Annotated in this window: 49 protein-coding genes, 2 pseudogenes and 1 riboswitch; of the genes and pseudogenes, 23 read left to right on the top strand and 28 right to left on the bottom strand. The window is 56.3% G+C overall.

What is annotated here, in order from left to right:
• The first annotated feature begins 531 nt into the window (after positions 1–531).
• The 4 genes from ACMHXI_RS08010 to ACMHXI_RS07995 are packed head-to-tail and all read left to right on the top strand — an operon-like array spanning position 532 to position 5,216.
• Positions 532–1,932, top strand: coding sequence for a TolC family protein (locus ACMHXI_RS08010; RefSeq protein WP_144128547.1), 1,401 nt, complete (start codon positions 532–534; stop codon positions 1,930–1,932).
• Positions 1,922–2,896, top strand: coding sequence for an HlyD family secretion protein (locus ACMHXI_RS08005; protein ID WP_028781331.1), 975 nt, complete (start codon positions 1,922–1,924; stop codon positions 2,894–2,896). The genes ACMHXI_RS08010 and ACMHXI_RS08005 overlap by 11 nt, the downstream gene beginning before the upstream one ends.
• 2 nt (positions 2,897–2,898) lie before the next feature.
• Entirely contained in the window at positions 2,899–4,056 is a 1,158-nt protein-coding gene (locus ACMHXI_RS08000) for an ABC transporter permease (RefSeq protein ID WP_101058394.1), read from the top strand.
• Complete coding sequence (locus tag ACMHXI_RS07995) at positions 4,053–5,216, top strand: ABC transporter permease (RefSeq protein WP_413734627.1); 1,164 nt, start codon at positions 4,053–4,055, stop codon at positions 5,214–5,216. Before ACMHXI_RS08000 ends, ACMHXI_RS07995 begins: the two co-directional genes overlap by 4 nt.
• Here the strand turns inward: ACMHXI_RS07995 and hydF are convergent.
• The 9 genes from hydF to yjgA all read right to left on the bottom strand — a co-directional run bounded on the left by hydF (position 5,176) and on the right by yjgA (position 13,394).
• Positions 5,176–6,408 carry a [FeFe] hydrogenase H-cluster maturation GTPase HydF gene (gene hydF / locus ACMHXI_RS07990; protein ID WP_413734625.1) on the bottom strand — a complete coding sequence of 411 codons (1,233 nt, stop codon included), beginning with the start codon at positions 6,406–6,408 and terminating at the stop codon, positions 5,176–5,178. The genes ACMHXI_RS07995 and hydF overlap by 41 nt on opposite strands.
• Positions 6,401–7,414 (bottom strand): [FeFe] hydrogenase H-cluster radical SAM maturase HydE, encoded by a 1,014-nt coding sequence (gene hydE / locus ACMHXI_RS07985; protein ID WP_317058741.1) that lies wholly within the window; start codon positions 7,412–7,414, stop codon positions 6,401–6,403. The genes hydF and hydE overlap by 8 nt, the downstream gene beginning before the upstream one ends.
• Positions 7,411–8,022, bottom strand: coding sequence for a hypothetical protein (locus ACMHXI_RS07980; protein ID WP_071238676.1), 612 nt, complete (start codon positions 8,020–8,022; stop codon positions 7,411–7,413). Before ACMHXI_RS07980 ends, hydE begins: the two co-directional genes overlap by 4 nt.
• Positions 8,019–9,473 carry a [FeFe] hydrogenase H-cluster radical SAM maturase HydG gene (gene hydG, locus ACMHXI_RS07975; protein WP_208156738.1) on the bottom strand — a complete coding sequence of 485 codons (1,455 nt, stop codon included), beginning with the start codon at positions 9,471–9,473 and terminating at the stop codon, positions 8,019–8,021. Before hydG ends, ACMHXI_RS07980 begins: the two co-directional genes overlap by 4 nt.
• Before the next feature lie 68 nt (positions 9,474–9,541).
• A complete protein-coding gene (locus ACMHXI_RS07970) occupies positions 9,542–10,207 on the bottom strand; it encodes a cytochrome b/b6 domain-containing protein (protein WP_413734622.1) in 666 nt (221 codons plus the stop codon).
• Between the two features lie 10 nt (positions 10,208–10,217).
• Entirely contained in the window at positions 10,218–10,535 is a 318-nt protein-coding gene (locus ACMHXI_RS07965) for an iron hydrogenase small subunit (RefSeq protein ID WP_025010221.1), read from the bottom strand.
• Between the two features lie 10 nt (positions 10,536–10,545).
• Entirely contained in the window at positions 10,546–11,778 is a 1,233-nt protein-coding gene (locus tag ACMHXI_RS07960) for a [FeFe] hydrogenase, group A (protein ID WP_025888294.1), read from the bottom strand.
• Positions 11,779–12,323: 545 nt separating this feature from the next.
• A complete protein-coding gene (locus tag ACMHXI_RS07955) occupies positions 12,324–12,728 on the bottom strand; it encodes a hypothetical protein (RefSeq protein WP_025010220.1) in 405 nt (134 codons plus the stop codon).
• Between the two features lie 132 nt (positions 12,729–12,860).
• Positions 12,861–13,394 (bottom strand): ribosome biogenesis factor YjgA, encoded by a 534-nt coding sequence (gene yjgA / locus ACMHXI_RS07950; protein WP_413734619.1) that lies wholly within the window; start codon positions 13,392–13,394, stop codon positions 12,861–12,863.
• A gap of 148 nt (positions 13,395–13,542) precedes the next feature.
• Here yjgA and pmbA point away from each other — a divergent pair, with 148 nt between their 5' ends.
• Entirely contained in the window at positions 13,543–14,886 is a 1,344-nt protein-coding gene (gene pmbA, locus ACMHXI_RS07945; RefSeq protein ID WP_413734617.1) for a metalloprotease PmbA, read from the top strand.
• A gap of 71 nt (positions 14,887–14,957) precedes the next feature.
• On the opposite strand, the gene ACMHXI_RS07940 is transcribed toward pmbA, so the two are convergent.
• The 3 genes from ACMHXI_RS07940 to ACMHXI_RS07930 form a co-directional block, all read right to left on the bottom strand.
• A complete protein-coding gene (locus ACMHXI_RS07940; protein ID WP_025010218.1) occupies positions 14,958–15,578 on the bottom strand; it encodes a hypothetical protein in 621 nt (206 codons plus the stop codon).
• Positions 15,578–15,925: a hypothetical protein gene (locus ACMHXI_RS07935; protein ID WP_025010217.1), complete on the bottom strand. Its 348-nt coding sequence runs from the start codon at positions 15,923–15,925 to the stop codon at positions 15,578–15,580. Before ACMHXI_RS07935 ends, ACMHXI_RS07940 begins: the two co-directional genes overlap by 1 nt.
• A 119-nt stretch (positions 15,926–16,044) precedes the next feature.
• Positions 16,045–16,893, bottom strand: coding sequence for a substrate-binding periplasmic protein (locus tag ACMHXI_RS07930; protein ID WP_025010216.1), 849 nt, complete (start codon positions 16,891–16,893; stop codon positions 16,045–16,047).
• Positions 16,894–17,089: 196 nt separating this feature from the next.
• On the opposite strand from ACMHXI_RS07930, the gene ACMHXI_RS07925 reads away from it, so the two are divergent.
• Entirely contained in the window at positions 17,090–17,314 is a 225-nt protein-coding gene (locus tag ACMHXI_RS07925; RefSeq protein WP_096141104.1) for a ribosome alternative rescue factor ArfA, read from the top strand.
• A 26-nt stretch (positions 17,315–17,340) separates the two neighbouring features.
• On the opposite strand, the gene rimO is transcribed toward ACMHXI_RS07925, so the two are convergent.
• Positions 17,341–18,765 carry a 30S ribosomal protein S12 methylthiotransferase RimO gene (rimO, locus tag ACMHXI_RS07920; RefSeq protein WP_039033558.1) on the bottom strand — a complete coding sequence of 475 codons (1,425 nt, stop codon included), beginning with the start codon at positions 18,763–18,765 and terminating at the stop codon, positions 17,341–17,343.
• A gap of 38 nt (positions 18,766–18,803) precedes the next feature.
• On the opposite strand from rimO, the gene ACMHXI_RS07915 reads away from it, so the two are divergent.
• The 3 genes from ACMHXI_RS07915 (at position 18,804) to ACMHXI_RS07905 (ending at position 20,365) form a co-directional block, all read left to right on the top strand.
• Positions 18,804–19,004 carry a hypothetical protein gene (locus tag ACMHXI_RS07915; protein ID WP_144226236.1) on the top strand — a complete coding sequence of 67 codons (201 nt, stop codon included), beginning with the start codon at positions 18,804–18,806 and terminating at the stop codon, positions 19,002–19,004.
• Complete coding sequence (locus ACMHXI_RS07910; RefSeq protein WP_025889598.1) at positions 19,001–19,708, top strand: oxidative stress defense protein; 708 nt, start codon at positions 19,001–19,003, stop codon at positions 19,706–19,708. The genes ACMHXI_RS07915 and ACMHXI_RS07910 overlap by 4 nt, the downstream gene beginning before the upstream one ends.
• Positions 19,709–19,921: 213 nt before the next feature.
• Positions 19,922–20,365 carry a hypothetical protein gene (locus ACMHXI_RS07905; protein WP_025889600.1) on the top strand — a complete coding sequence of 148 codons (444 nt, stop codon included), beginning with the start codon at positions 19,922–19,924 and terminating at the stop codon, positions 20,363–20,365.
• A 72-nt stretch (positions 20,366–20,437) separates the two neighbouring features.
• On the opposite strand, the gene ACMHXI_RS07900 is transcribed toward ACMHXI_RS07905, so the two are convergent.
• On the bottom strand, positions 20,438–21,265 hold the full coding sequence (locus ACMHXI_RS07900; protein WP_144134080.1) for a 5'-methylthioadenosine/S-adenosylhomocysteine nucleosidase: 828 nt from the start codon (positions 21,263–21,265) through the stop codon (positions 20,438–20,440).
• A 212-nt stretch (positions 21,266–21,477) separates the two neighbouring features.
• Positions 21,478–21,649, top strand: a riboswitch (Lysine riboswitch).
• Positions 21,650–21,731: 82 nt separating this feature from the next.
• Here ACMHXI_RS07900 and ACMHXI_RS07895 point away from each other — a divergent pair.
• Complete coding sequence (locus ACMHXI_RS07895; protein ID WP_025010211.1) at positions 21,732–23,312, top strand: Na+/H+ antiporter NhaC family protein; 1,581 nt, start codon at positions 21,732–21,734, stop codon at positions 23,310–23,312.
• 84 nt (positions 23,313–23,396) lie between these two features.
• Here ACMHXI_RS07895 and ACMHXI_RS07890 read toward each other — a convergent pair whose 3' ends face one another.
• From ACMHXI_RS07890 to ACMHXI_RS07880, 3 genes and pseudogenes are all read right to left on the bottom strand, one after another.
• Positions 23,397–24,527 carry an HlyD family secretion protein gene (locus ACMHXI_RS07890; RefSeq protein ID WP_044735277.1) on the bottom strand — a complete coding sequence of 377 codons (1,131 nt, stop codon included), beginning with the start codon at positions 24,525–24,527 and terminating at the stop codon, positions 23,397–23,399.
• 311 nt (positions 24,528–24,838) lie between these two features.
• A pseudogene (locus ACMHXI_RS07885) lies at positions 24,839–25,073 on the bottom strand (DUF3302 domain-containing protein); the annotation flags it as partial.
• Positions 25,074–25,463: 390 nt separating this feature from the next.
• A complete protein-coding gene (locus ACMHXI_RS07880) occupies positions 25,464–25,985 on the bottom strand; it encodes an N-acetyltransferase family protein (RefSeq protein WP_411393785.1) in 522 nt (173 codons plus the stop codon).
• 208 nt (positions 25,986–26,193) lie between these two features.
• Here ACMHXI_RS07880 and ACMHXI_RS07875 point away from each other — a divergent pair, with 208 nt between their 5' ends.
• Positions 26,194–26,577, top strand: coding sequence for a hypothetical protein (locus ACMHXI_RS07875; protein WP_025010208.1), 384 nt, complete (start codon positions 26,194–26,196; stop codon positions 26,575–26,577).
• Between the two features lie 7 nt (positions 26,578–26,584).
• Here ACMHXI_RS07875 and ACMHXI_RS07870 read toward each other — a convergent pair whose 3' ends face one another.
• A complete protein-coding gene (locus ACMHXI_RS07870) occupies positions 26,585–28,477 on the bottom strand; it encodes an alkaline phosphatase D family protein (protein WP_208143169.1) in 1,893 nt (630 codons plus the stop codon).
• Positions 28,478–28,701: 224 nt separating this feature from the next.
• Between ACMHXI_RS07870 and ACMHXI_RS07865 the strand changes: the two genes are divergently transcribed.
• Both ACMHXI_RS07865 and ACMHXI_RS07860 read left to right on the top strand, forming a co-directional pair.
• Positions 28,702–29,994 carry an ATP-binding protein gene (locus ACMHXI_RS07865; protein WP_413734611.1) on the top strand — a complete coding sequence of 431 codons (1,293 nt, stop codon included), beginning with the start codon at positions 28,702–28,704 and terminating at the stop codon, positions 29,992–29,994.
• Positions 29,991–30,521: a response regulator transcription factor gene (locus ACMHXI_RS07860; RefSeq protein WP_025010206.1), complete on the top strand. Its 531-nt coding sequence runs from the start codon at positions 29,991–29,993 to the stop codon at positions 30,519–30,521. Before ACMHXI_RS07865 ends, ACMHXI_RS07860 begins: the two co-directional genes overlap by 4 nt.
• A 118-nt stretch (positions 30,522–30,639) precedes the next feature.
• Here ACMHXI_RS07860 and ACMHXI_RS07855 read toward each other — a convergent pair whose 3' ends face one another.
• Positions 30,640–32,685, bottom strand: coding sequence for a TonB-dependent receptor (locus tag ACMHXI_RS07855; protein WP_101058406.1), 2,046 nt, complete (start codon positions 32,683–32,685; stop codon positions 30,640–30,642).
• A gap of 106 nt (positions 32,686–32,791) precedes the next feature.
• On the bottom strand, positions 32,792–33,409 hold the full coding sequence (locus tag ACMHXI_RS07850) for a response regulator transcription factor (protein ID WP_256873022.1): 618 nt from the start codon (positions 33,407–33,409) through the stop codon (positions 32,792–32,794).
• Positions 33,410–33,645: 236 nt separating this feature from the next.
• On the opposite strand from ACMHXI_RS07850, the gene ACMHXI_RS07845 reads away from it, so the two are divergent.
• A complete protein-coding gene (locus ACMHXI_RS07845; RefSeq protein WP_413734652.1) occupies positions 33,646–35,412 on the top strand; it encodes a PhnD/SsuA/transferrin family substrate-binding protein in 1,767 nt (588 codons plus the stop codon).
• 83 nt (positions 35,413–35,495) lie between these two features.
• On the opposite strand, the gene ACMHXI_RS07840 is transcribed toward ACMHXI_RS07845, so the two are convergent.
• The gene (locus ACMHXI_RS07840) at positions 35,496–36,407 is read right to left on the bottom strand and encodes a LysR family transcriptional regulator (RefSeq protein WP_025010203.1); all 912 of its coding nucleotides are present in this window, start codon (positions 36,405–36,407) and stop codon (positions 35,496–35,498) included.
• Positions 36,408–36,526: 119 nt separating this feature from the next.
• On the opposite strand from ACMHXI_RS07840, the pseudogene ACMHXI_RS07835 reads away from it, so the two are divergent.
• From ACMHXI_RS07835 to ACMHXI_RS07825, 3 genes and pseudogenes are all read left to right on the top strand, one after another.
• A pseudogene (locus ACMHXI_RS07835) lies at positions 36,527–37,633 on the top strand (alkene reductase).
• The gene (locus ACMHXI_RS07830; RefSeq protein WP_162887853.1) at positions 37,630–38,211 is read left to right on the top strand and encodes an ester cyclase; all 582 of its coding nucleotides are present in this window, start codon (positions 37,630–37,632) and stop codon (positions 38,209–38,211) included. The pseudogene ACMHXI_RS07835 and the gene ACMHXI_RS07830 overlap by 4 nt, the downstream one beginning before the upstream one ends.
• Positions 38,212–38,223: 12 nt before the next feature.
• The gene (locus ACMHXI_RS07825) at positions 38,224–39,234 is read left to right on the top strand and encodes a polysaccharide deacetylase family protein (RefSeq protein ID WP_413734607.1); all 1,011 of its coding nucleotides are present in this window, start codon (positions 38,224–38,226) and stop codon (positions 39,232–39,234) included.
• An 88-nt stretch (positions 39,235–39,322) separates the two neighbouring features.
• Here the strand turns inward: ACMHXI_RS07825 and ACMHXI_RS07820 are convergent, their stop codons facing one another.
• The 4 genes from ACMHXI_RS07820 to ACMHXI_RS07805 form a co-directional block, all read right to left on the bottom strand.
• Positions 39,323–40,465, bottom strand: coding sequence for a putative sulfate/molybdate transporter (locus ACMHXI_RS07820; protein ID WP_025010200.1), 1,143 nt, complete (start codon positions 40,463–40,465; stop codon positions 39,323–39,325).
• A gap of 276 nt (positions 40,466–40,741) precedes the next feature.
• A complete protein-coding gene (locus ACMHXI_RS07815; RefSeq protein ID WP_144221245.1) occupies positions 40,742–42,142 on the bottom strand; it encodes a tetrathionate reductase family octaheme c-type cytochrome in 1,401 nt (466 codons plus the stop codon).
• Between the two features lie 12 nt (positions 42,143–42,154).
• Positions 42,155–43,882 (bottom strand): DUF3373 domain-containing protein, encoded by a 1,728-nt coding sequence (locus ACMHXI_RS07810; protein WP_025889623.1) that lies wholly within the window; start codon positions 43,880–43,882, stop codon positions 42,155–42,157.
• A gap of 120 nt (positions 43,883–44,002) precedes the next feature.
• Positions 44,003–44,329, bottom strand: a complete 327-nt coding sequence (locus tag ACMHXI_RS07805; protein ID WP_025010197.1) for a c-type cytochrome — start codon at positions 44,327–44,329, stop codon at positions 44,003–44,005.
• 568 nt (positions 44,330–44,897) lie between these two features.
• Between ACMHXI_RS07805 and phsA the strand changes: the two genes are divergently transcribed.
• The 4 genes from phsA (at position 44,898) to traF (ending at position 50,048) form a co-directional block, all read left to right on the top strand.
• The gene (phsA, locus tag ACMHXI_RS07800) at positions 44,898–47,177 is read left to right on the top strand and encodes a thiosulfate reductase PhsA (RefSeq protein WP_208156954.1); all 2,280 of its coding nucleotides are present in this window, start codon (positions 44,898–44,900) and stop codon (positions 47,175–47,177) included.
• 12 nt (positions 47,178–47,189) lie between these two features.
• Positions 47,190–47,762, top strand: coding sequence for a 4Fe-4S dicluster domain-containing protein (locus ACMHXI_RS07795; protein ID WP_025010195.1), 573 nt, complete (start codon positions 47,190–47,192; stop codon positions 47,760–47,762).
• Positions 47,759–48,703, top strand: a complete 945-nt coding sequence (gene nrfD / locus ACMHXI_RS07790) for an NrfD/PsrC family molybdoenzyme membrane anchor subunit (RefSeq protein WP_208162688.1) — start codon at positions 47,759–47,761, stop codon at positions 48,701–48,703. Before ACMHXI_RS07795 ends, nrfD begins: the two co-directional genes overlap by 4 nt.
• A 151-nt stretch (positions 48,704–48,854) precedes the next feature.
• On the top strand, positions 48,855–50,048 hold the full coding sequence (gene traF / locus ACMHXI_RS07785; protein ID WP_413734603.1) for a conjugal transfer protein TraF: 1,194 nt from the start codon (positions 48,855–48,857) through the stop codon (positions 50,046–50,048).
• 2 nt (positions 50,049–50,050) lie between these two features.
• On the opposite strand, the gene ACMHXI_RS07780 is transcribed toward traF, so the two are convergent.
• Together ACMHXI_RS07780 and metJ are read right to left on the bottom strand one after the other, a co-directional pair.
• Positions 50,051–50,794 (bottom strand): sulfite exporter TauE/SafE family protein, encoded by a 744-nt coding sequence (locus tag ACMHXI_RS07780; RefSeq protein ID WP_025010192.1) that lies wholly within the window; start codon positions 50,792–50,794, stop codon positions 50,051–50,053.
• 76 nt (positions 50,795–50,870) lie between these two features.
• Complete coding sequence (gene metJ, locus ACMHXI_RS07775) at positions 50,871–51,185, bottom strand: met regulon transcriptional regulator MetJ (RefSeq protein WP_025889629.1); 315 nt, start codon at positions 51,183–51,185, stop codon at positions 50,871–50,873.
• A 215-nt stretch (positions 51,186–51,400) separates the two neighbouring features.
• On the opposite strand from metJ, the gene metB reads away from it, so the two are divergent.
• Together metB and ACMHXI_RS07765 are read left to right on the top strand one after the other, a co-directional pair.
• Positions 51,401–52,561 (top strand): cystathionine gamma-synthase, encoded by a 1,161-nt coding sequence (gene metB / locus ACMHXI_RS07770; protein ID WP_413734601.1) that lies wholly within the window; start codon positions 51,401–51,403, stop codon positions 52,559–52,561.
• A gap of 16 nt (positions 52,562–52,577) precedes the next feature.
• Complete coding sequence (locus ACMHXI_RS07765) at positions 52,578–54,977, top strand: bifunctional aspartate kinase/homoserine dehydrogenase II (protein ID WP_413734599.1); 2,400 nt, start codon at positions 52,578–52,580, stop codon at positions 54,975–54,977.
• 697 nt (positions 54,978–55,674) lie between these two features.
• Here the strand turns inward: ACMHXI_RS07765 and ACMHXI_RS07760 are convergent.
• On the bottom strand, positions 55,675–56,691 hold the full coding sequence (locus tag ACMHXI_RS07760; protein WP_039034405.1) for an IS110 family transposase: 1,017 nt from the start codon (positions 56,689–56,691) through the stop codon (positions 55,675–55,677).
• Positions 56,692–56,727: the final 36 nt, after the last annotated feature.

Here is a 56,727-nt window from a genome sequence, read left to right as displayed (position 1 = left end):
TGACCAGCTTTCCGGTTTTGTTTGGCCAGCATTCTGTTTAAAACTAAGCAGTTTCTCAATGTACTTGAATAATCTCTCGGGCCAATGTGTCTGGTCAATGTCTCAGGCTAACTTGTTGATGGGCTGTGAGGTAACAATTCATGGTGTTGATAAGCCAGTTGAGTCACATTTTGGAGTCTGGAGGGACTCGTGCAGACATACGCCCATTTCCTCGGTGCAGGTTCGCCGATACGACTGCTCGGCATAAAGTCTGGAAACTGCTGCTATACGCAGCAGATTAGCTAAAGATCTTGGTGGGTATAACCCATTTCTCATACTTGGCGAGATAATCGTCGGCAAGCTTCACTCTTAGTGTTAGTTTCAATACAGCTTAAAAAAGACTAGGATCCAGTGGCTTGTCTGTTTTTTTACCCAGGTTTCGACAGGCCTTGGAGGCCTCGCGCCGCCGCGCAGCAAGGTTAACTGGTGGCCGACAAGCGAGGATGATATCCTTTTTGCTCAGGAATTAGAGTTTTTACTCTAGGGGTGTAGATGAAATTGACCAAATTTGCCTGGTTGCTGTTGTGGCCGCTGGCGGCTCAGCCTGCGCTTGCCGCAGACTATAGTTTTGCCTCGGCCTGGCAACAGTTGCTGGAGGTGAGCGATAAGCTGGCCGCCGAAGGCCAGGAAGTCAGCCGCGCCGAGGCGCAGCAAGAGGCCGGGCGCGACCTTAACCTGCCATCGCTCAACATCAACGGCAGCTATACCAGGCTGGAAAAACCGATAGAGCTGGATCTGCGCGATCTCAATCCTCTCGCCTCTATGGATCCCGCCACTCTGCCGCCAGCCATAGGTGGCATTATTGGTTCTTTGCCTGGCTCGCTGTTTGTGACTCCTTTCACCGAGCAGGATGTGTTCCGAGCCAGCTTACAGGCGATGTGGCCGATTTATACCGGTGGCCAGATCTCTGCCGCTCAAGGCATTCAGGCGGCTCAGGTGGCTGAGAAGAAGCAGCAACTGGAGTTGGCGCGGCGTGAGCTATTTACCACTCTGGTAGACAGATACTATGCCGTCACTGTGACCCAGGCTTTGGTGCAGACCCAGGCTCAGCTGGTGGCATCGCTGGAAAAGCATTACAGCCACGCTGAAAAACTGGAACAACAGGGGCAGATCGCCAGAGTCGAGCGCCTCAATGCCCAGGTGGCACTGGATCAGGCCAAGGTCGACCTCGGCAGTGCCAAACGCCGCCATGAGATGGCGCTGATAGCCCTGTCACGCCTGCTGCACCAGACTGATATCGCCACCAAGTCGCCGCTGTTTATGGCGCCAAGCTCCCCTTCATTGCCGCAATTGACCGAGCTGACGCTGAAGCAGCATCCAGCCTTGCGCTTGTTGGAGGCGAAAGAGACTCAGGCTCAGGGTCTGGTCGATATGGAAAAGGGAAAATACTTCCCCACGGTTTTCCTCTACGGTAACTACACCCTCTATGAAGACGACAGCCTGTTTTCCAAGGTCGAACCCGACTGGATGGTAGGCGTCGGGGTCAAGGTGCCGCTGCTGTCCCGTGATGGTCGCAGTGGCAAGGTGCAGGCGGCCAAGAGTGCCTTGCTGCAGGCCAGATACACCAAGGCACAAACCCGTCAGGATCTCAGCCTGTTGGTGGATCAGAGCTATCGCCAACTGCTGCAGGCCGAAGAGGAGGTTAATGCCTTGAACAGCTCTCTGGCGCTGGCAGAGGAAAACCTCAAGCTGCGGGAACTGGCTTTCAATCAAGGGCTGTCTACCTCCATCGACAGGGTGGATGCCGAGCTCAAACTCAGTGCGGTACGCACCAAGCAGTTGGCGGCTCAATATCGTTATGTTCAGGCCTATGCCCGCTTGATGGCGGTCAGTGGCCAGTTGGATGAATTTATCGGACGCAGTGACAAGCAGGAGATACAGGATGCGGGTTAATCCTTTGGTGGCCATAGTGGCCCTGGTAACCATAGTGGCGGCGCTGGTATATGGGCTGATCCTGGCTTACTCCCCCAAGCCACAGCTGTTGCAGGGGCAGATAGAGGCCAGGGAATACAATGTGTCTTCCAAGGTGCCGGGCCGGGTAGAGCAGGTGTTGGTGCGCCGCGGAGACAGTGTCAGTGAAGGGGATCTGCTGTTTGCCATCGACAGCCCCGAGCTCAATGCCAAGCTGATGCAAGCCGAGGGTGGCCGCGATGCCGCCAAGGCGATGCAGCAGGAAGCCGACAGCGGTGCCCGTAAGCAGCAGGTTGCCGCCTCCCGCGAGCAGTGGCTCAAGGCCAAGGCCGCCAGTGAGCTGGCCAAGACTACCTTCGACCGGGTAGAAAACCTGTTCCGCGATGGCGTACTTGCCCGGCAAAAGCGTGATGAAGCCTTTACCCAATATCAGGCCGCCAAGTATACCGAGCAGGCCGCCTATGCCATGTATCAAATGACCGAAGAGGGCGCCCGGGAAGAAACCAAGGCCGCCGCGGCCGGTAATGCCCGGATGGCCGAAGGCGCAGTGAAAGAGGTCAGTGCGATACTCGCCGACAGCCAGATGCGCGCGCCCAAGGGCGGTGAAATCACCGAGGTGCTGTTGCAGGTGGGCGAGCTGGCACCCAGTGGTTTTCCTGTGGTCAGTTTGGTGGATATGACAGATGCCTGGGCCGTGTTTCAGGTGCGAGAGGATCAGCTCAAGCAGTTCAAGAAGGGCGAGCGTATGACCCTGACACTGCCGGCGCTGCAACGTAGTGTCGAGTTTGAGGTCAGCCACATCAGTGTGCTGGGCGACTTCGCCACCTGGCGGGCGACCGAGAGTGGCCACGACTTTGATATGCGTACCTTTGAAGTGGAGCTCAGGCCGCTGGAGCCGGTAGCCGATCTGCGGGTGGGCATGTCAGTATTACTTGAAAAGTCTTGATTATGAAGAAGTTGCTTCGGCGAGAGTGGCAGGCTGTCTGGCGCGATCCCTGGCAGCTGGCACTGATAAGCTATCTGCCGCTTATCGGTGTGCTCTGTCTTTGGTGGTTGTTTTCCGCCGGGTTGCCCAGGCAGTTGCCGGTGGCGCTGGTGGATCAGGACAACTCCAGCCTCAGTCGTGAGCTTGGGCGTCATCTTGAGGCTAATCCTGTCACCGCCCCCAGGCGCTATCTGGCGCTGGACGAGGCGGTCGAGGCGATGCGCCGCGGCGAGGTCTATGCCTTGGTCATCTTGCCCTATGGTTTGAAGCAGGAACTGCTGACCGGGCACACTCCCACCATAGACCTGCGCTACAACGGCCAGTTTTTGCTGGTGGGCAAACTGCTGGCCAGTCAGTTGCAACTGACCCTGGCCGATGGTTTGCAGCAGGTGGCCAGGCTCAAGCAACTGGCGGCAGGCGTCAACCCGTCCCAGGTTGAGGTGCACCTCAGCCCTGTAAGCACCCAAACCACGGCGCTGTTCAACCGCAATAACAACTATGTCGGCTTCCTGGTGCCGCCTGTTCTGATAGCTCTGTGGCAACTGCTGGCCATGTTGGCTTTTGCCGGCAGTCTCAACCGTGAGCTGCGCCAGGATACCTTGGGCGAATGCTTCCGCCTGGGTATGCCCTCAGTGCTTTTGAGTAAGTTTATGGTCAACGGCGCCTTTATGCTGTTGCACGGCGGCTTTATTTTGGTGCTGTTGTATCAACTGCTGGGGCTGCCGATAGCCGGGCAACTCCTGTGGCTGCTGCCTATGCAGATCTTAATGTTGATGGCGGTCTGGCTCTGGGTGCAGGGGATTTTCTTTATGCTGGCCGACAGCGCCAGGGTGATCAGCTTTTGCACTGCGCTGTTTGCACCCGCCTTTGCCTTTATGGGCATTACCTTCCCGACCGGAGAAATGCCGCTGCTGGCGCAGTGGTGGCGTCTGTTGATGCCATCAAGCCACTATATAGAGTCTCATGTTGCGTTGGTGAGCTATGGCGCCGGTCCGGCCAGCTTGCTGCCTCAGGCGCTGGGTTATCTCGGCTTTCTGCTGCTGTTGATCCCCAGTTGGTTCTTTGCCCGTCGTTATGCCAGGGTGCTGCAGTCGCAGTTGCCGCTTGAGGAGACGTTATGACAGCCAAGTCCCTCTCGTTATGGCAGTTGATCTGGCTGGATTTACGCGCCTTGGTGCGTGACAAGGCGATCTCTTTGACCCTGTTTGGCGGCGTGCTCTTCTATGCCGTGCTCTATCCCTTGCCTTATCTGCATCAGGTGCCCACAGAGCAGCAGTTGGTGGTGGTGGATCACGATAACTCCTCGCTGTCACGGCGGCTTATCCGTCACGCCGATGCCAGTGCCCGTATCCAGGTCGTCGGTCGGGTCGGCTCCATCGACGAAGCCAAGGCCTGGGTCACCGATGGCCGCGCCCATGGTTTATTGGTGATCCCGTTTGATTTTCGCCGCGATCTGTTGCTGGGACGGGGCGCGACTTTGAGCTTCGGCGGTGATGCCAGTTACTTCCTGATCTATTCCGCTGTGGTAGAAGGTTTGGTGAGTGCCGGTATGGATGCCGGCAAGCAGATCCAGCTCAAGGGACTATTGGCCTCGGGCCAGAGCCCTGAGGCCGCGGCCCAGAGTCTGGCGCCGATTAAACTCAATGCCGTACCCGCATTCAATAAAGGTTTGGGTTATACCCCCTATGTGGTGCCAGGATTGTTTCTGCTGATTTTGCACCAGACCTTGCTAATAGGCACAGGCATACTCGGCGCCGGTCAGTGGCGCCAGCCGGGCTATTGGAACCGGGTCAGCCCCTTGATGCTGGTCAGTGCTCGGGTGTTGGCCTTCGGCTTGCTCTATTGCCTGTTCAGTGCGCTCTATATTGGCTGGTGTTATTACTTCTATCAGGTGAGTTTGCAGGTGAGTCTTGGTCAGGTATTGTTGCTGATGTTGCCTTTCCTGCTGACCACGGCCAGCGCCGGGGTAGCGCTCAGCTGCCTGTTTGTCAGGCGCGAGTTGCCGACCCAGATCCTGCTGCTGGTATCCATGCCCATCCTGTTTGTCAGTGGCTTTGTCTGGCCTTTGGCACTGATCCCTGAGCCCTTGGTATGGCTGTCGCAGGTGATCCCGGCTGTGCCGGCGATTATGGGAATGTTGCAGCTGAACCAGATGGGAGCCGATTGGGCGGTTATTGCCCCCAAATGGTTACAGCTCTGGGGGCTATTGTTGCTGTTCTTCCCTCTGGCGGTTTGGGGCGTTAGTTGGCGTCGGCGTCAACTGGCAGCAGCGGCGAACTGACTCTTTCCAGCACGCCACTGGCCTTGGCCAACACCAGCCCATAGTTGGTGATGGCGACGCCGCGGCGGCGACATTCGAGAATGCGCCGCTGCATCTCCACCCGCCCCAACATACAGGCGCCGCAGTGCACTACCAGTTTGTAGCGTTCCAAATCGGCCGGAAAGTCATGGCCGGCACAGACGCTGAACTGCAACTGTTTGCCGGTCAATTTGCCGATGGCCGCCGGGATCTTCACTCTGCCTATATCTTCATCCTGCACCTCATGGCTACAGGCCTCGGCGATCAGTACCCGATCGCCATCCTCGAGCCTTTCGAGCATCTCGGCGCCTTGCAGCTGGGCCGGTAGATCGCCCTTGGCCCGGGCAAACAGGGTGGAGAAGGTGGTCAGAGGAATGCTGTCGGGTACCTGAGCGGCCACTTGTCTCACCGCCTGGGCATCGGTCACAACCAACGCCGGTGGCGTGGGCATGGCGGCCAAGGCCGTGGCCAGCTCAGACTCACGGCAGATGCTGGCAATGGCACCGTTATCCAGCGCTTCTCTGAGAACCTGCACCTGGGGCAAAATCAATCTGCCCTTGGGGGCCGCCGAATCTATCGGGGCGACCAGCAGCAGTTGCTCTCCTATGCGGTAACAGTCGGCGGCCAGCACGGGGTCGCAACGAAAATCTGCCGGTACCAGTTGAACCAGTTGCTCGACCAAGTCTTCCCGGTGTTTTGCCTCTTGGGTCGACAGGCATAAGAACTTGATGCCCTGGTCGTTGAGCCAGTGCTGATGCTCTGCGGGCAACGGGGCCAGATCTTGCTTGTTCGCTACCACCAGGATTGGCAGCTGCCAGCTTTGCAGCAGTAACAGCCAGTCGCGGTCAAACTCATCCAACCCCTGTTCATCCAGCACATAGACGGCGATATCGGCCTGTTGCAACGCCCGGCGACTGGCGGCTATTCGCTGAAGCCCCAGGGCGCCGGTATCGTCCAGTCCGGCGGTATCTATCAGGGTAGCCGGGCCGACCGGATGCAGTTCAAAGGGCTTGCGCACCGCATCTGTGGTGGTGCCCTTGGTCTCAGAGACTATGGCACTCTGTTGGTTGGATAAGTAATTGAGCAGGGAGGATTTCCCGGCGTTGCGACGACCACACAATACTATGTGCAGTCTGACCCCGCGGGGGGCTGCATTGGGGGCCGAATTACACATTAATTTGTCTCCTGGCGTTGCCTCTGTCCGCAGAGCAATACAAGCCGCGGGCTTTAAGGCTGAGTCTGATATCGGCGAGACGCTGCTCCAGCGGGCAGCCGGAGGCATTCTTGCCGGGGTAAATAAGGTATTTGCTGCTGTCTTTCTGTGGCGTGAACGAGGGCATAAGCACGTTGCAGCCGCGGCTCAGGGATTCGAGCCTGGCGCCTTTTTGCAAGGCGTCCAGGGCGCTGGTGGCAGGAATGTTGGCACCGGGATTGAGTAGCCTGAGTATGGCGCAGGCTCGCTGGCACTCAAGCACCTTGCCGTTGGCTGTGTTTGCCAGCGGGGTTTGTGGATGACTGACGAAGGGACCGACCGCCAACATCTCCAGTTCCATGGCTGAGAGCGCCAACAGGGTGTCAGCCAGGTCATCGTTCTTGCTGCCCGGCAGGCCACAGATAATGCCACTGCCGGTCTCATATCCCAGGCTCTTGAGGGTTTCCAGTAGCCTTAGGCGGTTATCCAGCACTCTTCCCGGACGCAGACGGCTATAGAGCTCGGCATCCAGGGTTTCCAGTTTCAACAGATAGCGGTCGGCGCCGGCTTCGCGCCAGAGCGCCAGCTCACTGTGGCTGCGTTCACCCAAAGATAGCGTGATGGCCAACTGGGTTTGCTGTTTGATGGTACTGAGGATGCGGCTTATGCCATCCTGGCGAAAGCGGCTGTCTTCACCGGATTGCAGCACCAGGGTGCCGATGCCGGCTTTATCTACTTTGAGGGCCGAGTCGATGATTTCTTGGTGGCTGAGCCGGTAACGCTCAATGTCGCGATTGGCGGCTCTCAGGCCACAGTAGTGACAGTCGCAGCGGCAATAACTGGAAAACTCCACTATGCCTCTGAGCCAGATCTCTTGACCGAAGTATTGACGCTTGACCTCATCGGCACGGGCAAACAGCCAGTCATCGGCTTCGCCGCAGAGCAAGGCTCTGATTTCTGCTGAACCCAGATTTTCGGCCGGTTTCATGCTTGGGATCCCGCTTGTTTCAGCACCTGCGCCAACTCATCGGCGTAGCGATACAGCGCCTGTTGCCAGGGCGTGGCAGCGACCTTGGTGCGGCCTTGCATTCTTTGCCATAGGCCTGCCGGTGGCAGCCCCAGCTCGCGGCTGTCCAACTTGAGCCACAATCCCAAAGGCGCCAGATGTGGGCTATGGGCATAATGGCCGACAAACAGTTGATCATCGAGCAGTAGCAAAGGCGCGCTGGCGGCCAGTTTACTGCTGACCGCCGTCACCTGCTCGGGCCAGGAGGCGGCGAGTTGATTGCTCCAATGTTGAGACACCCGGTATTCCTTGAGGATTTCCGCCTCGGTGGATTCCGGGCGCAACATTTTGCCGAACGCCAGCCCGGCTTCGCTTTGTAACTCTTGTGTCACTATCAACAGCTGCGACAGCTGGCTGCTTTGCAGTCTTTGCCGCAGCAACTGATCTATCGCCCCTTCGCTGAAATTGGCATAGTGGCCGGCATGCAGGGCTACTCGCCGGGCACGGCTCAATGCCGATTTCAGCTGTTGTTTTGGCAGCCCGGCATAGAGACGGCATCCGGGTGCCAGTACCAGAGTTTTGCCTTTCACAGATAGATGTCCCTCTCGCCCGCATCTGTGCGCGTGAGGCAGGCCTCGATATTACGTCTTCTGGCGGGGCTGAGTTTATCCAGCTCGGCGGCTATCAGTGCCTCACCGGCTTTGCGGGTCTGCTCGCTGGCGTAGTCGTTGAGGTATTCCTTGAAGGTGATCAGGGCGTTGGGTTGGCAGAACTTGCCGATAAACTGCTGCTTGGCCAGGCCGATAAAGTGATCGCCGGTGCGGCCCTTGCGGTAACAACCGGTGCAGAATGAGGGGATGGAATGGCTATGCTTGACCAGATCCAATACCACTTCCTCCATGCTGCGGTGATCGCCCAGGCTGAATTGAGCCGCATCGTCTTCCTGGTTGTAGCCACCAGGGGTGGTACGTGAGCCGGCGCTGATCTGTGATACCCCCAGGCTCAGGAGTTCACGTCTGAGTTCGGCACTTTCACGGGTGCTCATAATCAGTCCTGTGTAGGGCACTGCCAGGCGGGTAATGGCCACCAGGCGCTTGAAGGTGGCGTCATCGACGACATAGGGTGGCCGCTCCGACAAACTGGAGCCATCGGCGGGCTCAATCCGCGGAAAGGAGATGGTATGTGGACCTATGCCGCAATCCTGTTCCAGTTGCTGTACATGGGCGAGCATGGCCAGCAGTTCGAACCTGTGGTCATAGAGACCGAACAGCACGCCAATGCCCACATCGTCGATACCGGCTTCCATGGCTCTGTGCATGGCGTAGAGACGATAGAGGAAGTCCTTCTTGCGGCCTTTGAGGTGCACCTGTTCGTAGGTCGTTCTGTGGTAGCTTTCCTGAAAACACTGATAAGTGCCTATGGCGGCCGTCTTCAGCAGCTTGAAGTCTTCTGCGTCCATGGGAGCGCAGTTGACATTGATGCGGCGGATCTCACCGCCTTTGCCTTTGCGCACGCTGTACATGGTCTTGATGGAGTCGACTATGGCGCGGGCGTTATTGCGCGGGTGTTCACCGTAGACCGCCAGGATCCTTTTGTGGCCCATATCTTCCAGGGTTTCCACCTCGGCGATCAGCTCCTGCTCGCTCAGGGTCTTGCGTGGCAGGTCATGGTTGTCGGCGCTGAAGCCGCAATAGCTGCAGGCGTTGGCGCAGTAGTTGGAAACATACAGGGGGGCGAACAGTACTATGCGATTGCCATAGATGGCGTCCTTGATGCCACGGGCAACGGCAAATAGCTCTTCGTCCAGGGAGGCATCCTGGTTTTGCAGTAAAACCGCCACTTCCTCCAGCGTCAGCCCCTGCAAGCGGCGGGCTTTTTCCAGCACCTGGCGCACGGTATCCGGGCTGGGTTGCCGGTTGTTATTGAGCAAGCCCCAGATGGCGTCATCATCGATAAAATTTACGGCGGGGTTATAGTCTTTGACTTGAATCGTTTCTGTATGGCCCGATACAAGCGGGTCTGATATCAAAGGGCCTGACATCTGTAGTGGCTCTCCTGTAGATAAGGAGCGCAGTCAAACTGCGCTCCTGGAAAATGGAACTTATGGCGTTACTCGGCGCGTTTGGCGGCAACCGGAACGACTTCCTCCTGCACCCAGAGAGGGGTGTACTCGGCTGCGTCATGGTAGGGCACCTTGCCGTGCAGCATCATCGCCTTGAAATCGTCGAAGCGATAAACCGCCAGGAACAGATGCACGGGCAAAAACGCCGTCAGCAGCAGGCCACAACCCAGGTGGATCATCCCCAGCAACCAGGTGGTATCGCGTGGGATTGCATAGGGAACCAGCCACAGCGCCAAGCCCGTGATGATCAGTGCAGTACCACCGAGCAGGACACAAACCCCGAACAGCTTCTGTCCAGAGTTGTACTTGCGCATAGGAGGCACGGCGACCTTCTTGCCCAACAGAAACTTCTGTGGATAGCCGCCAAGTACCTTGAACCAACCCACATCGTTGCCACCGAAGGTGAATACTCTGTTGGTGAACAGCACAACACGGTCGAATGCCATCAGGGTGAAGGCCACCGCATCCAGCGCCATGATGACACCGGCAACAATATGAATGTCATAGGTCAGCCCCATGGCACTGTCGCTCAAGGGTTTGAAGAACAACAACAGCCCGGTTGCCGCCAGTGGCAGGAAGCTCAGCAGCAAGATGTAGTGGAACACCCGAACATTCAGCGGGTGCTTGAGAATGGGACGATTGTCCTGATGCATAGCCGACTCCTTAGGATTTCAGTTGAGTGCGATCGACAAAATGGGTGTGCAGCAACTCGTGCGACAGATGCCCCAGCGGCTCACCGCCAAATTCGCTGTAATAGCGGGCAATGGCCGGGTTGGCATGGCTGACACGGTACTTGGCAATGGCATCATCCATATAGAGGGCATCGGCCCTGGCCTTGATGTATTCGTTGCGCTTGGCGATACGGTTGCCGAGCCAGCCCACAGGCAGGGCCAGTAGCGCCAGAATCGCAGCGCCCACGGCCATGAAACGGCGCCGTGACAACAGAAAACCATCTTCGGTAAATTGATACTTGTCTGTCATGAGCAATTCCTTACAGTTGGGCAACCCAGGATGTGCCTGAGCCGTTGATAGGTTGACCGCCACCGTTGACGCAACCACCGGCGCAGTTCATCACTTCGATAAAGTGGTAGGGGGACGTGCCGGCCATCACCTGCTCCAGCAAGGGGCGGATATTGCGGCCCATGTCGTGCACCACGGCGACTTTCAGCTGCACATCTTGTTTGAGCTGTTGGTCATGAATGGTGAGTTCGGCTTCCTTGACGCCTTCCAGACCGCGCACAGGTGCCAGTTCCAGCTTGGCCAGCTCTTCACCTGTAAGCACCTTGTGTGCGGTACGCACCGCGGCTTCCATCACGCCACCAGTGTTACCGAAAATGGTGCCGGCCCCTGTATATTGGGCAAACAGGCTGTCACCCTTATATTCGGCCACATCCGGCAGATGAATATCGAGGCGCTTGAGCAGCTCAGCCATCTCGCGGGTGGTCAGCACTGCATCCACATCGGCGTAAGGGGCGGCATCACTGCCGTGTTGCTGATGGAAGCGCCAGGCAGAGTTGAATTCAGGGCGTGAGGCCTCGAGTTTTTTCGAGGTGCAGGGCATAACTGCCACTGTGAAGATCTTTTCCGGAGCCATCTCATACACCTTGGCGCCATAGGTTTTGGCCACAGTCCCGGCCATCTGCTGCGGCGACTTGGCGGTGGAAAGATGTGGCAGCAGGCTGGGGTATTCGTTTTCCAGGAAGCGAACCCAGCCCGGGCAGCAGGAGGTGAATTGCGGCAGCTTGCCGGCGCCTGGCTCCTGGCGCACATTGGCATGCAGCCTGTGAATGAACTCAGAGCCTTCTTCCATAATGGTCAGGTCGGCGGCGAAGTTACAGTCGAAGATCCTGAATCCGGCCTGGTGCATGGCGCCGTAGAGTTTGTTGGTCAGCAGTTGTCCCTTGGGCAGGTTGAAAGCTTCACCTATGGCAACCCGTACCGCCGGAGCCAGAATACCGACCACCTGAGTATCGGGATCCTTGAGCTTGGTCAGCACAGTATCCAAGGCACTCTGGGTTTCATGAATGGCGCCGAACGGGCAGTTGATCAGACACTGGCCGCAGCTCAGGCAACGCTCTTCATCAATCTTATGGGGGGCACCGGATGCGCCCTCAATAGCATGGGTGGGACAGAACTGTTTGCAGGCGTCACACCCTTTGCATTTGAGCGCATCTATCTGGATCAGTCCGCGGATCTCTCCCGGCTGATAGCTGGTTGCTGTCATGGCAATGCGTTCCTTTTTACGTGATAATATTCTTATTTTCTAATTGCTTATGTAAAAGCTATACCCCTTGGGAAAGGGCGGAGGGATTATAGGGAATGGCTTGTCGCTATCTGTGATCCAAAGCAGATCAGCCTTGAGATTTCACAAGTTTTTACATGAAATATGATGAAATTAGCCGGTGAAACAGGGGCATGGGACTTTTTGACTTAGGGAAGGTGCAAATAAGTCCTCGTGGCACTCTGGCTTGCACAGCAATTGGCGTTCAAGGCATCTGACTGAAGGCATGCCGAGGCCTGTCGAAGTCGGATAACGCAGAGAGCCGGTTGCTGTGAAAGCCCCGAAGGGCGTGGCTTACAGGCCTGCCTGCTGTGTTGTGCTTCTTGCAAAGGACTAGGGCCATTTGCTGCGAACCACGCCTTGCATCCAGGCCTGTAAGCCGACGCAGAGCACACATGGGACTTGTTCGCACCTTCCTTAGGCACAGCTTCAGCCAATTTCACAGATGTGGTGCGGGATAACACGGACACATCTAGCTGGGTTGAGCGTTAGAAATAGAGGTTTTCGACGGCTTTACCGTCAACCAGGATTTCGCACTTGTCGCCGTTGCTGGATTTTGAGGATTGCACCGCGCTGGCAATAATGCCAAAGGCGCCGCCCTGACTACCGAGCACGGAGCCGAAGTAGCACTTGCCGTCGATCTCCATCTCTTTATAGCGACCACCCAGGTTTTGGGTTGGAGTATATGGGGGGAAGGTGCCGCGCATTATGGGGTCACCGTTGACTGTCAGTTCCAGTTTCTTTTTATCGGAAAAATAGCGTCCACCGAGCTTCAGCGTTTGGCCTTTCACTTCGACGGTTTTTTCCTGGGCTATGATGGGTTGTGGGGTTGAGCTACAGCCTGCCAGCAGTGCGCCGGTACAAGCCAGTGAGGCAAGAGTCAATTTACGCATTAATCCGTCCTTTATTGGATGCGATATCTGTGGGGTATTACTTTTCCGTGTTATCCGCGCCGGATTATAACGTCTTGGCAACAAAAAACGCCAGCATCAAGGCCGGCGTTTTTTATGGTATGGTAGACTGAATCAGTCTTCCAATTCGCTGCGCAAATACTTGAACAGCTCGGCAGAGGACTTGGACTGAGGCCCCTTGGCCAGCTCTTTGTTGGCCTGACGCACCAGTTGCCTGAGTTTTTGTCTGTCCAGTTGCGGGTGCTCCTCCAGCAAGGACTGCACTTTGGCATCGCCACCACTGAGCAAACGGTCACGCAACTTCTCAAATACCTGAGCCTTGGCGGCCGCTTCGTTGTTCTTGTTCAGTACCCGCTCAAGCGAGGTCTGAATCGCCTCGAGATCTTCGTTGCGCATCAGCTTGCCGATAAACTGCAACTGACGACGGAAGGCCTCGGTATTGGGCTTGATGTTCTTGGTTTGCATGATGGCATCAAACAGGGACTCACCTAGCTCAATTTTGGCCAACTGACTCTTGCTCAGCGCTGCCAGCTGCTTGCCCAGATCCTGAGCCTCTTCACTGTCGCGTTTGAGCGAGGTCTTGCTGATATAGTCCTCGTCCTCATCATAAGGCTGTTTAAAATGCTCTGAATCGCCAACTATTTTCATAAAGTCTTTCCTCTGATACTGGCGCTGATTGTAGCATCCCCCTTGGCGCCTCGTCTTCTACGGCAGCAAAATTGATCTGTCGTGGTTATGTGAATAAAGCCGGCTTTTGTTATGCTAGGGGCAGTTTAGCCAATTCAAGAGTAAACCTGTGTCTGCAAATTTTATTGATAGTGAACTGAGTGCGTTGAAAGACGCGGTGGCAATGGCGCTGGAGTATGCCAATAGCCTGGGCACCAGTGCTGCCGAGGTGGCCATCAGCAAGCAACAGGGTCTGAGTGTTTCCACACGCCTCAAGGAGGTGGAAACGGTCGAATTCAACAAGGATGGCGCGCTGGGAATCACCCTGTATCGCGATGGACACAAGGGCAGCTCTTCCACTTCGGATCTGTCGCCGGAGGCGATTCGCCAGGCGGTTAAGGCCGCCGATGGTATCGCCCGCTATACCAGTGAAGACCCTGCCAGCGGTTTGGCCGACTCTGAGTTGATGGCGAAAGATTTTCCCGATCTGGCTCTCTATCATCCCCGTCACACCAGCCCGGAAGAGTTGGCCGAGTTGGCCATTCGCGCCGAAGCTGCAGCGCTGGACAGAGACCCGAGGATCAAGAATTCGGATGGTGCCAGTGCCAACGCCCACAACAGCGTCAAGGTCTATGGCAACAGCCATGGTTTCCTGCAGGGCTACTGCAGCTCGCGCTACAGCCTCAGCTGTGTGGTGATTGGCGCCGAAGAAAACGGCGATATGCAGCGTGACTATGACTATGGTATCAACCGCCGCTTCGACGCCTTGTTGAGCCCGGAGCAGGTGGGGATTAAGGCCGCCGATAAGACGGTTGCCCGTCTCGGTGCCCGCAAACTGGCAACCGGCAAAATGCCCGTGCTGTTTGCGCCCGAAGTGGCCACAGGTCTGGTGGGGCATCTGGTCAGCGCCATCAGTGGCTCAAGCCTGTATCGCAAGTCCAGCTTCCTGCAGGATGCTATCCACACCCGGATTTTCCCTGAATGGTTCAGCATTGCCGAGCAGCCGCATCTCAAGGGTGCCCTGGCCAGTGCCAACTATGACAGCGAAGGGGTCGCGACCCGTGAGCGGGACATAGTCCGTGACGGCATACTGGAGAGTTATCTGCTGACCAGTTACTCGGCGCGCAAGCTGGGACTGGTCAATACCGGCCATGCCGGCGGCATCTATAACTGGACGCTGGCCGATACCGGCCACAGTTTTGATGAGTTGGTGCGTTCCATGAGCCGCGGGATCATAGTCACTGAGGTGATGGGCCAAGGCGTGAATATGGTCACCGGCGACTATTCCCGTGGCGCCGCCGGTTTCTATGTCGAGAATGGCGAAATCCAGTTCCCGGTCGAGGAGATCACCATAGCCGGTAACCTGAAGCAGATGTACCGCTCCATGCAGGCGGTTTCCAGCGACAGGGATCTGCGCTCCAGCATCCGTACCGGGGCAATATTGCTCGATGAGATGAAGATAGCCGGTAACTGAGCCTGCCAAAGACTGAAAGCTCGCAGTTAAAGCGGGCTTTTTTATCAACTTGGATTACTGTTTTTGAGGGATTACTGCGCCATGCTTGGCTGTTTTGCGGACGGCTTATTTGCGGACGACTTGGGAAGCAGTTCACTGGTGTAACGTTCAATGACCAGGCTAAAGGGCTTGTCATCGGCTCGCAAAAGCAGCGCCTTGTGTTGCAATACAAATGGCGGCAGCACCTTGCTCCCTTGCCACAGCTTCAGGCTCTGGAGGTTTTCTCTCCTGAAGTCCAGCGCCTTGACGGCGGTGCCGAACGGGGTTTTTGTATGCTGTAACTGTTGATTCATCTCCTGGGTAAGGAGCTCGGGCACATACCAGTTGTCAGCGACAGATAACACTCTATCGCCACAGATAAGACGCACCTTGCGATGGCCTAGTCGGCTTCCCGGCGCCACTTTAAGCTGACGGTAGACCTCCTTGGGAGCATCATGAATAAAATGCTTTTCTCCTTCGGCGCGAATGCTGGCGTCTGTGGCCAGTTGATATTCATCACACCAGTCGCTCAAGGTTTTGGTTGCGCTACGGCTGGCGAGCAGCCGCTGATCCAGTTGTAACAACAACTCGGATGTGCTCTGGTCGGGAGTGACTTGGGGCGGTTTGCTCTGGGCCTTGGAAGCGGGAAGTAGCGCCAAGCCACAAAGCAGCATTAAACCGGCCGATATTGTTCTTCGCAGTGGGCATTGTCCTGAATGGCGGGCTGTAGGCATTGGCTGAGTTCTCTTAGGTTATTGCAGATGCTGTTGGCTCTTTGCTCGTCTCCCTGATGCAGCATGGTGAACAGATGTTGCAGTGCCATGGCATTGAGATAGTCCTGATGAACCGGCGGGAAGATATCGGCATCGATTTTGGCCCGTTGCAGGCGCTTTGTTATCGCTTGCTGACTGCTGTGCAGTACCAGCTCTAGGGCGTTATGCAGGCGCTGCTCCTCCTCGGCCATCAAGGTCATGGCCAAGTCCAGCTGTGCCTGTGGCGTCAACGGCTTGCGGGAAAACATATTACAACTCTTTGCGACCCAAAAGCAGCAGTGTACCCATTAGATGCTGGACTCAGGCTGAATTGATCCAAAATGTATCAATGGAATAGGAGGCAATACTCCTTGTATGAACAGGAGGATTAGGGCACAGCCGCCGCTTGTGATACCTGCTGCATATAGTATTGATAACGCCGCTCGGTTTCACCGCTTTCGGCCATGTCTTGCAAGGCCTGCTGCAGTGCGTAGGCCAGGCTGTCCGGCTGCAACTCCCAAGGGCTGTTGTCAATGGATATCGGCCTGTCGGCAATATAATTTGGATTGGTTCCGGCACTGAAATAACGGCTCTTGCGTGAGAAGCCCAGGTGTCCTTGTCGCCTGTGATCGCAGCAGTAGGGATGCAGTTTAAGCCCGTGCTGAGGATGGGTTTTCAGCCAATATCTCAGGGTTGATTCATCGTAGACATAGAAATCACCCTGATGCTGTTTGAGAAAGGCTATCGCCGAGTCTGTGCTCATGTCCGGTGGCTTGCGCACTATCAATTTGTCCGGTAAACCACCCAGCTGATAGCTGCCGGGGGAGATAAGCAGCACCAGCTGCTTATCCACCAATTGCTGCAACGAGGTGATGTCACTCAAGTCGGCGCGGCTGACGCCGATATAGCGTTCAGACAGGCCGTTGGCGATGAAATGCGCGTAGTCGTGGCGCTCTTTGGAGAAGGCCAGCCCGGGATAGAAGTCGATATTGCCCTTGGCAATTTCCCAGAGAATACGTTTTTTCGGCGCTCGCACTACCTTGAGACTACAACCTATTCTTGCCGCCGCGTCTTGATACAGGCTGAGATAGAGGCCACTGTTATCCGGTGCTTCAGCAATATAGGGGGCCCTGGCATTGGTGCGATACCCCATGGTCAGCTCACAGGTTTCTGCGGCAAGCAGCTGTGGTGAACAAGCGAGTGCCAGCAGCGCCAGACAACAGAACCTGAATATCACAGAACAAACCCTCCCGGATTGACTGAAACAGACTGAATAGTGATTGTTTTTAATAACATGAATAAGGTGAAACGCGACATTGTACTTTGGGCCAAGATTAAGATATTTGGTTATTGGTACAAAAGGGAGTAGTATTTGCGCGATTTTTGTCCGGTATGGCCGGGCAAGTCTCATTCCACTGAAATAAGGAGCCGATATGGCCAAACATATTAAGCAGACCGCACTGCTGGAACATGAATCCGGTCGTGGACAGATCAAAGATAACGCCCTCAAGGCGGTGGTGACCAGTTCACTGTTTCGCTGTCGCAGCGAGAAGCCGAAGAAGGGCAAAGGATCGTACAGTCGTAAAGGACGCAATGGAAAGGGGCAACAGGGTGTTGCCCCTTTTGATTTTATGACTCTAATCTTTTCACCCTGCTGACACCTCAACCAAGGTGTTGGGAGAGTTTATTCCGGCATCTGCACCAGTTCGGCCCACAGATCGTGCTCATCAGAATGAGTGATCAGTGCACGTACCATGTCCCCTGGGCTCAGTTCCACTTCCCCGTTGAGGAATACCATGCCGTCGATTTCAGGCGCATCGGCATAGCAGCGGCCAATGGCGCCTTCCTCGTCCACATCATCGATAAGGACATCCAGCTCACGGCCTACCAGGCGTGCCAGCCGCTCGGCACTGATCTCGGCCTGCACCTGCATGAAACGCTCATAGCGGTCCTGCTTGACCTCTTCACTGATAAGCTCTGCCAAGGTATTGGCCACGGCGCCATCGACTTCCGAGTACTTGAAGCAGCCCACTCGGTCCAGCCGAGCTTCACGCAGGAAGTCCAGCAGGATTTCGAAGTCCTCTTCGGTTTCACCGGGGAAGCCAACGATAAAGGTTGAGCGGATCACCAGATCCGGGCAGATTTCTCGCCATTTCTTGATGGCGTCCAACTGGCGGTCGACCCGGCCGGGGCGCTTCATCATCTTGAGCACACGAGGGCTGGCGTGCTGCAGTGGCAGATCCAGATAGGGCAGGATCAGTCCTTCGGCCATCAGCGGGATCAGCTCATCGACCCAAGGGTAAGGGTAGACATAGTGCAGGCGTACCCACACACCCATCTTGCCCAGATGGCGGGCCAGGGTAGTGATATCCTGCTTCACCGGCATGCCGTTCCAGAAGTCGGTGCGACCGCCCTTGTCTTTGCCGTAGGCCGAGGTGTCCTGGCTGACGACCAGAATCTCCTGAACGCCGCTTTCCACCAGGCGTTTGGCTTCATCCAGCACGCTGCCGACACTGCGGCTGTCCAGATCGCCCCTCAGCGCCGGAATGATGCAGAAGGTACAGCGGTTGTCGCAGCCTTCGGAAATCTTCAGGTAGGCATAATGCTTGGGGGTCAGCTTAACGCCGGCTTGCGGGATCAGCGAGGTAAAGGGGTTGTGCTCTGGCTTGGGCACATATTTGTGCACATGGTTCAGTACGGCTTCATAGCTGTGGGGGCCGGTGATCTCCAGTACATCCGGATGCACTTCGCGGATCTGGTTTTCCTTGGCGCCCAGGCAGCCGGTGACTATCACCTTGCCGTTTTCTTCCAGCGCTTCACGCACGGCATCCAGCGACTCTTCCACCGCGGCATCAATAAAGCCACAGGTGTTGACTATTACCAGGTCGGCATTGTCATAGCTGTTGGTAACCTCATAGCCGTCGATGCGCAGTTGGGTGAGGATCCGCTCGGAATCCACCAGGTTCTTGGGGCAGCCCAGGCTGACAAAGCCGATGCGATTGCCGCTGGTTTGGGCCTCGGCAGGGCTGTTTTCCTGTGCCAGAGTCTTGGCCGGAGTGTCCAGAGTCGTGGTCTGCTTGGGATCAAAAATGTCGACTGATTTCTTCAAGAGCTGTTTTCCGCAATGCTAAAGCTGATGGAGCACGCTTGGGTGCCGGTAAAATTGGCGGCGATTATACCTCAGCCATAGAAAAGGTACAGTTGGGCTGGTTAATTTATGTTCTATGTAGCCATCTCGGTTGCCGCTTCAAAACGTCGTTGAAAAATTTTTTGATTTTTTTAACCCTTTTGTCAGCTGGCTGCGTTTCTATGGTCAACGAAAGCGAACTTTTTGGAGAACCAAGATGAAAAAATCTCTGCTGAATCTGGCGCTGATAGGCGCACTGTTACCCGCTACTCTGATGAGCCACTCGGTACTGGCTCAGGATAGACCTCTGCTGGAAACTACAGGCGTCAGCCAGATACAGGTTGAGCCCGATATGGCCGAAATCAATGTTGAAGTGTCATTAAGCGAATCTGATGCCAAGGCGGCCAAGGCCGCATCCGACAAGGCGGTGGCCGCTTTTATCGAGCGCCTGCTCAAGGCCGGGGTTGCCAAGGAGTCGATTGCAGCCGCCAATCTGAATCTGCAACCTGAGTATGTTTACCTCAAGGACAAGGCGCCCGAGCTCAAGGGGTATCGCGCCAGTCGCAGTGTGACCGTGTTGGTGAAACAGTTGGATCAGCTCAACCCCATACTGGACTCGGCGCTAATAGGCGGGATCAACAAGGTGAACCAGATCAACCTCAAGTCCAGTAAAGAAGCCGAGATGCGCAAGCAGGCGCGGCAGGCGGCCATTGAAGATGCCAAGCAAAAGGCCAGTGAGTTGGCGGCCGGATTCGGCGAGAAACTCGATGGCGTCTGGTCGATTCGTTATTTCGACCAAGGCCCGGTGCGTCCTGTGATGTACAAGGCCGCCATGATGGCTGAAGGCGCTATCAACCAGAGCTATGAGTATGGCCAGGTAACTTTCTCCGACAGGGTCGAGGTCAGCTACAAGCTGCGTGACTGAACCCAAGTTATCCTGTCTGACAGTTATTATGCGGGCCCCCTGGTGGTGCCCGCATTGTTTGTTTTATCTGCCAATATCGCTTGTTTGATGTTGGTGAGTTGTAGGTGATTTTGAAACAGCAGATACAATTTGTTGCTCCTTTGAGGCAGTCTCTGGACGCTTTTTATGCTTGAATGAGCCAGAGCCAATCAATCTTGCATAAGGAGTGTGCCGATGAAATTGACCCGTCTGACACTACTGGGAATAGGTTTATTCAGCCTGGTCGCCAGCCCATCAACCGTATTCGCCAATGTTACAGCGCAAGTCGGAAAGACCCACAAACAACGACTCTGCCTGGTGAATGAGACGGAATACACTGTGCCCGGCAGCGAGATCCAATCCCAAATTAATGACAAGGATTTCGATACGGGTTTGCAGGTGTTTATTCGGTATCGCGGCCAGAGCTGTGCCGAGAGCAAGCAGACTTTTGCCAGCCTGTCATTGCCGGAGCCAGAGTCACCAACGATGGATGACTACCGCTTGGTTATCCAGCGAAAACAAGCACCCGAGTCGGAAACCAAGGTTTGGGAATACCGTTACCAGCAAGGCTATTCGAAACTGGGCTGGCAGACACTGGCCAAAGAGGTGGAGGCCATTTTCTTATCGCCGGCGAGCTAGCTTAAGATGAGGGCCTGAAAAACAAAAGCCGGTGGACAATATCACCGGCTTTTACTTTGAAGTCCTCGAAACTTATTTACCTTCCAAACCTGCGATCAACTTCTTGGTGTACTCAATGACAAACTGCTGACAGTGGATAGCGGTTTGTGGCTCAAACTCTTCGCCGTGCAGGTCGGTATTGGAGAGTACCCGAATCCCGATAAAAGGGATCTCATATGCCTTGGCAACCAGGGCGGCCGCAGCGGTTTCCATCTCTTCGGCCGAGGTTTGATAAGTTTGGTGCAGCCACTCGATGCGGTCGACTTCGCGGTTCCACTCATCGGCACTGCCGATCACGCCGGTCACTACCTTGCCATGGCGATAAGCTGACGCCAGTTGTTGTCCCAGAGCCAGCAGCTTGGGATCGGCATCAAAGCGCTTGTGTTCCACCAGCTTGCCATCCTGACGCAAACGCATGGTGACATCGAAGTTATGCCAGCGTTTGGGATCTATGCCTTGGCCTTTGGGGTGTAGATCGCTGCGATAGGAACCCATATTGAAGCTGTATTTCCCCAGCACTATGTCGCCGCGGTGCAGCGCCGGGTCGTGGCCGCCGGAAGTGCCCTGGTTGATGATAAAACCAGGTTGAAATTTTTCTATCGCCAGCGTGGTGGAGGCGGCGGCATTGGCCATACCTATTTCGGTGCGGGACACTATGACAGGATAGCCATCCACAGTGCCTTGCCAGAAAGTCCAGGAACCAAGAGTTGTCTGTTTGGGGTCTTTCAGGGCCTGAACCAGGGTGTCGACTTCGACATCCATGGCGCCTTGCAGCAGTATAGGTGCCCGGGTGGGCGTTGCCATGGAATGGCTGGAGAACAAGGCACAGAGTGCCACACAAAAACGTTGTAACAGAGTCATTTGCACACCTTTAATTGTTATTTCAGTGTCGCGGTAGGGGAGGGCGATCCTAGGTGCAGCTGTGGTTGCCGTCAACAGCCGGAGCTGGCATTTGCGAGCCCAGACATGAGTCACTTGCCAAAGGCTTAATGCCAACCGGGCGGGATATTTACCGCCAGAGGCACAATCTGGCTTGCTATTGGGGCCGTGATAGTTAGAATGCCAGTCGAATACCTTTGAGTAGAGGCGCGCTGCCTAAGAGTAACCGGGAAGAGGGTGATGCCTTTGAGGCCCGGGGAAAGGAGTCGGCGCCGAAGTAGCCAGGTCATCAAACCTAGCTGCTGGTTCTGTATCTAACAGGTGCAGGACTGCCATAGTCATCCACTATGGAGCGCTACCTGAAGGAGCTGAGAAGTTTCTGCCCTCCTTGGTCTGAGTTTCTTCGATCCTATCGGTAGATCTCCACCTTCTTTGGTGTAAAGAGATCATGAATATCATGCATTTTGCGGACTCTCCCTGGTCCATAGTTCCTCCTCTGCTGGCGGTTGCGCTGGCGATCATCACCCGTAGAGTACTGCTCTCCCTCGGGGTTGGCATAGTCGCCGGCAGCCTGATGTTACAGCAGTTTTCACCGCTGCAATCGCTGCGCTACCTGTTTGACAGTGTGCTGAAAATCTTCTGGGTCGATGGTGCTCCCAACAGCGATAACCTGAATATGCTGCTGTTTATGCTGCTGCTGGGTGGGCTTATCAGCTTGATGACCGCCTCGGGGGCGACCCGGGCCTTCGCCGAATGGGCCGCCAGGCGCTGCCAGAGCCGCAAGAGCGCCAAGTCGCTCACCGGCTTGATGGTGTTTGCCTTCTTTATTGACGACTTCTTCCACAGTCTGTCGGTGGGGCCCATTTGCCGCCCTGTGACCGACAGATTCCAGATCTCCCGCGCCAAGTTGGCCTATCTGCTGGACTCAACCGCGGCACCCGTGTGCGTATTGATGCCCATCTCCTCTTGGGGGGCCTATATCATCGCCCTGGTGGGCGGCATACTCGTGGCCCATGGGGTGACAGAGCAGAGCCCGATCGCCGCCTTTGTGCAGATGATCCCCATGAATCTCTATGCGGTATTTACCCTGATCATGGTGGTGGTAGTCATCGCCTTCCAACTGGATATTGGGCCGATGCGACAGCATGAGCAGCGGGCGCTCGAAGGCAAGCTCTGGGATGAATCCAAGGGCCGGCCAATAGGGCTGGATATGGAAGCCCCGGCCGACAGCCGCGGCGGCATGCTGGATATGGTGTTGCCGATAGTGACACTGACGGCGGCGAGTATCTATTTCATGCTGGACTCCGGGGCCCAGGTATTGGCCGCCAATGGTCAGGCCTTCAGCGTGCTGGGCGCCTTTGAACATACCAATGTGGGTTCGTCTTTGGTTTACGGCGCCCTTTGCAGCCTGGCGGTGTCTGGCCTGTTGGCTCTGCGCCTCGGCCTTGGGATATCCACTTGGCTGCGTGCTGCCCCCAGAGGGGTCATGGCCATGTTGCCGGCGATCAACATACTGCTGTTTGCCTGGACCATAGGCGCCGTGGTGCGTGACATGGAAACCGGCAAATATCTCGCCAGCCTGGCCAACGGCAACCTGCCCACAGGGCTGCTGCCTGTGGTGGTGTTTGTGCTCTCCTGCGCCATGGCCTTTGCCACAGGCACCAGCTGGGGCACTTTCGGTATCATGTTGCCACTCGCCGGTGATATGGCCGCCGCCAGCGATATCCAACTTCTGCTGCCCATGCTGTCGGCTGTGTTGGCCGGCGCTGTGTTTGGCGACCACAGTTCGCCCATATCCAGCACCAGTATTCTGTCGGCCACCGGCGCCGGCTGTCACCATATAGATCATGTGCTGACCCAGTTGCCTTATGCCCTGACCGTCGCCTTCGGGGCGGCGCTGGGGTATCTGGCCATGGGGCTGCTGCATTCCACCCTGGCCGGTTTCCTGGTGAGTGCCGCTTGGTTTGCACTCTTCTGCCTCTATCACGCCAGGCGCTTCCAGGCGGCTCCCGAGGCCGCTATCGGCTGAGGCTGAGATAGGATACAAAAAAGCCCCGGGAGTGTTCCTGGGGCATTTTACTCTTGCCAAAGGCTTGCGTGTCGATAAGGAATATCAGTGATCCAGATAGAGATAGTTCTGCCAGCTTTTCATCCTTATCAATACCTTACGCATGATTGACACATGCTCAAAGCTGTCGGAGTAGATGGCGATCTCCACATTGGTACCCAGAGGTAAATGATACTGACTCAGATCATCCAGCGGCTTGAGTTTCACCAGTGGTCGGCCGTTGAGGCGAATTTGTGACGAGCCATAGAGCTGCCCCTGCGCCTGCACCTGAGATTCACCTATGGCCGGCAGCACTTCGATCACTTCGGCTTGAAACACCTTGCCCGGCAGGGCGCGGAAGATCAGCTCGGCCTTGAAACCGGGTTTCAGCCGCAGCAGCGAGTTTTGCCTAAAGGCGCCGACAAAAAAGCGCTCCTCTTGATGGACAAAGGTCATCACAGGCCTGAGGGGCATGGGCACCACCATCATTCCCGGTCTCAGGGTCAACTGGGTCACATAACCGTCTGAGGGGGCGCGCATGCTGGTTTCCTCCAGATTGAATCTGGCTTTTTCCAACATGGCGGCAATTTCGGCCACCTGGGTGTTTTGCCCCTGATACTCGGCTTCCAGTGCCAGCTTGGCGCGCCGGGCTTCGGCCTCGGCCGCCTCTACTGAGGCCTGGGCGCCGAGATAGTACTGACGACGGTTGTCGACATCGGCGCGGGTAAAGGCGCCTTTTTCAAAACCGCTGCGGTAGCGCTCATATTCCAGTTGGGTTCTGTCCCGTTCGGCCTCGGCCTTGATGCGACTGGCCTCGGCGGCCTTATAGGCGGCGTCCAGACCCAATACCGCCTGTTTGGCCTGCTCCAGGCTGGCCTCCAGCCGGGTGACTTCTGTCTGATAAGGAGTCGGATCGACCCGGAACAGCAGCTCGCCCTCCTTCAGCAGTTTGTTGGGGATGACGGGCACTTCTATGACCTTGCCGCGCACCGAGGGGATCAGCGGGGTGGTGACATACATCTGGCTGCCCATGGCGGTATGGGGATGGTTGTAGTTCATCAACAAAATCAAGGTGCCTATCAGTACTACTCCGCCGAGCACGGCGGTAGGCACACTCCACTTGTTGAGCGGGATGCGGAAAATCTTGAAGATGGCGACGCAGATGGCGGTATAAGTGAGGATAAGCAAGAGATCCATTTATCTGTTCTCCCCATTTTTGTTATTGCTCTGGCTCTGATTATCTGTAGCTGGAATGTCGGCCGAGTCTGTTGCCGTATCCAAGTCCACGCCGCTGGTGGGCTTGGGGTTGACTACGGGCTCTTCTGAAGATGTTTGGACTTGGGTTGGGGCTTGGCTTTGGACTTGGACTTGGGCACTCGACGCTGCAAGGGCCTCTGTGGCGGCGTGCTTTTGGGCTTCCAGGGCGGCGACTTTTTCACTCAATAGTTCCAACTGCTGCGCCAAGAGTACGGTTTCATGGTGCAGTGATTGCTGCTCCTGTTGGATTTTGTCAAAGCCCCAACCCCTGTCCTCGCGCCAGAGTGTGGCCCAGATCCACAGAAACGGCCACAGCACATGCAGGGTAAACAGGCTCACCCAGCCGGCATAGTGAATAGCGTCCTGATGGGGGTGGTTGCGTTTCTTGGCCAGCTCGTAGGGGATGTCGTGGATCACTATCACCCCGTAGAAGATCACCAGGGCGACAAAGATCAGCAGCCCCAGTGCGATATAATCCAGTGTCATCTAATCGGGTTCCCTTATTCGCAAATACGCTTGAATAAGTGTAGATGGCCGCTGGCGGATTGCCCGGGAATGATGATTTTTTTCAGGGGCATAAGACGAAAATTGACTCGTGCCCGAAAGGGGGAGGGAAGGTGCGAACAAGTCCTCGTGGCACTCTGGCTTACACAGCAATTGGCGTTCAAGGCATCTGACTGAAGGCATGCCGGGGCCTGTCGAAGTCGGATAACGCAGAGAGCCGGTTGCTGAGCAAGCCCCGAAGGGCGTGGCTTACAAGCCTGCCTGCTGTGTTGTGCTTCTTGCAAAGGACTAGGGCCATTTGTTGCGAACCACGCCTTGCATCCAGGCCTGTAAGCCGACGCAGAGCACACATGGGACTTATTCGCACCTTCCTTAGTTCTCTTTGGGCTCGCCAGGTCCCGGCAGCATAAGCTGATAAAACGCCAAATCCAGCCAGCGGCCGAACTTATAACCCACCTGGGGCAGGGTGCCTGAGTGCTTGAACCCCAACTTCAGGTGCAGGGCAATACTGGCCTGGTTTCCGGCATCTATGGCGCCCACCATGGTGCGCATGCCGCGCTCCTGGGCCTGGGTTATCAAATGCTGCATCAGAAAGCGCGCCACCCCTTTGCCTCTATGCTCCGGGTGCACATACACAGAGTGTTCCACCGAGTAGAGGTTGGCCGGATAGCCGCGAAACGGGCCTAAGCTGGCAAATCCCAACAGTTGCCCCTGCTCATCCTCGGCGCCCAGAATTGGCCAACTGCCTTGCTGTTTGGCGCCGAACCAATCGCGGATCTGCTGTTCGCTCCTTGGCTGGTATTCATAAAGGGCTGTGGTATGGGCAATGGCATGGTTGAAGATGGCGCGTATCGCTTCGCCATGTTGCTCAAGTTGGCAGTGACACAGATGCATCTTAGGCTCCCAAGGTGGTTTCGCCTGAGTATGCCACAAGCCGGGCAACGCGCCATTACTTCAATGGGAACATATGAATTGGAGCAGGTAGCCATTCAGTGTGTTGTATTGCAGTCGAGAGGTGGGTGCTGTACTTGCTAGAGATGGTTAACATTAGCCAAAGTAACAGTTATTTTGATTGTATTAGGTCAATAAAAGGATGTGACAAATGAAAGTGGAGCAAAGGAGTCGTAAAGCCAGAGAAGTACATGCGGAAACCTTAATTAAAATAAGTACTAATCTGTTGACTGCTTTTGGTGTAACCATATTGATCTTGCCCTTGTCCGGTTTGGCCGGTATCGCGATCAAGAGCGGTGATACCGCTGAGCTTTGGGATCTGTTCCTTAAGTTGTTTGGCTCTTGGTATGGTGTTGTGGTGATTGCACTGGAGTTGCTGATAGGTTACATCGTGCTTTCTTTCCGTGATAGGGCGCTGGATGTCTATGATGAGCTTTATCCAGACGCCTGTGCCTCGGAAGTTGTCAAGGAGACGATAACCACTCCTGATATCAATCCGCCGAAAACGACTCCAAAGGCAGGTGAGCAAGCTTGAGCCTTTGTCAGTCGCGGCTCTCTTTGGGCGCTTGAAACTCGGTCAGGCTCATATCGGCATGCAGTACGGCTATCCGCTGGGGGGCGCCGTTTTCTGCCAGTTCCAGGAGGCCGATACCGCTTTGGTTGACCAGGCGTTTGCTGCGTTCCCCATTGGGGCGGCGGCCGCGGATCGACATACGTTTGCGTTTGGTCAGCAGATTGAGCGGCGAGAAATGACCATAGAGCCAGCCGTTGAGCTTATCAAACACAGGCAGCAGCTTTTCCGGGAACTGATTTTTGATGCCGCTGGCGGTGATCTGGTAGATGTTGGGACTGGCACGGCGAAAGCGGATCCCTATGTCATAAGCAAAGGAGTAATGCACATCGCCGGAGAGGATCACAAACTCCTGCGGGGTACGTCTGTGCATGAAGATCGACAGCAGCGCGTTGGCGGCGCCAGGGTGCGCCATCCAGTTTTCGGCGTCCACCAGCAGCGAAGCTCCTATCAGGGTGGCCGTGCGCTGCACCGCCTCAATCAGTTTGACCCCGAAAATCGGTGCCGCCGACACTATGATGACCTTATCCTGCCCCAGCAGTGCCTGCTGAAGATCCATCAGCGCCTCCCAATCCATCAACCCGGAAGGCTTGGCCAGGTTGGATTCGCTGCGCCAGCGGCGGGTACGGGTATCCAGTACCACCATTCTGGGTTGAGTATCCAGGGTGTAGTGCCAGTTCTCACACTTGAGCAGCTTGTCTATCAGGGCATCCTGGCGCTCACTGTCGGCCAGATAGAGGCCGCTCAGATCTTCGAAAAAGTCGGTAAACCTCTTGGGTTGATTGCCGAGAGCCTGAAACAGGGTGTAACCCAGCAAGGCATTGCCTATGATGCGCTTGGAGAAGGCGTGGCCATAGGCGGCCTCTTCCCAGCGGGCCGTCAGGTTCCAGTCGTCGGTAATGTCATGATCGTCGAAAATCATATAGGTAGGCAGATGCGCCAAAAGGCGCCTAACCTTGCCAAGGCCAGCCTTGAACTCCAACAGATGTTGCCACTGGGCCTGCCACTCCTGTGCCCGTTTACCGCTCAGCCCGGGCAACTGTTGCGGCAGTTCCAGTTGCTGCCACAGTTCCGGCGACCAGATTAAAAGATACAGGGCAGTAACTTCGGCGAAGCTCAGCAGATGGTTTTCTGCCATCGAGGAGGTGAATATGGGGTGGTTGATATACCAGCGCCAGAGTGCTGTCTTGGCCGGATACTGGGTTCGGGGCAAGAGCTGCTTTGGCCGCAGGTAGAGGGAGTCTGGGCCATAATCTATCTGCGCCGAGTCTTTGAGCGGGGCGTCACTAAAGTTCTCCTGTTTCAGTCCCAGCAGCGCTATTACCTGGGCAATAGCCACCAGGGTGGGGCCAGCCACATCATCGACATAGAGCTGATCGCCGCTCAACATCAGCAGCGCCGGTCGCTCGGCAGGGGCATTGTTCTGCTCCAGCAGAGTATCGGCCGCCACCAGTGCGTCGCCGCTGTGATGATGCGGGTTGCGACAGGAGCCGTGCAGCAAACGATCCAGCCTGGGCTGCAGCACCAGTTCGGGGGTGGATTTATCCGGATAACACAGGCCTTCGATATCGGCGAACAGCGACTGACCATCGGCATCTTCCAAGCTGTAACCCACGGCTTGCCCTTGGGGCAGCAATCCGGGAACCTCCAGGTGCAGCAGATACTGCCAGGCATGTTCACCCAGTTGTACTCTGTGCACTTGTTCTTCATTCAACGGCAAGGGCGCCGACTTGTGACTCAACTTAAGCGTCAATTGCGGGCTCAACGGCTTGCTGCTGACCCACCAGAGGGTGAAATGGTCCCGGTCGCAGTGGCGCAATATCGGGCCGGCCAGGATCAGCGGCAAGGAAGAGGAAGTGGTCATCGGCGGGTTCTGCAGCCTCTCAGGAATGAAAAAGGTGAATCCACAGGGTAAACAAGTGCTTTGGCTTTGAAAAGTCCCTAAAATGTGAAGCCTTGTTAATGATGTAAAGCAGCTGTGCCAAGGCGATAGCGGCAAGCATTGATATCCCTGAGTCTTGTGACACCACAGCCAACTTGGCATATCTGCCGCCTCAATGCCTTTGCAGGTTTTCGGATAATAGACGAATGAAAAGCACCCGGATGGGAATGGATGGCATATTTGGTCGAACCGGTGGCCTGGCGGCGGCCGATCAACTGGCGTTGCTGCGGGTTTTGGGGTTGCTGCTGCAACTGGGGCTGACCCTGCTCGGCAGCGATGCCTTTGGCCTGACGCTGCAGCCTGAACCCTTGTGGTGGGTGTTTGGGCTGGAAAGCGCCTATCTGGCCTTGACCCTGTGGCTGCGTCATCCCCTCTATCGCCAGAGTGCCGGTATCTTTATCGCCCTGTTGCTGGATACCCTGTTTTGGATCTCCTGGCTGTGGCTTTCCGGTGGGGCCACAAATGCCTTTATTTCGCTGCTGCTGGTGCCGATTGCGCTGGCGGCGGTCACCTTGCCCGCCTGGGGCAGTTGGAGCCTGGCGGCGCTGTCGACCCTGGCCTACAGCCTGATGATCTTGAGCTTGCCGGAAGGGCATATGCGCCATCACGGCATGGATATGAGCTCTCACTTCCTGGGGATGTGGCTTAACTTCGTGGTGTCGGCACTGGTGTTGACCACCAGTGTCGCTCTGATAAGCCGTCGTCTGCGGCGCCAGGATACCGAGCTTGGTTGGCTGAGGGAAAATCAGCTGCGGCAGGAACAACTGCTGGCGTTGGGCACAGCTTCGGCGCAGATGGCACACCAGTTGGCAACGCCGCTGGCGAGCCTGAGATTACTGCTGGATGAAGCCATGGAAGAGGGCCTGGATGCCGAGGCGCAGGCGCAAATGGGCCAAGCGCTGTCCCGCTGTGAAGTCACTCTCAATGAACTGCGCCGCGCCACCGAATCGATTCGTGAACGTCGCCGCCAGGCCGTGACATTGGCGGCACTGGGGCAAAATATGCGCCAGCAACTCATGCTGTTGATGCCCGAGGTGGATTTCAGCCTCACCCTGCCTGCTGGCCTGACTGAACGTGAAATTATCACAGATGCCAGTCTATTGCCGGCGCTGCTGGCGCTGGTGGATAACGCCGCCAAGGCCAGCCTCAACAATACAGGCGAGCCCAAGGTTGAAATTGGCTTCGACTCCCTCGGTGACACTCGGCTTGAAATTAACATCAAGGATTATGGCCGCGGCATAGAGGCGCATCTCTTGGGCGAGCTTGGGCTGATGCCGGTGGCGAGCCACACAGGTATGGGGGTTGCCGTGCTCTTGAGTCACGCCAGCCTGGAGAAGCTGGGGGGCGAGCTGGTGTTGCACAACGGCCCACAGGGCTGTGAGGCGCGTATCAGTCTGCCCTTATTGCCGGTTTCTGCCGGTAAAGGAGATGCGGCATGAAGCGGTTATTGATAGTTGAAGATGACCTGGCGCTGGCAGCCATTCTGAAGCGGCGTATGCAGCGGCATGATTTCGAGTGCTGCCATGCCGAAGATGCCAGCCAAGCACTGCTCAGCGCCCGTAGCTGGCAACCGAGCCATGTGCTGCTGGATATGAAATTGGCGCAAAGCAACGGCCTCAACCTGATAGTGCCGCTGCGAGCCAGCTTGCCCAAGGCCTGTATTGTGCTGCTAACAGGCTTTGCCAGCATAGCCACTGCGGTGGAGGCGGTGAAACTGGGGGCAGACAACTATCTGGCCAAGCCGGCCGACACCCGGACACTGCTGGCGGCACTCAAAGTCGAGCCTAAATCCCACACGGCTTCATCCTTGCCTGATGAAACCCCGCTGCACCCCAAGCGCTTGGAGTGGGAACATATTCAGCAGGTACTCAATGCCAATAAGGGTAATGTCTCGGCCACCGCCCGCCAGTTGGGAATGCATCGCCGCACCCTGCAACGCAAGCTGGCCAAGAAGCCAGTTGCTTAAAAAAATCCCGGCCTTTCGAGACGAGAAAAGGCCGGGGCAGGTTCAATTGCAGTGGAAATCTCAACGGCCTGCGGGAGCACGGTGAGGATGAACCCTTAAGCGGGCAACCGGGGCGCCCTTAAAAACGGTACTCGCCCATGACCCAGGCGTTGAGACCGGGTTGTGGCAAGCGCTCGCCAACGGCGATATCACCGCCCATTACCCGGTTATAACCGGCGAGATGATCGACATATTCTCTGTCCAGCAGATTATCGACCCCGGCCTTGAGCATAAAGCTGTCACCGCGGTAACCGGCCGCCAGATTCACCAAGCCATAGCCTGCAGTTTCCTGCTCCAGCTGAGTGGCCGAGACCTTATCCTGGGCGGCAACCGCTACTGTCTCCAGGCGGGCAAACCAGCTGCCCTGATCCCAGTTGAGTCCCAGAGTCAGGTTGGGTGGGGCGATACGGTAAAGCTTGTCTTCCACGTCGCGGCGCTCACCATAGGTATAGGCCGCCTGCAGATCCAGGCTCCACTGTTCATGCAACTGCCAGTGGGCGTTGACATCCATGCCGTAGAGCAGGGCATCGGTGTTACTGAATACCAAGGTGTTGGCATCGCCGGCGGCGATAACGGCAGGATCATCCGTGGGCAGGCCCTGAATATAGTTGTCTATCCTTTGGACAAATACCCTAGGGGTCAGGTTGAAATCCTGACGGTGTAAATCCAGCCCCAGCTCCAGTTGCCAGGCGGTTTCCAGATCCAAGTCCATCTGGCCCACATAGGTGCGGCCATCGGCCAGGCCACCGGTGGACTGCATCGGTACCCAGAGATAGCGCTGTTGATAGCTGGCACTGGCCTGTTTACGCGCCAGGCCGATTATGGCATCCAGCTCACTGTCGATTTCAAAGCGGCCGTTGATCACCAAGTCCAGCCCGGTATCGTTTTGGCTGCGATCGGCCTGATTGAATCTGTCCATTAGGGTCTTGATTGCCGGTTTCATGGCCGCCATAGAGTGACTCACGGCATCGGCATCAAACCTGTAGTGTTTCACCCGGCTACCCAGTTGCCAGCTCCAACGACCAAAATCCTGCTGCCATTGGGCGTAGAGGCTGTAAACACTGTCGTTGACACCGTTGAAGTTATCCACCCGGAACTTGCTGTTGCTGGGGTCTGTCACCACAGTGTCGTGCTCGGCATGGCGCCAATCCAAGCCAAATTCCCAGCTGTCTTTCGCCATTTGCCAATGACCGTCGAAACTCTTGGAGTCGGCTATGGTGTAGCGCGGTGCCATGGTAGGCATTTTCATTCGCAGACTGAAGTTGTCCATGCCGTGACGGGCATCGCTGTAGCCCAGATGCCAGCGCGTTTGCCAATCGGCCAGCAGGTGCTCACCACTGAGCTTGAACCTGTCGGTGCGGATATAGTCGATATCCATCGGCAGCGCCGGGGTGGCGGCATCTGTGGTTTCCAGATGCTGGAACGAGAAGGCTATCGACTCATCATCGGCGTTGCTGTCGGCCAGGTTGAACCTGTATTCACCGCCGAACACTTGCTTGTCGTAGACCCCTGGCAGCAGTGGGTGGTTATCGCCGCTTTCGGGCACATCATTGCCCTTGAACAAGTCGCCATACAGCATGAGTGCCTGCCGCTCGCCGCCGAAGTTGCTCTTGACGCCGATGCGGCTCTGCTCGCCATTGTGCTGGTATTGGCCGCTGACCAGGCCGCTGACTTCATCGAAACGTGCCTGGGACTCCACTACCCGGATGCTGCCACCCAAGGTATCGACGCCGCTGGCGACCGGGGCTATGCCGCGATCCAGCTCTAATTGCTCTGTGATCACAGGTACGGCATAACTCAAGGGGGTATCCATGGCGTTGGGACCGGCACCGGCCATGCTCATGCCGCCGACCTGGGTTTCGACTCTATCGCCAAAGAGGCCACGATACTGGGCTATGCCGGTAAGCGGGCCGTTACTGTTGACGTTGGCGCCGGGCAGTGACTTGAGCAGACCACTGATATCGGCCTTGGGCGCGGTGGCTTCAGGCGAGGTCTGCAGCACGCTGCTCTGTACGCTGCCGCGTACCACCAGCACTTCCATGGGAGAATCACTGGCCTTGGCGGCTGAGCCCAGACCGATTATTGGCAGTAAAGCCAGAGCGAGAGGAGAAGGTGAAAAGCGCATATCTTATTGATTTTGGTTGTTTTGAATGACCCATTTTGGGTCTTGTGCGCGGATGGGGCAAAGCTAAACAGCCAAAGTGCGACAAGCTGTCGCACCCGGAAGAGGGTCAAACCAAGGGGGTGAACTTAATCAGTTCGGCAATACTGTGAACACCAAGCTTTTTCATGATCTTGGCGCGATGCACTTCTATGGTTCGCAGCGACAGATAGAGAGCTTCGGACATCTGTTTATTGGTCATTCCCTGCACCAGCAGCTGCAGTACCTGCTGCTCACGCTCGGTCAGGGTGGCGTATTTCTGCTGTAGTTGCTGCTGTTCATGGGTCTTGAGGCTGTAGTCGAAGGCTTTTTCGATGGCGGCGGCCAGCGCCTTGCCGGCAACCGGTTTCTGGAAAAAGTCGCAGGCTCCCTGACGAAAGGCGTCAACGGCCATCGGCAGATCGCCATGGCCGGTGAGAAAGATGATCCCCAAGGGGCTGTTGGCCTCCAATAATCTCTGCTGTACCTGCTGGCCGGTGAGTTCCGGCATGCGGCTGTCGAGGATTACGCAGCCAGGCGCCTCCAATTCGGCGGCCTGGAGAAATGCCTGGCCGCTGTCAAAGGCTTGCAGCCGGTAACCGAATTGGCTCAGCATAAAGCCAAGTGAATCCCGGACGGCGGCATCGTCGTCCACCAAATAAAGCGCTGTGTCAGTCACATACTTGCCTCTCTCGGGTGAATAAGCCAATCCTAATCTTTGTCGCGACTGGGCTCAAACCCGGTTGTTGGCTTTTAGAGCCAGATCACTGAGGTGTTGGCCGACATTTGCCCTCCATCAAGTTATTTTTTCGCCGTCTGTATTAGCTTATCTTCATGGATGAAAGGGGAGTTGGAATGGCCAGAATATTAATCTTGATACTGTTGTTGGGGGCCGGGTGTGCTTCGGCTTCGGCGCAACTGTATGAACCGGCGACCGATGCCGAAATGGGTGACGAGCCCATAGAGGCTGTGTTTCGGGTCGGGGTACTGGCCAATCACGGGGTTGCCCAGGCAAAAGAGAGATGGCGCCCCATGATGCGTTATCTCAGCCAACAGCTGCCCGGCAATCGTTTCGAGGTGGAGCCGCTGACCTTTGATCAAATGAGCCAGCAACTGCTGGAGCACAGGATCCACTTTATTGTGACCAACCCGGGGCAGTATCTTAGTCTCAGCAGCAAGCTGCCCCTGTCCTGGCTTGCCACCATGCGCAGTCGCAAGCATCAGGGAACCACCTTTGCCATCAGCTCGGCGATCATAGTGCGGGCCGACAGCCCGGTGCGTAATATTGAAGAGCTGCGTGGTGCCACTGTGGTGGCCAGCGATCCTCAGGCGCTGGGGGGATATCAGGCGACAGTAGGCTTGCTGAATAAGCGTGGCTTTGCCGCCAAGCGTTTTTTCGGCGAGGTGCGTTTTCTGGGGTTTCCGCTGGAGCCTCTGGTTTACCAGGTGCGTGACCGCACAGTGGATGCCGCCATCACCCCCTTCTGTACCCTGGAAGAGATGGTGGAAACCGGCTTGGTGCAGCGCCTGGACTATCGGGTGATCAACGGCGTCAAGCCCGAGGGCTATGACTGTGAAACCAGCAGTGCCCTCTATCCCAACTGGTCATTTGCCGCCTCGGACCTGGTGCCCAGCCATATCACCCAGGCGGTGACCCGGGCGCTGTTCGACTTGCCTTCCGACTCTGAAGCGGCGATCAAGGCCGACACCATGGGCTGGACAGCTCCTATCAGTCAGCTCAAGGTGATCAAGCTGTATGAGGAGCTTGATCTCCACGGCGGCCCACCCCCTTTGTATGAAGCCGCCATCGACTGGGTACGCAAGAACAAGGAGTGGGGCGGAGCGCTGCTGTTACTGTTCCTGATCTCCACTCTCTACCACCTGTGGCTGGAGTACAAGTTCCGCCAGAAGAGCGAATTCTTGCTGGCAACAGAGCGACAGCTGCGGGATAAAGAGTTGCAACTGGAACGAATGCAGAGTGCCGCTATTCTGGGCGAAATTGGCGCCGGGCTGGCGCATGAGCTCAACCAGCCGATTGCCGCCATTACCCAATACAGCGAAGGCGCCATGATGGTGCTGGAGCAGCGCGCCGCCGAGGGCTGTGGTGAGCGCGCCGATGCCATGCGTGAGGTGCTGACCAAGATCAATAATCAGTCTATCCGCGCAGGAGCCGTGGTGCATCGTATTCGCGGTTTGCTGCGTCGGCGCCGGGCCGAATCTGAGCCTGTGGTGATAGAGTCGCTGCTCAGGGATGCACTGGCGTTGTTTCAGAGGCCGATGGAGCAGCAGGGCGTCGAGCTCAAAATAAGTCGCCGCGGGCCGGAGCGGCCATTGCTGGGGGATGCAGTGGGGCTGAGTCAGATGCTGGTTAACTTGCTGAAAAATGCCATGGATGCCCTGGATGCGGTATCGGGTAAAAGGGAGATCCAACTCAAACTCGACTATCAGGCCGCGCCCCCAGCCGTCGGGACCAAGGGAGAGTGGTTGCTGTTGGAACTCTTGGATACAGGCACGGGGTTGAGTGCCTCGGCGGCGGAATTAATGCTGTCTTTCGCCACCACCAAGGAGGATGGTTTGGGGCTGGGATTGGCTATCTGCCGCGACGTGGTGACCCAGCATAATGGTCATCTGGAGCTGGAAAACCGCCGCGAGTACCGCGGCTGCCGAGTGCGAGTGTGGCTGCCTCTGGGGGCAACAGCCCTGAGCGAATAGAAAGCCCTGAGCGAGAAAAAAGCCCTGAGCGAATAGAAAGCCCGGCGCTAATCCCGGCAACGTTGCGCAAGAATGGGCTCGGTTCAAATCAACGGAAAGCGCCGCTCAAATGTTTGAAACCTGTCGGCCAGAAAATCTATCACCCGCCGCACCTTGAAGCTGGGGTAGTCGGTGTGCAGGTACAGGATTTGCAGCGGCACAGTCTCGCATTGCTGGGGCGAAAAAAGGTTAATCAGTCGCCCGGCATGCACATCTTCGGCGACATCCAACCAGCTCTTGAAGGCGATGCCCTGGCCCTCCAGGGCCCAGTCGCGAATGACGGCGCCATCATTGGCTATTCGCCTGCCTTTCACCTCGACGGCCAATGGGTTACCGGCTTCCGTGAAGCCCCAGCGTTGCCAAGGCTCGCCGCCACGATTGAGGATCAGCACCTTATGTTGGCTCAGTTCATGGGGCGTCTTGGGCCGACCATATTGGGCCAGATACTCAGGCGAGGCCACCGCCACCCTGTGCACATACAAGAGATGCCGCCGCATCAGGCTGGAGTCGCTCAAATGGCCGTACCTCAGTGCCAGGTGAACATTCTGGCCGATGAGATCTGTCAGCTGATCGCCGAAGAAATACTGCAGTGACAACTCGGGCGCCCCGGCCATCAGTTGGTCCAGCCAGGGACGTATCAGGCTGCGGCCCAAGTCCGAAGGCAGTGCCAACCTGACTTCTCCTTTGAGCTCGCCGCGGCTTTCCGCCAACGCCATGGCGGCGTTGTCCAAAAGCCCCATCGCCTGACGGGCGGCATCGACAAACACTTGTCCCTCTTCGGTGAGCTGCAGTCGCCGGGTGGAGCGGGCAAACAACTGGCTGCCCAGCTTCTTTTCCAGCCGCTGCAGTGCGGCACTGGCGGCGGCCGGGGTCATGCCCAGCTCGCGTCCGGCGGCAGACAGGCTCTGAAGTTCGGCCACCCGTAAGGCCAGTTGCAGATCATTGAGATGATACATTCAAAAATTATTTGAAAATAAGTTAAGTAATAGCCCAATTATCAATCAAGTTCGAAAGATAGACAATGAGCCTGTGAAGTGTTCCGGCGAGCTCGCCATTCAGTCATCAGGAGTTTCATATGTCACTGTTCGTTCCATATTCCCTCAAGGGATTGTATCTGTCCAATCGGGTGGTCATGGCCCCCATGACGCGTTCGCGTACCAGTCAACCGGGCAATATTCCCAATGCCATGATGGCGGAATACTACCGTCAGCGCGCCTCGGCAGGGCTTATCATCACAGAAGCCACCCAGATTTCCGACGACAGCCAGGGCTATTCCTTTACACCTGGGATCTACACCCAAGAGCAGCTGCAGGGATGGCGTTTGGTTACCCGCGCCGTGCATGACGCCGGTGGACGAATCTTCAATCAGCTTTGGCATGTTGGCAGGGGGTCTCACCCCGTGTTCCAGAAGGGAGATGCGCCGATAGCCCCTTCGGCCATAGCACCGACGGCGACTCAGGTGTGGGTTTCAAACGGCAGTGATGGTGGCCAGATGGTGGATTGTCCGGAACCCAGAGCCATGACCCAGGCTGATATCGACCGGGTTGTGAATGATTTTGCCAATGCCGCAGTCAATGCCGTTGAAGCGGGTTTTGATGGCATTGAGGTACATGGTGGCAACGGTTATCTGATCGATCAGTTTCTGCGGACCAACTCCAATAAGCGTAACGATGCTTACGGCGGCACTAAGGCCAACAGAGTGCGTTTCCTGCTGCAGGTGGTAGATGCCATCGCCGAACGCATAGGCCCGGAGCGGGTGGGGATTCGCCTGGCGCCCTATGTCACCTTTAAGGATATGGCTTGCCCGGAAATCGTCGACACCATACTCCTGGCGGCGGCCGAGCTTAACAAGCGAGGAGTCGCTTATCTGCACTTGTCTGAAGCCGATTGGGACGATGCGCCTGAGATTCCCGAAAGCTTTCGTCGCAGCCTGCGTCATGCCTTTCCAGGCTGCATCATAGTGGCCGGTCGCTACGATCTTGAGCGCGCCTAGACAGTATTGGAGCAAGGCTATGCCGATCTGGTGGCCTTTGGTCGCCCCTTTATCTCCAACCCGGATCTGCCCAAACGTTTACAGCTCGGTAAGCCGCTGGCGCCGCTCGGCACTGGCCCACTGTTTGGAGGCGGCGCCGAGGGATACACAGATTATCCGGCGTTGCAGACTCTTGAGGTGGGTCAATGAAGCGGGAAAGCCTGGCGCTCAATGCGTCTCGGGCCGTGAGCCGCGCCGCCATTTGGCCGGCCTTGCTCTGTAGCGCTCTGGCCTTAAGTGCTGCATCAGTAGTGGCCAGACCGGCTGCTTTGGCAACAAACCTGCCAGTGCCCAAGGTTCTGGTGACAGATGGCAGTCAGGCTGAGGCCGAGATTGTTCAGGCGGCCCGTCTTTACGCCGCATTTTGGAACAGTGGCGATCCGGCCTTTGCCCGTGAAGCCCTGAGTGAGCACTTTGTCGATCGTACGCTGCCAAGCGGGCGGCCCCAGGGACTTGGCGGGGTATTACAGGCATCAGAGGGCTTCAGACAGGCGGTGCCGGATCTCAGTGCTGAGATTGAGCATCTCCTGGTGGCCGATGACTATGTCACTGTGCGTCTGAGGTTTCGTGGTCATTTCAGTGGCCAATTTGGCGAACAGCAGGGTCAGGGGCAGGCGATAAATTTTCAGGCGGTGGATCTCTACCGGGTTAAGCAAGGCCGTATTACAGACAACTGGCATCTGGAAGACTATCAGAGTCTTTTCTCCCAGATGAATCTCAAGCCTTAAGGAGCAAAGAGTATGCATTCACGCAGACAATTTTTAATGGCCGGCGGCGCTCTGGCTGCCGGTTTGGGTCTAAGTCAAACCGCCGTGGCCGCTGGTGGTATGAGCACGCCCATGTTGCTTCCAGGGGCAGCGGCCGCTGATGGCAAAAATAACCCAGCAGGCAAGCGCCATTTCTGGCCCAATGGTGAGCGCCTGGTTATCTCCATCTCAATGCAGTTTGAAGCGGGAGCCCAAGGGGCAAATGCCGAAGGGCCGTTTCCCCCCATGGAGCCGGGTTATGTTGATACCATCACGCCGACTTGGTACGCCTACGGCATGAATGAGGGGATCCCTCGGCTTTTGCGGCTGTGGGACAAACACTGTATCAAGGTGACGTCGCACATGGTGGGGCGGGCTGCCGAACTGGCTCCTGAGCTTGCCAGAGCCGTGGCCGAGCATGGTCATGAGATCTCCGGCCATGGTCAGAGTTGGACGCCGCAGTACAGCATGAGTGAAGCCGAAGAGCGCGCCTCCTATGAGCAGAGTATTGCCACTCTTGAGCGGATCACCGGCCAGCGGCCGTTGGGGTTCAACGCCTTTTGGATGCGGCATACCCCCAAGACGCTGGAGATACTGCAGCAGCTCGGTTTTATCTACCACATAGATGATCTGGGGCGCGACGAGCCGTCGCTGATCCCTGTCAAAGGAAAGCCGTTTGCCGTGGTGCCCTATAGCCTGCGCAACAACGATATAGGTCGCTTCGGCGGCAATACAGCCATGACAGCCGCGGCCTTCCTGCAGGAACTCAAGGATGAATTTGACTGCCTTTATCTCGAAGGGGCAGACCGCAGACGCATGATGTCCATCAGTGTTCACGACAGGATAGGCGGTGCCCCCGGAATCGTCAGCGCACTCAATTCCTTCCTCGAGTATGCCAAGTCTCATGCAGATGTCGGTTTTATGCGTAAGGATGAGATTGCCAGGTGGGCCTTGAGCCAAAACGATGTACCGCTTAATCCGCCGCGACGCTTTCCGGCAGGCTAAGTGGCCCGGCAGATAACGCCTTCCATCGACTCTAAAGCCACCATCCCGGGCTCAGTTTGAACCGGGATGGTGGCTTTGTGGATTGAGATCAGCGCAGTGCGCTCAGGGTTTGCCACTGACGGCGGCCGAATTCCAGCACCACACCTACAGCCAGACCGGCGGCGGCATTGACGGCCAGGCTCACCACAGCGGTCGCCAGGATAACAAAGATACAGAAAGGCTTACCGTCCAAGAGGCGTTTGGACCAGGCCAACTGCAAGCCGGCGGTGGACAGCAGACTACCGAGAATAGCCAGCGGAATAAGGCTCAGCAGCCAGGCCACGTTTTCCCCCCAGGAGAGGGCTATTAGCAGGCAACTGCCGCCGAAGATCAGCGGCGCCCACAGGCGGCGGGCACCGAAATGGTATTGCACCGCCAACCCACCGGCACCGTGGCACATGGCCGAAGCACCGAAGGGGCTCAGCAGCAGATTGGCCAGGCCAGAGCTGGTGGCAAAGGCCTTGGGGCTGAAACGCTTGCTGTCTTCGGGGAACTTCTCTTTGGCCATCACTGAGGTGGCGATAACGGCATTGGTCAAAGTCAACGCCAGTTGCGGCAGCACCAACAGGGTCGCCGCGGCGCCCCAGTCATTTAACTCGGGCCAGCTCAAGTGCCAAGGCGTGTTGTTGAACACAAAGCTGCTGTCGCTGCCGCCTTGCTGGTATTGCCACAGCATGCCGAGGGCGATCACCAAGGGCATGGCCAGATAGCGCAGCGGGATAAAGCGGGCAAAGAAAATCAGTGCGAAGGCGCCGAATCCCAGCACAGGCTCGTCGGCCATCATCTTGAAACCCATCCACAACAGCTGCAGCCCTATGGCCAGTTGGATACCGACACTGACAGCCTGGGATATTTGCCGCGACAGCCAACTGATGGCGCCGGAGGCCGCCAGTACCAGCAGTATTACTCCCATCAGCATGGCGCTGGCTTGCATCATGCCGGGTGTCAGCCCCTGGGCAATGACCAGGGCGGCAATCACCTTCATGGGTTGCACGGGAATGGGGCGGCGATAAAACAGGGCGGTGGCCAGGGCAAAGAGACCGAAACCGAGAAAAATGCCTTGGGGAGAAAACTGATTCAGGGCGATCAGCCCAAGCACCAGAGGGAGAAAGGTTCCCAGATCGGCAAAGGCGCCGCTGAGCTCACCCAGGGAGCGGTTTAATGAGGAAAAAGTCTTGCCGTTTGTTGTCATTGCACTTGCCACAGAAAAGGATGCCCAGACAACGCAAGAAAAATGCCATTTTTTGTAGGGAGTTGCATCACCAATGACCCGAATTTACCGTCATAGTCTAATTCAGTGTAGTGCCGCTTGGACACTTTGGCCCGATTCTGGGTCTAAATGTCTTTTTTGGGGATAAGTGGCATCTCGTTTGGAGAGTACCAGATGAGAGAGTGGCAGATGAGAGTGACCGGCTCCCGGGAGGCAGGGAGATGCGGGAGCCGGTCTTCAGGGCTTGCCTGAATCGGATCAGCGGGCGTGGCGGACGCCGCCTTTGTGCTTCATGGGGTCGCCCTCATAGCCCAGCGCCTGCCAGTCGAGGCGGTCACCGCCATTGTGGCAGTCGACGCACTTGAGCGCTTCACTCTTGGGCGAGACCATGTGGTTGATACGCCACCACATTTCGGTTTGAGCAAAGCCGTACTGACCGCTATAGCTGATGCCCTTGGCCTGCATGGGCTCGCTGGCGGCCATCCCTAAGCGAATCGCCTTATCCCAGTCAAACTCAGACCAGAAACCGCCCTTGCCATAGGTCTTGGGATTGAGCAGCACCTTGTTGACCTTGTCGTACACCTGCTTGCCTGTGTGCACCTTGAAGGGGTAGATCTTCGCCTTGGGATCCTGAATGTCACCCAGGGGGAAGGTCAGACGGGTGACCTGCTCGGGATCCATCTTGTCACCGGCCATATAGGCATCGGCACGGCCGTTGTACCAGGCGTAGCTGGGCTTGACCATCTTGCCCCAAACGAAGCTGCCCTTTTTCTTGGCGTAGCTGTGACGACCATATTGATCCAGGCTCTCTTCCCTGTCTTCACCGGCAGTTGACCAGTCCCAGTGCAGCTTGGTGGGTTCATGGCGGGCAAAGAAGGGAATGTGGCAGGTCTGACAGGCCACAGTGGCTGCGTGCTTGTTCAGCTGTTTGTTGCCGTGTGGTGCACTGTCGTGGCAATTGTCACAGCCGATATGATCTTCACCGCCGGGGGACACACCCATGGCGTTACCGCTGATCATATGCTTCTGGGTGGTGTGGCATTCCTGACACTGGAAGTCATTGCCATCGCTGTCCATATGCACATCCGTGGCCTTATCCGGGTAGGCCATGGAAGAGTCGAGATCGCCATGCTTGACCGCATCTCCTCCGCCACCGTAGAAGTGGCAGCTGCCGCAGTTATCCCGCACCGGCTTGCCGACATTCTGGGCGACCCGCAGCAGATCCACTGTCTTGAATACCTCTCCGGCCGCGACGGGATCTTTAACATAGGTGCCCGTGGTGTCATGGCACACCAGGCAGTCCACCTTGGTCTTGTCCTTGAAGTCGAAGCTGTTGTCTTTCCAGCCGTAACCGGCATGGCAGCCGGTACAGCGAGGTTCGTTACCGGCGATGGAAACACAGAAGTTGTTGATGGAGTTTTTCTTGCCCCGTTTGACTGTACGTCCGGGCAGTTCCTGCTCCAGCTCCCAGGTCCAGTGGGATGACAGCATAAAGTCATCGGCATCTTTTTCATGGCACTCAAGGCAGGCCTGGGTCACTTCCGAGCCTGTGTTGAAGGGGCCCTTGAGCACCTCTTTGTGGGGGCCTCCGGCCTGGGCTGGGCTCAGGAGGCCGAGCCAGAGTGCCGTGGCTATAAATGGCAGATAAAATGTTTTCATCTGTGTTCCTCCCTAGAAATTCACTGTCAGTGAGGCGTTGATATCCAGCGCCGTATCCACCACGGGCAATAACGAATAGGCGCTGCCGTCCAGCACTTCATCCACCTTCACAGGTGCACCCACGGGCGTGCCCGAGCCAGTGTATTCATAGTCGTAGTAGAGCCCCGCCAGCTTGATAAACATCCTGGGGTTGATGTCGAAGATGTAGTAGGCCTCGGCCACATGGCCGCGGGTGGCCAGTTTGCTGCCGACCGGGTCGTCCTGGGCCTGGGTGAAGGGCGTCCAGTACTTGGAGCCATAGTTGTATTCCAGACCGAACTTGCCGTAAGGCGCCGGGATCTGCATGCCGATATAGATGCCGTAACCATCGTGGGAGGCATCGGACTCGGCGCTGGATGGCACCAGCAGCAGTTCATCGCCACTGCTGTTGAGCTCTGCCTGGAACACGGCGTCGGTCAACATGCCGCCGAACATGCCGGCGTTGCCGTTGCTCTCGCCGCGGGTCCAGCCGAAGGAGGCAAACAACTTGAGATCGTCATCGGATTCATAGGCATAGCCCAGGCCGCCCAGGTACATGTCGCCTATGACCCCGCTGGGTTGCACCCGGGTAACAAAGTTGAAGTTGTCGAATTTCTGCAGATCGCTGTAGAGGGTGGGGGCGAAAATCCCGGCCAACTCGTTGGGGAAGGCCATGGTGCCCTTGAAGCCGTCGTTGATATCCCGCGCGGCAAACAGGGTCAGCTGCAGGAAGTGGTTACCGTCGTTGATCACATCAATGTTGAAACCGCCCAGATGGGTGTCCTTGCTGACGGTATCGCCATAGAGCTCGCCGTTGCCCCATTGGGACTCAAAGCCCTGACCGTAACAGAAACGCACCACCTGGCCTTCTATCCCTGTGAGCTCTCCAAGCTTGTAGCCCAGAGTGGCGCCGTCAAAGTTGAAGTTGACCAGGTGCCCGGAAGGGGTGCCGCCACGCTTTTCATTTTCCCGGTAGTGGCTCGGCGGACCATAGGTGGAGGGGCGACGGCCGACAGACAGATAAAACTCGCTGCCGCCGATGTTTTTCCAGTCAAAGTAGGCGCGCTCGACCCGCAGCCAGTCGCCGCTGGGGTTGCCTGAGTTGGTGCCGTCCATGGTGAAGGAACGCCAGGAATCAAACACCTGCACACCGGTGGAATCGCCCCAGTCCTTGAACATTGTCAGGCGTCCGGCAAAGCTGACGTTGTCCCACACCTTGGCCTTGAGATCGAGCCGCAGCCGGGTGGTGTAGAAGATGTCATTGTCTATGTCGCCACTGCTATAAGGCGCCAGCACATAGGGCATAACGCCTTGCAGTTGTCCCTGGGCAAAGGCGTTGGCCAGCTCAGGGTTGGCGGCCATCATCTTGCCAAGGGGCGAGGTGGGGTCCATGGGGTTGCCCAGTTCGCCGGCCATGGCTTTGGCGCCGAAGTCGTTGAAGTCCATCTTGATCGCCGGATGCCAGGTGACATTGCCATAGTGCAGCGAGTGGGCTCGGGTGCGAAAGTCGCCGCTGATCTCCAGTCGATCGAGCGCCGTGTGCCGCTCTGTTTTGTCCACCCGGCTGTTGAGTATATCCAGCTCTTCGGTGATCTCCTGCAGTTGCTGTTTAAGCTCGCGGATCTTGGTGCTGTCATCCAGTTCCCCGGCCTGGAGCTGGGGGCTGCCCAGCAGAGCCAAACCCAGTGCCTGGGCCACCGCCAGTGCGATAAGAGTACGCATAGTTGATTCTCCTGACCGGCCTTGCCGGTCGTTTTCAGGCAGCAAGCAGCCCTGGGGTAACCCCATACTTGGCTTGCAAGCCGTAAATTTAGTTAAGTGATTGGCGCCTATGCGCTCGGATCAACCGCAGGTCTGGGGTTGATCCGAGTCGGCGGCATGGTCGTACAGGAACTGTTGAATATCCTTGAGTTCCTGCTCAGTTAAAGGCTGAAACGCCTCGGGTTTGGCTTTGTGTTTGTCTCTGGCGAAGAATCTGTCCCATTGGCTCATGGTCTTGCTCATGGGAGTCAGTTCGCCGCCTATGCCAGCTTTGCTGTGACACTCTTTACAGACTTTTTTGTACAAGTGTTTGCCTTTCTTGGGGTTGCCGCCGTCGGCTGCGGTGGCGCCTGTGGCCAATGCACAGGCTAAAAGCAGAAGGCCGAGTTTGCTGCTGGTGTTCATCATCTATTCCTCTGGGGTGACCGCCCGCTCCGTTAATGGGCTGTTATTTTATGTGTCCTTGCGGTTGTCAATTTAGCAATCCTGAGGTGCGTCAGCTTTGAACTGGATCACCTTCATAAAAATAATCTAATTGATAAAAATATCATTGAAATAAATCTAATGGATTGGGTGGTTTTATATTTACAATATATTGATTTATTTTGTTTTTAATCTTTATCTGTTGACCTGTTAGAGACGCCGTGAGTGGGATTTATAGCGGTTTTTTAGGCGTGATCAGCTTAACGTTTGTGAATATTTGTCGCGGCTAAAGTTGCATTTGTTCACTCCTGGGGTGCATCTACAGACTCTTTTCTCATCAATCCGGGGCAGGATTCCCTTCACACTTTCACGCCCTTTCCGGCGTCTTTGCGGGGGCTGGATCACACTCGCTCCCCCTATGTGGTTTACCACAATACCCACAGGAATTTAATGGGTAAACAATGAGCTCAAGCCGCTGTAGTCAAGCGGAATCCAATTCAAACAATAACCTGTGTGAGCGACCTTTTCCCAAGGGGAGAGGATGGAGGTAACCATGATAGAGCTTGATAGGCGCACCTTTCTGAAAGGGGCTGGAGCCGGAGGGGCAACCTGTGCCCTGGCCGGAGTTCTGCCCGGTTCGCTGGCGGCTTTGGGGCGTAGCCCACTGACCGGCAGTGCCACTGAAATTGCCAGTATGTGTGAGATGTGTTCAACCCGTTGCCCGATTTCGGCGCGGATAATCGACGGCAAAAACGTCTTTATTTCTGGCAACAAAGAAGCCAAATCATTCGGCGGTAAGGTCTGTGCCCGTGGCGGCGCCGGCCTTAGTTTATTGTACGATCCACAAAGGATTGTCAAACCACTCAAGCGCGTCGGTGAGCGCGGTGAAGGCAAGTGGGCCGAAATCAGCTGGCAGGAAGCCTATCAAACCATCGCCAGCAAGCTGAATCAAATCAAAGCCGAGCATGGCCCTGAAGCCGTGGCGTTTTCCTCCAAGTCAGGCTCGCTGTCCGGACACCTGTTCTATTTGGGGCAGGCTTACGGCAGCCCCAACTCCTTTACCCATAACACCACTTGCCCAGGCGGTTATGTGGTCGCCGCCAAGGCGATGTTCGGTACCAAGGTGAAGCGGGATCTCTCCAACTCCAAGTACATCATCAACTTCGGTCATAACCTCTATGAGGGGATCAATATGTCCGAGACCCGAGGTCTGATGAAGGCCCAGGCCGACAAAGGCGCCAAGTTGGTGGTGTTTGAACCCAGGTTCTCTGTGGTGGCCGATAAGGCCGATGAGTGGTATGCCATTCGTCCCGGCTCGGATGTGGCCGTGGCCCTGGCGCTGTGCCATGTGCTGATTGCCGACAACCTTTATGACAAGGCCTTTATCGAGCGCTATGTTGAAGGTTTTGAGGCCTTTGCCGCCGAGGTTAAAGCCTACACCCCTGAGTGGGCTGAGAAAATTTCCGACGTACCCGCCGCAGATATCCGCCGTATTGCTCACGAGTATGCCGCCGCTGCGCCCCATGCCGTGGTCGACTTTGGCCACAGATCTACCTTCACTCCGGAAGAGTTCGATATGCGCCGGGCGCTGTATGCCGCCAACGTGCTGATCGGCAACCTGGAGCGTAAGGGTGGCCTCTACATGGGTAAGAAGGCCGGCAGCTACAACAAGTTTGCCGGTGAGGCTGTGGCCCCTGAGCTGGGTAAGCCGGGCGTCAAACTGCCCAAACCGCAAGCCAAACGCATCGACCAGATGGATGAACAGTTTGCCATGGCCTGGTCCGGCGGTGGTATCTATCAGTCAATCATAGATGCGACTCTGGAAGCCAAGCCTTACCAACTGCGGGCCTGGGTCATGAGCCGCACCAACCCGATGCAGACCATGACCGACCGTGCCAAGGTGGTTGAGAGCCTGAAGAAGATGGAGTTTGTGGTTTCCTGTGATGTTTATATCAGTGAAACCGCCGCCTGGGCCGACATCATACTGCCCGAGTGCACTTACCTGGAGCGGGATGAAGAGGTGGCCGACAAGTCCGGCAAGAACCCGGCCTACTACCTGCGTCAGCAAGTGGTGGATGTGATTGGCGATGCCAAGCCTTCCTGGCAAATTTTCCGTGAACTGGGCATAGAGATGGGCCTGGAGCAGTACTATCCCTGGGAAAACATGGAAACCCTGCAATTCCTGCAGGTGAATAAAGACGCCAAGCTGCTGCAGCACATCAAGGACAAGGGCTTTGTCAGCTACGGCAAGCCGCTGATGCTGCGCGAACCCAAGATGGTGGCCGATTTTGTTGCCGCATACCCCAACGCCAGAGCCATGGATGAAGACGGTACCTACGGCAGCGCGCTCAAGTTCAAGACCCCCAGCGGCAAGATTGAACTGACCTCAGCCAAGGTGGAAGACATGGCGCCTGGACGCGGCACTATCGCCTATCGCGAAGTGACCCTGAAACAGCCGGACGAGCTCTACTTTATTCAGGGCAAGGTGGCGGTGCATACCAATGGCGCGACCCACAATGTGCCTATGCTGGCCAACCTGATGTCCGACAACGCCGTCTGGATCCACCCGGACACCGCCGCCAAGCATGGCATTGAGAATGGGGATGCCATTCGCCTCACTTCCAGTGTCGGCAGTGAAGAGGGCCATGCGCTGGTGACCAAGGGCATACGTCCCGACACTGTGTTCGCCTACATGGGCTTTGGCTCCAAGAACAAGGAGCTGGCACGGGCGACCGGCAAGGGCGTGCACTGCGGCAACCTGCTGCCCAACGTGACTGCACCTGTGTGCGGTATGAACGTACACACCACAGGTGTGAAGCTGGAAAAGGCATAAGGGGAGGCGAAGATGACTAAAAGATATGTGATGGTGCACGACGAGAATAAGTGCATCGGCTGTCAGGCCTGTAACGTCGCCTGCCGCAGCGAAAACGGTGTACCTGAGAGCGTAACCCGCCTGCAGGTACGGGTAGAAGGTCCATTCGGGGATGCGCCGCATCTGCACTTCAAGTATCACAGGGTGTCCTGTCAGCAGTGTGAAGATGCCCCTTGCGTCAAGGTCTGCCCTACCGGAGCGGCCTATGTGGGCGAGGATGGCATAGTCTCCATCAAGGCGGAAAAGTGTGTCGGTTGTATGTACTGTGTGGCTGCTTGCCCCTACAAAGTGCGCTTTATGAACCCGGAAACCAAGGTGGCCGACAAGTGCAACTTCTGTAAGGACACCCGACTGGCGCGCGGCGAACAACCCGCCTGTGTGACTGTGTGTCCCACAGACGCCCTGGTGTTCGGTGATGCCAACGAGGCCGGCAGCGAGGTGGCGACTCTGCTCAACACCCGCGTGACTTATCAGGACAAGACCCATCTGGGAACCAAACCCAGAATCTACCGTATTCCTGTCAAGAGAGGGGGGATCCAATCATGAACAATACTTGGGGCGATATGACGCAATACGACCCTGTAACCTGGCACTGGGTCATAGCCGTTTACCTCTTCTTGGCGGGGTTGTCGGCGGGTAGTCTGTTGATTGGGATCGGGCTGCGTTGGGTGCAAAACAAGACAGAGGGTGACAGCGGCATTCTCAAGGCCGCAGCCTTGATAGCGCCAGTGGCTATCTGTCTGGGGATGCTGTGTCTGGTGTTTGACCTGACCAAGCCATTCCACTTCTGGCTGATTCTGATCAACTATAACCTGACCTCTGTCATGTCCATCGGGGTGTTGGCGCTGTTGGTTTACATTCCGCTGACCTTTGCCTATGCGCTGGTCGTGCTGAAAGATGATCTCGGCAACTGGGGCCTGGGTTTCCTCAAGGGGATTGCGGAATCACTGACTGGCCTGCGCAAGACCATGGAAGTGCTGCTGTTCGTGCTGGCAATTGTCGTGGGTGCCTATACCGGCTTCCTGATCTCCGCCATGAACGCCTACCCCATGCTGAACACTGCCGTCTTACCGGCACTGTTCCTGGTGTCCGGCTTGTCGGCCGGTGCGGCAGCCAACGCGGTAGTAGCGCTGCTGCTGTTCAAGACAGACAAGCACTGCTCACAGCTGGGACGGATGCATGGTTTGGAATTGCCGGTAATGGTGGCAGAAATCCTGTTCCTGTTTATGCTGTTCTGCGCGCTCTACTTCAAGGGTGGCGCTGCTGCCGCCGCGCTGGCATCACTGACAAGCGGCGTCTGGGCCAGCGTGTTCTGGATTGGGGTTGTGGGTATAGGTTTTGGTATCCCGCTGCTTTCCATGCTGTTGCTGCCGGCGAGTACCCGTCACACCAAGGGAGCCATGCTGGCGGTAGCCTGCTGCAGCCTGACCGGCGTGCTGGCACTTAGACACTTTATTCTCTATGCAGGTCAGAGCTATCTTGGTTAACAAGCACTTCTGAACCTGTTTGAGCCTCAGCCCGTATCATTTGGTACGGGCTTTTTTGTGTTTGATGCCATAGTTTCATCGAGATTTGGACTATCTTTAACCCAGGTAACCGCGTGTGTCAGGTTACAGATAAAAGCAAGAGGGTGATGAGATGAAACTGAGTCTTTTGACACTGCTTACCACGGGACTTGCCAGCACGCTGGCACTGGCTGGGCAGGATGTTTATGAGGCCCGCGCCGATGCCATGGGCGGCGTTGCCGTGGCGGCTGGCAATCGTGAGGCGGCGGCCTTTTCCAATCCGGCGCTGCTGGCTTTGCCTTCGCGCCGCAGCAATGACTTCATTTTACTCATTCCAACCATAGGCGCCGATGGCGCCGATAAAGATCAGATGATCGATAAGTTTGATGCCCTGCAGGATAACTATGACGCCCTGGTTAATGCCATAGACGCCGCCGACACAGCGGCTATCGATGACTACCGAAAGCGCCTCAGTGGTGACTTGCAATCGCTGCAGGGCAATAGCGCTTACGTCAGTGCCGGTATCAATATGGCGTTGGTCATGCCCTCGGATGGTTTTAATTATGCCTTTGTATTCAAGAGTTATCTCGATGCCTTGGGAATAGCCGAAATCGCCGCCGCGGATATTGATGCCCTGGATAATCTGGACCCCAATAATCCGCCGGAAATCCAAGATTTGACCTCCCAGGGGCGAGTGGTGGCCGGGGCGGTTTCCGAGCTCGGGGTGGCCGTGAGCTATCCGCTATCTATTGTCAACATGCCGGTGACAGTGGGAGTCACTCCCAAGCTGCAACGGTTGGATAGTTTTAATTATGCTGTCAGCGCCAATAACTTCGATGCCGATGATTTCAACGATGATGATTATCGAAGCGATGACACTGGCTTTAACCTGGATATTGGTCTGGCATTCCAGCCATTGGATGGTTTGGTTATCGGTGTCAGTGGTCGCAACCTCATCAAGCGGGACTTGAGCAGCATAGAGGCCGGCGGTGTGCAGCTTACCTATCAGGTGAAACCTATGGTTACCGCAGGGGTGGCCTATGACTGGGCAGCCTTTTCACTCAGCAGCGACTTGGATCTTACCGACGACGACAAGTTTGCCGAGCTTGAGGGCAGCCGCTATTGGCGTTTAGGCGGTGAATACCGGCCTACCGACTGGGTTGCTTTACGGCTCGGTTATCGCCAGGATCTCAATGATCACACCGCCGATCTTTATTCACTCGGGACAGGGTTCGCCATAGGCAACAGTTTCCGGCTGGATCTCACCGGCATGTTTGGCAGCGATGACGCCATAGGCGGCGTACTGCAAACCAGCTATCACTTCTAAAATTAACCGTTGATGAGCGCCAGGCTTGATTTGATGGTCAGCAACAGGGCGCTCAACGCGCACAGCGCCAGCGTCAGGACTCGGGTCTTCTCTTTATCCACCCGGCCCACCAAGCGGCCAGCCACCAGAAAACCGAGAAATACCGAAGGCAGCAGCAACAGCGAAAGCCATAGGTGTCTCAAGGTCAAGAGGCCAAAACAGCCGAGAATAATCAAGGCTATCAATGAGCTGAAGATGAAGAAGGCCGACAGCGCTGCGCGGAACTGACTGGCATCCTTACCCGCCAGCAGCAGGGCCATCGGCGGTCCGCCTATGGCGGCCACGGTACCGAAGATCCCGGAAAATATCCCGGCAATAAACAGGCTGAGGCGGTTGATCTTGATGCTGTACTTTCTAAGGCTGAGGAATACGGCTACGGCCACAATCAGGGCTATGGTCAAGCCCAGAATAGGCTGCGGCGCCAGCAACAGCAGGGTGGCGCCAATCAGGCCGCCGGGAAGCCTTCCCAACAAGGCATATTGCAGGCCGTTGAATTCCAGGTGGCCACGCTCGCGTACCAGTGTCAGCAGGGCGATGGAAAACCCCATGGCGATAACTGGGGCAGGAACCAGTTCCGGATCGACGATATACAGCAAAGGTGTGGCTACCACGGCCAAGCCAAAGCCTATCAACGACTGGGTCAGGGCGCCGGTAAATATGATCAGGGACGCCAGTAGCAGGGTGACGGGATCTATCAGTGACAACATTCGCAAGCCCCAAAAAAGACAAGGATCGCACCGCGATCCTTGTTCAACTATAAGGTAATTCTGAGGGACAACACACTTACTCCATGTCTTCCCATTCTATGCCCATGGCATCCATCATGCGCTTGGCCTCTTCCGGGATGCTGTCGGGTTTGTCTTTGGACAAATCCCCATCGTTGGGCAGTGGCTGGCCGGTATAGGCATGCAGGAAGGCTTCGCACAGCAGTTCGCTGTTTGTGGCGTGCCGCAGGTTGTTTACCTGGCGCCGGGTGCGCTCATCGGTCAATACTTTCAGCACCTTCAACGGAATAGAGACAGTGATTTTTTTCACTTGCTCATTCTTCTTGCCGTGTTCGGCATAAGGGCTGATGTATTCGCCATTCCATTCAGTCATTGATTCACCTGTGATCTCACTAATTCGCAGCAGATTTTAAACCCTTACAGGATACAGTCAAATGATTGCCTGCAAAATCTGTGCAATATGAACAGAAATCCATACATTTGGACGTCCAAACGTCTTGATGCCTATTGACGGCTGGATGGTCATTGGTTAGATTTAGACGTCCAGACATCTTTATGGTGTCGAACCTCAGCATTCAGGAGTCGATTATGACAGAGCGGCGATTAGCAACCACAGCGGTCCGGCAGGGCATCGAATCAGACAGCCAGCACGGGGCCGTGGTGCCACCCATCTATCTGTCGACCAACTATGCCTTTGATGGCCACACTCAGCCAAGAGCCTTTGATTACAGCCGCTCGGGTAATCCTACCCGCTCCATTCTGGGGGATGCCTTGGGGGAGCTGGAACAGGGCTGCAGTGCGGCAATCACAGCGACCGGCATGGCGGCCATTACTCTGGTGGTCAACCTGCTGGGGCCGGATGACCTCTTGTTGGTGCCCCATGACTGTTATGGCGGTAGCTATAGGCTGTTCACCAATCTGGCTGCCAAGGGCCAGTTTCGCTTGCAGGTTTTGGATCAAACCGACCCGCAAGCACTCGCCGCTGCCATGGCGCAAAAGCCGCGCATGGTGTGGCTCGAGACTCCGTCCAATCCGCTGCTGCGGGTAGTGGATATTGCTGCTATTGCCGAGGCGGCCCACCAGCAGGGCGCATTGGTGGTGGTCGACAACACTTTTTTATCGCCGGCGCTGCAACAGCCTTTACTGTTGGGGGCCGACATAGTGGTGCACTCGACCACTAAATACATCAATGGCCACAGCGATGTGGTGGGCGGCGCCGTGATTGCCAAAGATCCTGAACTGGCAGAGCAGCTGCACTGGTGGTCCAACACGCTCGGGCTGAGCGGTGGCGCCTTCGACAGCTACCTGACCCTGCGTGGCCTGCGTACTCTGGCGCTGAGGATCCGCGAGCATCAGGCCAATGCCGAGCGCATAGTGGCGCTGCTGAGCCAGAGTCCCGTGGTAGACAAAGTTTACTATCCGGGGCTTAAGAGCCACCCAGGTCATGAGATTGCCGCCAGGCAGCAGAGTGGCTTTGGCGCTATGCTGAGTTTTGAACTCAAGGGTGATGAGGCGCAGGTGGTTGCCTTCCTCGGCGCGCTCAAGCTGTTTTCCGTGGCCGAGAGCCTGGGAGGGGTTGAGAGCCTGGTGGCCGTGCCCGCCACCATGACCCACAGAGCCATGGCGAGTGAGGCTCGCGCCGAAGCCGGTATTAAAGACACGCTTATCCGCTTGTCTGTGGGTATAGAGGATGGCCGGGATCTGCTGGACGATATCGCCGCCGGATTGGCGGCAGCCGCAAACTGTTGAATTGAAGGAGCTTGAGATGGCACGTTGTCACCTACATAAGTTTGGCGGTTCCAGTCTCGCCGATGCCGATTGCTACCGACGGGTCGCCCATATTTTGCTAACCCATGGTCATGCCGATGATCTTGTGGTGGTTTCCGCCGCCGGCAAGAGTACCAATTTTCTCTATAAACTGCTGAACTTGAAGGAATCTGGCGCTCTGTGGCAGGAAGAACTACAGGTGCTTGTCGGTTATCAGCAGAATCTGATTGAACAGCTGCTGGGCAATGAACAGGCACGCCAGCTGCGGGAGCGTCTGTCTACAGATAAGGCGCAACTGGCCAGTTTATTGTCCTTGCCTGAACTCAGCGAATACCAATGCAATCAGGTGGTGGGTTTCGGCGAACGCTGGTCGGCCAGACTGATGGCGGCGCTGCTGCGGGAGTCCGGTGTTGCCGCTTCCCATGTGGATGCCCGCAGTTTATTGATTGCCGATGAGGGCGCAGTACCCAGGATTCGCCTCGATGAGTCCCGTGAAAGGGTGCAGCGGCTGCTGGCCGAGCATCCCGATGAGCGCCTGGTGATCACCGGCTTTATCTGCGCCAATAGCCAAGGCGAAACTCTGTTGCTCGGTCGCAACGGCTCCGACTTCAGTGCCACTCTTATAGCCAGCCTGGCCGATATCGACAGGGTCACTATCTGGACAGATGTTGAAGGGGTGTTCAATGCCGATCCCAACAAGATTGCCGATGCCAAATTGCTGAGTAGCATGTCGCTGGCTGAGGCCGACCGCCTGGCGCGGCTCGGCTCCCCGGTACTGCATTGCCGTACCCTGCAGCCGTTATTTAATACCGATGTCAGCCTGGCGGTGCGTTCGAGCTACGCCTCGCATACCGACTTTACCCTGATAGCCCCCAAGAGTGATGCCGCAAGCGCCCCTGTGGTGACCAATCTCAATCAGGTGTCCCTCTTGAGCCTGGAGTTCAATGGCACCCAGGCTCAGACTCAGACGCTCGATGCGCTCAATGAGGCGGGTTTGACCCCGCTGGCCTACTGGTCTCAAGGGCAACACAAACTTGAGCTGGCCTTTACTCCCGAATTATCCCGCCAAGTCTGGCAGTTACTGGAAGCGCAGACATCCCAGCTTAAAATTCAAAGTATTACCGAGGACAGAGAGCTTGGGCTGGTGGCCCTGGTAAGCAGTGGCGCCGGCAGTTATCGCCGTAGTTTTGCCCGCTTGCTGAGCCGTGAAGCGCGGCCTCTGTATCAGGACCAACTCAGCCTGGTCACCCTGGTACCCAAATCTCAGGTGAACCTGTTGACCCAGAAGGTGCACAGGCGCTGCGCAGGCCCCCGCAAACGCATAGGCGTTATTCTGCTGGGGGTGGGTAACATAGGCGAAGCCTGGGTGGAGTTGTTCGGCCGAGCCCGCGACGGCCTCAAACGTGAGCTGGAGGCCAGTGTTGAACTCCTGGGCTTGGCGAGTTCGAGCCGTGCCTGGATCTGCAATGAAGGGATCTTTGGAGATGACTGGCAGGCAAGGTTTGAAGCCGAAGCCACCCCTTGGCAGTATGAACATCTGTTCGAACAGCTTGCGTTGCTGCAAGCCGATGAACTGGTGGCGCTGGATATCAGTGCCAGCGCCGGACTGACACTACAGTATCCTGAGTTTTTTGCCCGTGGAATTCATATGGTCAGTGCCAACAAGTTGGCCGGCTCCGGGCCATTGCCTTTCTACCGCGAGCTGAAACAGCAGTTGGGTAACCGCCGACTGTTCTGGCGTTACAACGCCAGTTGCGGCGCCGGGCTGCCGGTGCAGCACGCGCTCAATGATTTGCACAACAGCGGCGACAGGGTAGAGGCTGTCGGCGGTATCTTCTCCGGCACGCTCTGCTGGCTGTTTGAGCATTTCGATGGCATCAAACCTTTCTCCGAGCTGGTGTTGCAGGCCAAAGAGCTGGGGATCACTGAGCCGGATCCCAGGGACGATCTTTCCGGGCGTGACATGCAGCGCAAGCTGTTGATTTTGGCTCGTGAAATAGGTCTGGAACTGGAGCTTGAAGATATTCGCTTAAGCTCTCTGGTGCCTGAGGCGCTGGCCGATATTCCGCTGGATGAGTTCTTGCAGCGGATCCCCGAATTGGATGCCACTCTCGCGCAGCAGTTTGCCGCCGCGGCCGAGCAAAACAAGGTGCTGCGCTATGTGGCTTCACTGGAGCAGCAAGATGGCCAGGTTAATGCCGAAGTCTCTCTGCAATGGGTCGAGCGTCAGCATCCATACGCCAATCTGACCCCGGGAGATAATGTGTTTGTCATCCGCTCGGCCTTCTACCAGGGTAATCCGCTGATCATTCGCGGCCCAGGTGCCGGCAGGGAAGTGACTGCCGCGGCAGTACAGTCGGATCTGGTGCAGATCTGTCGCGATCTGCTGCAGGAGTAGGACTGGTATTAGCGTCATATTTGAAGCTGGTGGGCTCTTGGCTAGGAAAAGCCTGTGTGAGTGGCCGTTCTCGGACGTGCTGTCCTTCACTGTATTCGGGCTTTCAGTCTATCCGCACCGCGGGTGACGGGCTTGCGGTTTAGCTGGAAGCTGAGATCAAGTTTATTGGTGAGCTTTGGCTTAAAGCCATGCTAGCCGCTGTGCCAGCGGCCTAAAGTCGTGGTGCAAGTGCATCCATGCACAAGGACCAGTTCGTCATCCCTGGCTCTCGCTCGAAAGCACGTTGCTTACCAACTCTCGCCAAACCACACCGGGCAAGGGGCTTTGCTTGTCCAAAGCCCCTTGCATCCCCAAGGACACCCCAATGTAGCCGAAATCCCCGCTGGCTTATGAAGCAAATTGGCTACACTCAGGACTCGCCAAATGCATATATGGACCCATCCCGTTTGCAAGACTTTTGATTTCAATTTGAGAAGAGTTCATTGCACCCATATATTCGGCCTGTTACTGAGTTAAATCTCTGGCCCTGATGGATATGTGCTTCTACTTTCCTCATCATCCTTGCGGCTTCACGATGAGCCTATGGATTCAACAGGTTTTAAGTAGAACAGTCTGACTGTCTCATCATCAAATCAATTGTCACCGCAACTTGGTGATAGGTTGGCATTATCTTACTTCACAACCTGATTTATAAGCTTCATGTCGCCGGCCGATACGTTTCTTCTTTGGCCGCTATGACCCAGGCAATTCTGGCAAGCTTGTTGGCTACTGCAACGCAGGCGCGATTAAAGCCTCGACGCTCCACGAGGGCCTTCGCCCACAGGCTGAGCTTATCGGTTTTGTGCTCGCAGTGACGCAAAATGGACCTGGCACCATGAATGAACAAGGTTCGTAGATAGGCATTGCCTCGCTTACTGATCCCCAGCAGATTATCCTTGCCGCCACTGCTGTGCTGCCTGGGCACCAGACCGCACCAAGCTGAAAAATGGCGGCCATTGTGAAATGCCTTCCCCTCCCCAACAGCGGCATAAAATGCCGTCGCAGTGACAGGACCAACCCCCAAGACGGTGCCTAATCGTTGGCAGATAGGATTATCAGCATTTTCCTGCAATACCTGCTTTTCACACCCTTTCAGCCTGTTCTCAAGTTCGACAAACTCATTATACAGTCCATGGAAAATCGCTCGACCTTTGGCTGTGAGTGCATTCTCACCGTCTTCCAAAATGTCGGGCAATTGACTGCGAAAGGCCGTTTTTCCCTTTGCCAGCACGATGCCATATTCGGCCAACATGCCTCGAACCTGATTCACCAAGGCGGTGGTTTGCTGTGTGAGTCGCTCACGAACCCTGTGCAACATCTGCACATCTTGTTGTTCGATAGATTTGGCGGGCACGAAGCGCATGTTTGGTCGCTGAGCCGCCTCCGCTATGGCAAGGGCATCGTTGTAGTCATTTTTATTTCCCTGCCGATAGGGAATGACATATTGAGGAGGGATCAACTTAACCTGATGACCAAGGGCAGTAATTTCCCTGTTCCAATAGTGAGCGCCACCACAGGCTTCAATCGCGACCAGGCAAGGTTCCAACTTAGCGAAAAAACCGAGTACTTCTTTTCGTTTAAGCATTTTCTTGCGCACCAGCTTACCTGCTTTGTTGACCGCAACAGCGTGGAACACCAACTTTGCGATATCCAAACCGATGGTTGTAATCTTCATAGTGGACCCATCCTCTTTCCAGATGACTTTCAACAA

Origin of the sequence: Shewanella sp. BJSY2023SW005, assembly GCF_047314585.1 — a bacterium.
GTDB classification, from domain to species: domain Bacteria; phylum Pseudomonadota; class Gammaproteobacteria; order Enterobacterales; family Shewanellaceae; genus Shewanella; species Shewanella algae.
This window is presented reverse-complemented; position numbering and strand designations above follow the sequence as displayed.

Excerpts from the sequence above, each read along its gene's own strand:
- ACMHXI_RS07865 (WP_413734611.1), top strand. The coding sequence starts at position 28,702 with ATGAAAAGCACCCGGATGGGAATGGATGGCATATTTGGTCGAACCGGT.
- ACMHXI_RS07895 (WP_025010211.1), top strand. The coding sequence starts at position 21,732 with ATGAATATCATGCATTTTGCGGACTCTCCCTGGTCCATAGTTCCTCCT.
- ACMHXI_RS07970 (WP_413734622.1), bottom strand. The coding sequence starts at position 10,207 with ATGCATCAGGACAATCGTCCCATTCTCAAGCACCCGCTGAATGTTCGG.
- ACMHXI_RS07890 (WP_044735277.1), bottom strand. The coding sequence starts at position 24,527 with ATGGATCTCTTGCTTATCCTCACTTATACCGCCATCTGCGTCGCCATC.
- ACMHXI_RS07960 (WP_025888294.1), bottom strand. The coding sequence starts at position 11,778 with ATGACAGCAACCAGCTATCAGCCGGGAGAGATCCGCGGACTGATCCAG.
- ACMHXI_RS07910 (WP_025889598.1), top strand. The coding sequence starts at position 19,001 with ATGAAAAAATCTCTGCTGAATCTGGCGCTGATAGGCGCACTGTTACCC.
- ACMHXI_RS07935 (WP_025010217.1), bottom strand. The coding sequence starts at position 15,925 with ATGTTTTCCCGCAAGCCGTTGACGCCACAGGCACAGCTGGACTTGGCC.
- traF (WP_413734603.1), top strand. The coding sequence starts at position 48,855 with ATGAAACTGAGTCTTTTGACACTGCTTACCACGGGACTTGCCAGCACG.
- ACMHXI_RS07995 (WP_413734627.1), top strand. The coding sequence starts at position 4,053 with ATGACAGCCAAGTCCCTCTCGTTATGGCAGTTGATCTGGCTGGATTTA.
- nrfD (WP_208162688.1), top strand. The coding sequence starts at position 47,759 with ATGAACAATACTTGGGGCGATATGACGCAATACGACCCTGTAACCTGG.
- ACMHXI_RS07820 (WP_025010200.1), bottom strand. The coding sequence starts at position 40,465 with ATGACAACAAACGGCAAGACTTTTTCCTCATTAAACCGCTCCCTGGGT.
- ACMHXI_RS08000 (WP_101058394.1), top strand. The coding sequence starts at position 2,899 with ATGAAGAAGTTGCTTCGGCGAGAGTGGCAGGCTGTCTGGCGCGATCCC.
- ACMHXI_RS07860 (WP_025010206.1), top strand. The coding sequence starts at position 29,991 with ATGAAGCGGTTATTGATAGTTGAAGATGACCTGGCGCTGGCAGCCATT.
- hydG (WP_208156738.1), bottom strand. The coding sequence starts at position 9,473 with ATGTCAGGCCCTTTGATATCAGACCCGCTTGTATCGGGCCATACAGAA.
- ACMHXI_RS07765 (WP_413734599.1), top strand. The coding sequence starts at position 52,578 with ATGGCACGTTGTCACCTACATAAGTTTGGCGGTTCCAGTCTCGCCGAT.
- metB (WP_413734601.1), top strand. The coding sequence starts at position 51,401 with ATGACAGAGCGGCGATTAGCAACCACAGCGGTCCGGCAGGGCATCGAA.
- ACMHXI_RS07940 (WP_025010218.1), bottom strand. The coding sequence starts at position 15,578 with ATGCTGCTTTGTGGCTTGGCGCTACTTCCCGCTTCCAAGGCCCAGAGC.
- ACMHXI_RS07965 (WP_025010221.1), bottom strand. The coding sequence starts at position 10,535 with ATGACAGACAAGTATCAATTTACCGAAGATGGTTTTCTGTTGTCACGG.
- ACMHXI_RS07955 (WP_025010220.1), bottom strand. The coding sequence starts at position 12,728 with ATGCGTAAATTGACTCTTGCCTCACTGGCTTGTACCGGCGCACTGCTG.
- ACMHXI_RS07805 (WP_025010197.1), bottom strand. The coding sequence starts at position 44,329 with ATGATGAACACCAGCAGCAAACTCGGCCTTCTGCTTTTAGCCTGTGCA.
- ACMHXI_RS07880 (WP_411393785.1), bottom strand. The coding sequence starts at position 25,985 with ATGCATCTGTGTCACTGCCAACTTGAGCAACATGGCGAAGCGATACGC.
- ACMHXI_RS07810 (WP_025889623.1), bottom strand. The coding sequence starts at position 43,882 with ATGCGTACTCTTATCGCACTGGCGGTGGCCCAGGCACTGGGTTTGGCT.
- ACMHXI_RS07900 (WP_144134080.1), bottom strand. The coding sequence starts at position 21,265 with ATGACTCTGTTACAACGTTTTTGTGTGGCACTCTGTGCCTTGTTCTCC.
- ACMHXI_RS07840 (WP_025010203.1), bottom strand. The coding sequence starts at position 36,407 with ATGTATCATCTCAATGATCTGCAACTGGCCTTACGGGTGGCCGAACTT.
- ACMHXI_RS07825 (WP_413734607.1), top strand. The coding sequence starts at position 38,224 with ATGCATTCACGCAGACAATTTTTAATGGCCGGCGGCGCTCTGGCTGCC.
- phsA (WP_208156954.1), top strand. The coding sequence starts at position 44,898 with ATGATAGAGCTTGATAGGCGCACCTTTCTGAAAGGGGCTGGAGCCGGA.
- hydF (WP_413734625.1), bottom strand. The coding sequence starts at position 6,408 with ATGTGTAATTCGGCCCCCAATGCAGCCCCCCGCGGGGTCAGACTGCAC.
- hydE (WP_317058741.1), bottom strand. The coding sequence starts at position 7,414 with ATGAAACCGGCCGAAAATCTGGGTTCAGCAGAAATCAGAGCCTTGCTC.
- ACMHXI_RS07795 (WP_025010195.1), top strand. The coding sequence starts at position 47,190 with ATGACTAAAAGATATGTGATGGTGCACGACGAGAATAAGTGCATCGGC.
- ACMHXI_RS07870 (WP_208143169.1), bottom strand. The coding sequence starts at position 28,477 with ATGACCACTTCCTCTTCCTTGCCGCTGATCCTGGCCGGCCCGATATTG.
- ACMHXI_RS07830 (WP_162887853.1), top strand. The coding sequence starts at position 37,630 with ATGAAGCGGGAAAGCCTGGCGCTCAATGCGTCTCGGGCCGTGAGCCGC.
- ACMHXI_RS07760 (WP_039034405.1), bottom strand. The coding sequence starts at position 56,691 with ATGAAGATTACAACCATCGGTTTGGATATCGCAAAGTTGGTGTTCCAC.
- ACMHXI_RS07905 (WP_025889600.1), top strand. The coding sequence starts at position 19,922 with ATGAAATTGACCCGTCTGACACTACTGGGAATAGGTTTATTCAGCCTG.
- ACMHXI_RS08005 (WP_028781331.1), top strand. The coding sequence starts at position 1,922 with ATGCGGGTTAATCCTTTGGTGGCCATAGTGGCCCTGGTAACCATAGTG.
- ACMHXI_RS07925 (WP_096141104.1), top strand. The coding sequence starts at position 17,090 with ATGGCCAAACATATTAAGCAGACCGCACTGCTGGAACATGAATCCGGT.
- ACMHXI_RS08010 (WP_144128547.1), top strand. The coding sequence starts at position 532 with ATGAAATTGACCAAATTTGCCTGGTTGCTGTTGTGGCCGCTGGCGGCT.
- yjgA (WP_413734619.1), bottom strand. The coding sequence starts at position 13,394 with ATGAAAATAGTTGGCGATTCAGAGCATTTTAAACAGCCTTATGATGAG.
- metJ (WP_025889629.1), bottom strand. The coding sequence starts at position 51,185 with ATGACTGAATGGAATGGCGAATACATCAGCCCTTATGCCGAACACGGC.
- ACMHXI_RS07845 (WP_413734652.1), top strand. The coding sequence starts at position 33,646 with ATGGGTGACGAGCCCATAGAGGCTGTGTTTCGGGTCGGGGTACTGGCC.
- ACMHXI_RS07855 (WP_101058406.1), bottom strand. The coding sequence starts at position 32,685 with ATGCGCTTTTCACCTTCTCCTCTCGCTCTGGCTTTACTGCCAATAATC.
- ACMHXI_RS07815 (WP_144221245.1), bottom strand. The coding sequence starts at position 42,142 with ATGAAAACATTTTATCTGCCATTTATAGCCACGGCACTCTGGCTCGGC.
- ACMHXI_RS07780 (WP_025010192.1), bottom strand. The coding sequence starts at position 50,794 with ATGTTGTCACTGATAGATCCCGTCACCCTGCTACTGGCGTCCCTGATC.
- ACMHXI_RS07875 (WP_025010208.1), top strand. The coding sequence starts at position 26,194 with ATGAAAGTGGAGCAAAGGAGTCGTAAAGCCAGAGAAGTACATGCGGAA.